We start from the raw sequence: 57,671 nt of genomic DNA, 5'->3' as shown, positions 1-57,671 counted from the left end.
ATTGTTGGCTTTGCCATGGGACTTTTCCGCCTCGCCGTCGATACCCCGGTCGCGCTGATTGAAGGGTTCGAGTACGCAGATGGAACGTTTCTCTGGATTGTTAGCAATATCTTCTTCCAGTACTATAGCATGGTGATATTTTTCACCTGTGTGGCCGTAATGGTGGGTGTAAGCTATATGACAAAACCGCCTGATTATGAGAAGATTGCAGGATTGACATTCTCAACCCTATCGGATAATGACAGACGGGAAAATCGCCAGAGCTGGGATTGGCGCGATGTGGCCTCATCCATCATGCTCTGCGTGATGATCGTAATGATTTACATCTATTTTAGTTAGCTGTATATAAATATGTTTTGATTCAGTATTAACCATTAACCAAACCATTAAAATGTTAAATATTAAAACAACATCCCTGCTGCCAACACTTATTGCGGTATTTGTTCTGTTTACAGCGTGTGATTCAGATGATAGGGAAGCCGCGTACGAAGAAACACCTGAAGTGCTTATTTTTGGCGGCGGAGACCATCACGATTTTGACCGCTGGTTCAACATTGAGGATTCCACCATCATTGCTGAAACCGGGGCAAATGTTCGCTATACAGATAATCCGGATGAGGTAATCCCGGCACTATCTGATATCGATATTTTGAACATAAACACCAACCAATCGATTGATATCCCGGAATTTCCCGACAGAATCATTGAATTTGTTGAGGAAGGCAACAGCCTGTTCCTGGTGCATGCAGCGAGCTGGTTTATCTGGGACTGGCCGGAATACTACGAAAAACTGATCGGCGGCGGAACATCAAGTCACGGGCCATTTGGTGAGTTTGAAGTGTATGTGGAAGACACCGAACACCCGCTGATGGCCGGCGTTCCCGAACGTTTCATGATTACGGATGAACTCTACCGCTTCCAGAGAAATGAGGACGGATCAGACATGCATGTTTTAGCAATCGGCATCGAACCCGATACCGGAGATGAATATCCCGTAGCGTGGACAGTAAATTATGGTGATGGAAGAGTAGTCGTAACCACACTGGGCCATGATGGTGAAGCTCACCAGCACGAAGCGTTCGTAACCTTCATGAAAAACACAATCGACTGGCTGCACTGATCATCCGATAGCTCTAACAAGCATAAATTTGGTGAGCTCAGGATTTTCAAATATAGAATATAGAAACCTCAAACCTTTAAGTATCCAACCGGACACTCAAAGCGTTTGAGGTTTTTAAAAATAATTAAGCACAAAAAAGATCTACATCAAACAACTCATAACTCATCACTCATCACTCATAACTCAACACTTCTCAATACCTCAACAACTTTTCAAGCTTCTCCTTCAGACGATAATCAGCCATATATCCTTTCTCCAGCTCTTTGCTGAACGGTATCGGGGTGTGGATGGATGAGCAACGAATCACTGGAGCATCAAGAAGGTCAAAGCAGTGCTCGGAAATGTACGCAGATATTTCACTCATCGGTCCCATGATTTCCGATGCTTCTTCAAGAAGCAGAACTTTTCCTGTATTTCCCACGGTTTTTCGGATGGATTTCAGATCGAGCGGTGCAAGTGACCTCAGGTCCAGTATCTCAATTTCAACGTTATCTTTTGCAAATTGATCTGCTATCTCACGGGCCCAGTGCACACCATATCCAAATGTGATGATGGTCGCATCACGCCCCTGACGAACCACTTTTGCCCGGCTCAGATCGGTAAAACGACATCTGTCGGGTGTGATCTCTTTCACGCTGCGGTAAAGTTTTTTGTGCTCGAAAAAAAGAACCGGATTGGGATCATACAGTGCAGTGTAGAGCATATCCTGTGCATCCTGAACAGATGACGGAACGATAACTCTCAGCCCGGGCAATCCCATAAACCACGCTTCAGGTGTTTGTGAATGAAACGGTCCGGCACCCACACCACCGCCATGCGGTGCACGAATAGTGATATTCATTTCAGGCATCCAGCGGTAGCGTCCTTTTGTGAGGTTGTTTACGATCTGGTTAAACCCACAGGTGATAAAATCCGCGAACTGCATCTCCACAACCGGCTTGAATCCCTCAATTGCGAGCCCGATAGCCGCACCGATCGCACCGGATTCTATGATCGGGGTATTGCGAATCCGTTCCTTTCCGTACCTCTCAACAAATCCTTCCGATACTTTAAAAACACCACCATATTCAGCGACATCCTGACCCATCAGGATAAATGACTCATCCTCATCAAACGCCTGCCGATGCGCAAGCTGTATGGCATCCACCATTCGTTTCTCCGATGAGCCGGAATCCTGACCGTTTTTTTCAGAAACAGAAAATGGAACAAGTCCCGCACGGTTTCGTTCATGGGATTCATCAAACACCGGTTCCTCTGCCTTAAGTGCTTTCTTGAGAATCGGCTCAAACTGACTGGTCAACTCTTCGCGAAAGGCCAGTAACGACTTATCATCGACCATATCTTGGCTGCGCAGCCACTCCTCAAAACGGTGGATGGGATCTTTTGGCTTCCACTTTTCGAACTCTTTATCCTCCACATAAAAGGTGCCTGATGCCTCTTCGTGGCCCCTCATACGAAACGTCTTGGCTTCGATGAGAACTGGTTTCCCCCCAATGGCAAGTGTACGGGCTTTTTTGACCGCTTCGGATACTTCAAAATAGTTATTGCCATCCACAATCATACCGTGCAGTCCATAACCGGCGGCGCGGTCGGCCAGGTTTTCGCACGCATATTGTTCGGAAACAGGAGTGGAGAGGCCGTATCCGTTATTTTCAATCACAAAAATAACGGGCAGTTTCCACACTCCGGCAAGGTTTAACGCCTCATGAAAGTCGCCTTCACTGGTTCCCCCATCCCCGCAAAAACTCACGGCCACACGATTTGTGCCATTTAGTTTTTGAGCCAGAGCGATTCCATCAGCCACTGGCATAGTCGCTGCGAGGTGTGAGATCATGCCGAAAATCCGGTGTTCCGTTGTACCGAAATGAAACGATCGGTCACGTCCGCCGGTAAATCCGTCAGACTTTCCAAACAGCTGGCAGAAAAGGGGATAGAGAGGTACTCCGCGTGTGGTGAAGACGCCCAGATTCCGATGCATCGGAAGGAGATAGTCTTCATTTTCGAGGTTAGCGGCAACGCCAACGGAGATCGCTTCCTGACCGATTCCGGAAAACCATTTGCTGATTTTGTTTTGCCGAAGAAGATTCAGCATTTTTTCTTCGATGAGTCTCGGCATTAATAGATTTTTGTAGATCTCTAATGCTGAACTTTTTGAAATTTTTTCTTTGGCAGTTATCATATTTCCGATAAATTCTGCGTATTATTTGTTCTTTTGAATTTTATGCCGTTCAAATTCATTTGGCATATATAGTAATATCATACTGACAGGATATAATCACTATTTGTCAATTACAATGCTGATTTTTTATTCAGCCAATTTTTACTCTAAATCGATTTTGCCATGGAAGCACTCGGTCGTCAAATCCTTGTTGAATTTTACGATTGCAAAGAATCAAATATAAATGACGTAGATTACATAGAATCGTCTCTGATAAATGCCACTAAAGCATCGGGAGCTACTATTATCTCTCACAATTTTCACAAATTCAGCCCGTATGGTGTGAGTGGTGTTGTGGTGATTGCGGAATCTCATGTGGCCATTCATACCTGGCCGGAGTACAATTACGCAGCAGTTGATATTTTTACCTGCGGTGATACGATTGACCCATGGATAATCCAGGAGAAGCTTAAAGAGTATTTTGAGTCGAAAAATGTATCCAGCATGGAAATGAAACGGGGACTATTTAAAGTGCCGGATGGTCAGCGTCTTCTGTTCAAACCCGCACCTTCTGAAAAATCGAATTAAAAACTGCAGCCGGTTCTATCTGGAGTTTACTTATCTCACAATCACTATAATTCTATAAACCTTTTTTTGATATGATGGTGAAAACCCCAAATATCTACTGCCTTGTGCGCGGTTCCGCTGAGGGCAGAACCCGTTTAAATGCTTTTGATAAAGCACTATTGAATGCCGGTGTCGGTGATACAAATCTTATGCGAATGAGCAGTATTCTGCCGCCTGCCGCCGAACAGGTGGATGTAAGCCAGATCAATTTTCCGAAAGGGGGCCTGATCCCGCTCGCTTACGCTACTATTGACGGGAATACGCCGGGACGACTGATCTCAGCGGCAATTGCCGTTGGAATTCCTGAAGATGATACCGAGCCCGGAGTGATTATGGAGTTTGAAGATCACGCCGATCTCGACACTGTTGAAGGTATTGTGCGCCAGATGGTAATTGACGGTTTTGACTACAGAAATCGAAAACTGAAGGAGATCAAGTCATTCGGTATTGAGCACAAAATAAAAAACTGCGGATCTGTTTTTGCAGCCGCTGTGCTCTGGTATAAATAAAATCGGATTCAGAACAGAAATCACCTAAATGCCTTTACAGTATAACGAATACTACAACGAACAGACGGGCCTAACGATCGGCCTGAAAAAACTTCTCTTCTCTGAACAGTCTGAATATCAGCTGGTTGAGGTATACGAAACCGATACCTGGGGCAACCTGATGACCATCGATGGAATGGTGATGCTAAGTGAGCGTGATGAGTTTGTATATCACGAAATGATCAGCCACACCGCCATGTTTACCCATCCGAACCCACAGCGTGTGCTGATTATTGGCGGCGGGGATGGCGGCACGGCTCGTGAGGTTTTGAAGCATCAATCCGTTGTTCACGTTGATATGGTTGAGATCGATAAAACGGTAGTGGACGCATCAAAACTACATTTTCCGGAAGTCGGAGATTTTGAAAATCCAAAGTTGAACGTACTCTATGAAGATGGAATCGCGTTCGTAAAGAGTGTGAAGGATCCATACGATGTGATCATTATTGATGGTTCGGATCCGGTAGGTCCGGCAGAAGGTCTGTTCGAAAAAGATTTTTACCAATACTGTCTGAATGCTCTTTCTGATGAAGGTGTCTTAACAGCCCAGACAGAAAGTCCCTGGGTGGAGTCATATCATCCGAGCATGAAAAAAGTATTCAATGCGCTGGATGATCTGTTTCCGATTTCAAAAATGTATCTCAATTTCATACCGCTCTATCCCGCCGGAATGTGGTCGATGGCGTGCGCATCCCGCGGAGATGATCCGTTGTCTGATGAAACCATCAAACGGATTGAAAATGGCATCAAAAATCTGGGCGGTCTTCGTTATTATAATAGTGATATCCACCGGGGTGCATTCGCGCTGCCCACATTTGTTTCGGATCTGATCAGGCGCTGATCTTATACGGCGCTGTCAAAAATTTTAATACGCGGAGCATGAAACGGTTTTCTGCGATAATTTTACTTTTTCTGCTGTCCGGCTATATGTTTGGGTTGTCGGCACAGACATCAGAAATTGAAATTATTGGCCAAGATGGTTCTCTCTCCATTTCTCCTGATATTCAATCAGATATACAGGCTGCCGCTGCTGAAGATGAAATCAGCACTCTCGTCCAATTAAGCTTCAGTAAAGAGGGCTACCTTGATTTTTCAGTAGACTCTGTGAAGATTTTTCCCGAAAAGATCTCAGTTTACGTCAGGGAAGGGTGCCGCTACCACCTGGAATCGTTATCGGTAATCAGCGATGCTGAAGCCTCTCAGCCTGCATTCATCCCCGTTAGCCGCTATGAGGGAGAATATTTTACGGAAGAATTGCTTAACCGAATCTCCTCAGATTGGTTGTCGGCCTATGATGAAGCGGGATTTTTATTAAGTGAGTTTAAAATCAGTGAGGTTACAAAAGATCCGGAATCCTGCTCTATTTCTGTTTCCGCTGAAATTGTTCCGGGAGATGAAATTACGGTTGAGGGAGTCCGGTTTGAAGGCGTTGAACGAAACAACCCTTTGTTTTTTGGGCGTGTTTCAGGAATCCGGACGGGTGATCGTGCGGACTCCGGCCTGATTGAGAGAGGAAGGCGAAATCTTGTTAATTCGGGCTATTTCAATGACGTGTCTGACGGTGAATTGATTTTTGCAGGAGATGATGCATACGTACTTTACACAGTAGAAGAGCAGCAGCTCAATTTTTTTGACGGTCTGATCGGCTACGTGCCCGACGCAACCGGATCCGGGAATATTGCCGGTTATGGTGATATTCTGCTGCGTAATACGATCTCTGACGGGAATAGTATCGATCTTAGATATGAGCAACTTCAACCGCTCGTATCAAAACTGAATGTGACGGCAGAGCAGCAGTTTATCGGTGGTCTGCCGTTGCGGGCTGGTGTAAATCTGCACTTTACCCAGCAGGATTCGAGCTACCTTGTGCGCAATATGGAGCTGCGATCAGGTTACCGAATATTTACCGGTTTTGAAATTACGACTCACGTCCGTGCAGAAAGAAGCTCGGTGGCGGATATTACATCGGGAATTACGGCACCGGCTCTCGATTCAAGAGCAAATTTCTACGGCCTGGGGTTCAGTATCCGAAATACTGATCGCTACCGTGTTCCCACGCGTGGCTACAGAAGCAGCGTTACCCTTGAAAGGGGTCGGCGATTTATGAATGATGAGAGGTTTGATGATCCGGATCTGCAGTCGTTTAGCCAAACGATCCTCAGGGCTGACCTTCGCGGGTACATCCCTCTGGGCCCACGTCAGGTTCTTGCTCCGCGTGTAGAGACAATGCTGCTGGAGAGCCCTGCGTATTTAATCACTGATCTGTTTCGTTTTGGCGGGGCGGAGTCGATTCGGGGATTCCGGGAAGATCAGTTTCGAGCTTCATCTGCCGTCTGGGCCGAACTTGAGGGCCGCTACCTGCTTGACAGAAATTCATACCTATTCATTTTTGGAGCAACCGGATATTACAATCGCCCGCAGCTCATTAATGAAGCAACTTCACAATTCGAAATTTCTCAACAAATATCGTCACTTGGTTTCGGATTGGCTTTTCAGTCACCTCTCGGTATCATCAAATTCAGTTATGCGATCTCACCAGATGAAGATCTCGCAAACGGCAAAGTTCACGTGGGGATCACTGCCGGGCTATAATCTTCATCGGATGATTGTCTTATCCCTGAGATATGGTATTTCTCATGGAAACCATCGCATTCCAATGTCCTGAGTCATTTCTGGATTTTGAATTGTGCATAATTCAGAATCTTCAGAAATACCATATCTAAAAAGACCCGGAAATCCTGCCATCGGAGAGATATGGTATTTCTCATGGAAACCAACGAGTTGCCAGGCATTGAGCCTTATTTGAGTTAAAGCATGTAGCATAATTTAGAACCCGCAGAAATACCATATCTAAAAAGGCTCGGAAATCCTGCCAATGAAGAGATATGGTATTTCTTAAGGAAACCAACAGGTTCCGATTTACCAAACCTTCTTGGGATAATGAATAGTGCATAATTTAGATCCCCTCAGAAATACCATATCTGATGAGGTGGAGGGTTATTCCAGCATCTTCTCCAACAGGATGATAATCCCTGCGAGGCTGCCGATTATGATGAGGCTCAATATCGGCTCCCAGATTACAAATCCGCCGATGGTACCCAGTACTGCGCCGAGGTATTGAATGGTGGTGAGGTGCTCGTTGGTGGCACCTTTTATCATCTGCTCCAGCTTTTCTTCATCGTAGGTTTTGAGGTTTTCTTCCACAATTTTTTTTACATCGAGCTGACGAATCAGGCGATCAAGCAGTGATGTTGCCACACGATCGATTGTGGTTTGGTTTTGGTCAATCGAGTCGGGAAAATCATCGAGAATCGAATCAACAATGTTAATTTCCCGGTGAAGTTTTGCAGGAAGTTTATGAAGAGCTTCATCAACAAGGTCGCGGATATGACTGCCCCTCAGGAAGAGATAGGTCTTCAGTGCAGCCCGCTCGATCGGTTTATGGGATGAGGCTCTTTCGATTTCGTCCGTTATTTCCCTGGTCATCCGCTCGCGAAAGTCCGGTTCTGATATGATATGATCCAGGGCTTCAGATAACCAGCTTTTAAGATCGCTCCGGAATTCCGGCTTCTGAAGAACATCACGAATCACACCAGTGGTGCTTTCACGGAAACGGGCGATGGCTCCGGATTCCCGAAGTTTACTTCGGATCAGTTCTGAATTAATCATGTCATCCGAAACAGAAATGGCCAAGCGTCGGGCAATCCGGTCTTTGTGAGCGGGAATGAGTCCCTGGCCAAGAATAGGACGTTTTTTAGCGGGACGAAAGAGCATGGTGATCGCAATCCGGTTTGTTAGAAAACCGATCAAACCGCTGATAGAGATGATCCGGATAAGCCCGTCAAATTGTAACGTTACAAGCGCCGTTTCGGCCCAAATCCCATCAAAATCCCACCAGAAGGAGAAAAGAAACAGTCCTCCCAAAATCCACGGTATGGGTCGCAGAAACTTCAGCCGGCGGGAGCTTTCTTGCCTTTTTTTAGATTTGGAGTCATGTTTAGAGGATTGATTTTCTGATTCAATGCCGACCGGAAAATGGTCGGTCAGAATATCTTCCAGCGATTTAGATCCAATGCTGTTTTCATCTTCAGTATGATGGTTCGATTGCGAATATTTGTCCGTTTCCATAGCTCGACTTAAGACGTGAGAATCTGACGAATGGTTTCAATTTTAAGGCCGGGATCATCCGCTTTTTCCTTCATTTTCAGAATCCTGGTATGAAATTGATCTCCTTCAGAAATCAGGGGTAAAATAGTTTCACCGGGGTGAACGTCTCCCCAGCGGTTTACCTGTATGATATTTTCCGAGATCGCCCGATCCAGCCACTGGCCAAAACCGGATGGACGCAAAACGCCGTAACGGTTCAATTCTTTTCCATAATCTTCTCTCGGGATTACCGGGTGAAGCATTTCCGGACGACTTTTAAAATCGTCATTTTCTGACAGAAAAAAACTTCCGGCCGATTTTGAATTAAAAACAACTTTAGCCTGATCGGGCATTCTGATCGCCTTTTCTGTCTGATCATAAATTGCAGCATAAATATTTCCCAAATCAGAAGGAATGTGTTTATTGATATACTCCGGATCGGCATCCATGCTTACCGGATGAATCGCTTCGTGAACTCCGTTTCCGGTGAGCTTATCCCGTAGATAGGCTGGAAGAAATTCCGTCGCTCTGTTTCGACCAATCCATTGCTGATAAAGTTCATCCCAGGTATCAGGATAAAAACTTACGGCGTCGGTTCGCGGGTAGGTGATTAATCCTTCACCGGTTTGTGGATGTGCGGTCGTAAAGAGGGTGTAGAGCTTCTCTTGTGCTTTTTGATAGGAGGTTGATCCGTTTCGGTCAAATGCTTTAACTGTGGCATCAAACGTGCTAAACGGCTCATTGTGTTTGAAATGCTTTTGGTCGCTTTCTGAATCGAGTTTTATTTCTGAGCCGTATCGAACCACTATCGGACAGTCAGACTGAAAACGATCCCCATCGGGTGACCGGAATGAGCGGCAGGGGAATTCAGCTGCAAACAGTGCAGCCGTTGCCGCAGTTTTAATATCGAGATTCGGATAGGCCTGTTTCCACAACGAATGCAGGATGTAGCGGTTTTGAAGCTTCAGATGAAGCTGATTCCAGTTAACAACAGTATCAGATTCAATCAGGACATCTAAGCTCTGTTTTGATATGGCGCGCAAGGGAGCCCTGAAAATTCGGTTTAATGCGATATTTTTAGCGACAGACCAAGCGATGAAATCACCGGATGGATCACTGTCGGTGGCCAAAATGGTTTTAACAGCCCGGGCAGATTCCTGCTTAATTTCACGCCGAAGTTCTCTTTTTTCAGGAACGGCCCGCATACCAAGTTTCAGTTTCAGTTGATTAAAATGGGGAGTCCAGAGAAATCCATCGGTTGCGATTACGACCACGTGTTGCGGAAGCATCGGCTGAATTCGTGTGGCAAGGGTGGATGATTCAACAATCAGAAGCGTATAACCGGAAACGCTCACAAGTTTTTACTGTATTCTGCGAGATAAAAATCTTCGAGGCGGGTCATCTCTTCTTTTTCTTTATCAGATTGGTCGTCGTATCCCGTGAGGTGAAGTATTCCGTGTATAAATACGCGGAGAAATTCTTCCCGGATGTTTGTACCAAATTCACCACTTTGTTCAGCAATTCTCGGCGCGCAGCAGTAAAGGGATCCTTCAATTTGCTGGTTTTCGCTATCATCATCATATCTGAAACTGATAATATCGGTTACATAATCTCTTGAAAGATGTTTTTTGTTGATCTCAACGATTCCCTCTTCATCCATGTAAATCACTTCCACTTCTGAAAAATCTGCGTTTTCAGTTTCTCGGATGATTTGAAGCATCGATGCGAGTTCATCAGCGGTAACGGGAAGATCAAACCCGGATGGGTTGTGAAGCTGAAGAACGGACTGATTGCTGTCGCCCGGCAGATCAGGAAACATCGTCTTCTTCTTCATACGTGAAGTCGTCAAAGCCTTCGGTTTCTGTAAGAGAGAGGGCAACGCCGCACATCATCAGGTCTTCGGGGAGTTTGGTGAAATCACCGGTAAGAATTTCATCACCAACGTTGGCGTAAAGGCTGCATCCGGCACCTACTTCCACGATCAGGCCGGATGTGATGCCGTTCTGTTTTCCAAAAAAGGTAACCTGTTTCAACATTTTGCTGGCTACAAATGCCGTGCAGTTGTGCAGCTGAAGAAAAGTGCCGCCGCTGTAGACAGAAACCATGTTTAACTTTTTGCCATCTACTTCGAGGCCGAGGTGAATTTCGAGTGCAAGGCGATGGGTTTTGTCTTCGTTTTCAAGTTCAAACCGGAACAGATCTTTACCGATAAGTTTCGGTTTTACTTCCAGTACATCGGCAATTTCGTCTACATTTTTTGTTGTGAAATCGTGAATCATGCGTTTATATGCAAAAGATTTATCTTCCTGAACCAATCGGGCTAAGACCCGTTTACGTTTCTGCGATTAGATGGTTTCAGCATTTATTTTTTTAACCAGACGCTACTTAATATAACACCCTGATCTGTAAGATTAAATTCCCAGACCGAAACGATTTACCTCCTGGCGGTTGGATTCTTCACTATCGGGCAGCCGGAAGCGGCCATCGGTGAGAATCTCAACGTCGTAGGCGATTTCATCCGCAAGGTCTTCGCGTTCTGCGCTGTAGAAGTTAAACTGGAGCACAGTCATCAGACTGACCCGGAAATTAAGCTCCTGCATCAGCTCCTCGCGATTTCTGTTGCGTCGGTCGAGCTGTTCCTGAAGAGACCGGTATCGCTCCATCCTGGCGTTGGCCCTGGCGTTCTGCGCCCTATCATCCAGCCGCGAAATTTCCCGCTCCAGATCTTCAAGTTCCTTAATGTCGTACCGGATCTCGTGCTTCAACTGCTCAGAGATAAATGACGAGAGCTCAGTTGTTCGCTCAAATTCATCAACCCGGCTATAGCGATAGGAGTAGAGAGTTGGAATCATCCAGTCGTTCTCGACCTCCCGAAAGGGAATATGATCTTCACCATATTTCAACCAGTAGGCCGCCTGATCGGGTTCACCCTGCTCCATATACGCGTCAGCAAGCTGCATAAAACTGTATCGGTAGTTACTGAGCATCCGGCGAATGTTCTCATCAAAGTAAACCGTTGGGCTGTTCCATTTGTTAAACTGGAATCCGGCAAGGCGTTCTGCATGAACTTCAGTATCAATGTAGCCAAACTGACCGGAACCCGGACGATGTTTTGGAACCACCCGGAAGGCTTTCCCTTCAAACTGGAAGTACTCCTGCAGACCAAGCTGGCCATCTCCTGAAACAGTGTTTGCAAAGTAGATCGGCCGCAGCCACTGGTTTTGTTCAAGCAGTTCAAGCGCGACAATATCCTGCGCTTGAAGATAGAATCGCTGATTTCCCTGCTGATCTCTTCCGGCTGGGCGTCCTTCAAGATACCAGCTCACTTCATCATCAAGTTCTTCAACCGGAATGGAAAACGGAACGGCTGATCTAAGCTGATTCTGGATCATGGGGGTTATTTCCAGCCCGGGGAATTCGGTAACGTCACCTGAAAATGCCGCTTCAAGAAGTGGTTTATTCACAGGAATGGTAACATTGCCTGGCTGGTGAAGTTCAAATTGACCCGTTATCTGCTGGATCTCTTCATCGGAAAACGAGATTGGAAGCGGCAGTGATTCATGGGTTTGCCGGTCACGCATCTGCTTAATATACCAGTCGGTATTGAGCAGACTCAGGCAGACTACCCGAACATCTGTACGTATTCCCTCAACTTCCTGCAGGTACCAGAGCGGGAAGGTATCGTTATCGCCGTTAGTGAAAAGCATGGCGTACGGTTCAACCGAATTCAGTAGGTTGTAGGCGTAATCACGAGCTACATACCGCTCACTGCGATCATGACTCGGGTAGTTTTGATATCCCATCCAAACCGGTACGGCCAGAATCATCACGCTCAGTGCGCTGTAGGAAACCACACTGCTGTTTGATACAAATTTCCTCACCAGTTCGAGTATAGCGGTGGCCCCGATCCCAATCCATATGGAAAAGGCGAAGAACGATCCGGCGTAGGCATAGTCCCTCTCCCTCGGTTCAAACGGGGTTTGATTCAGGTAGAAAATGATGGCAAGGCCGGTGAGCACAAACAGTGCGAGAACCGACAGACCCCTCCTCCAGTCTTTTTGAAAGTGATAGATCATTCCTATCAGCCCGAACAGAAACGGCAGATAGAAATAGTAGGAGTGGGCCGGGTTATTTTTATGGCGGCTGTCGGAAAAACCGGAAACCCAGTTTGCGTTTTGAATATCTGAATCGCGGCCTATGAAGTTCCAGTTGAAATAACGCAGGTACATATGATTGACCTGGTAACTCCAGAAAAACTCCCAATCACTGTCAAAATTGGCATAATACTGTGTATGCCGGCCTTGAGCGGAGTGCCTTCGCGGAAACATTTTCTCTTCCGTTCGGTCGATGTTTCCTGTACGGTTATTGTAAGTGTATCCGCGCAAAAGAGGAGCCGTACCGTACTGATCCCGGCTGAGGTATGAAACAAAGTCGGTCAGCGTGGATGGATCATTTTCATCGATTGGGGGATCTGCTTGGGACCGGATGATTACCAATGCATAACTGGAGTAGCCTATCATAATCATCATATAACAGAGCAGCCCCATATTCAAATATCGCCTTCCTTTTTTATGGGTGTAATAGAGACCAAAAATCAGGGCACCGATAATCACAAAAAGATAGGTAAACGGTCCGATCAGCCCGTAGGTTGCTGCTGAAATTTCATCAGCAAGGTTCGGCAGATTGATAATGGTAATGGGGTAGACTGTTAAAAAACAGGCAACAGAAGCAGCAACGGTGATTAAAAATGATTTCACCGAAAATTCGTACAGTGTGAAGTAAATGATAAGTGCTACAAAGAAGACGGTAAGCAGGTTCAGCAGGTGAACGCCGATTCCAATTCCAAACAGGTAGGCAATGAGGATGAGCCATCGTTCGGAATGCTTTTCTTTGTGATTAGCGGCCCACTTAAGAGCCAGCCAAACAACAAGTGCAGTGAAAAATGTAGAAGTACCGTACATCTCCGCTTCAACAGCATTAAACCACTGAGTATGTGTGAACATGTAGGTGAATGCTCCGAGAAGGGCACCGCCGTAACTGCCGATTTTGTCGGTAAGAGTAAGTTCATCAATGGGACCGCGGAACTGTTCAATCAGGCGAATGGTAACGAGGTAGAGCAGCATAACCGTCAGGGCAGAGGCGGTGACACTGATCATGTTTATGCTTAGGGCAACATACTCAGCAGGAATGAACATGGAAACCAGGCGGCCAGCCAGGGCGAAAAAAGGAGATCCCGGTGGATGAGCTACCTGTAGCGTGTGTGAAATTGCGATATATTCGGCGGGGTCCCAGAAAGAGGCAGTCGGTGCAACTGTTAACGTGTAGACGACAAAGGCGATGAACCACGAAAGAAAAGCAAAAAAGATGTTTCGCGTTCGATGCTGAGCGAAAGTTGACGCAATATCCATAAAACGTTTGAACAGTTAAATGTTGATACAGTTCGGTTGAACGGTTCCCGTAACGTGCAGGTAGCTATAGTTATTTTTTGCCCTGCGAAAGACAGGTCAAAAGATACCTAAACAGATATTGAATGCACAATAAAAAATATCGTTCTGTAAGAATGAAAACGGAGGGATGTATTTTGCGTATTTGGAATTTTGAGTAGAGAACTGACATCTGTTCAACCCACTCCGGGGTTGGTGTTTTTTTGCCCTGCTAATTTCCCCGAGTTTCACCCAGTCGAAGAACCCGACCCTTCGGGTGGGCTATTCATGTTAAATCCCTCCGGGATTATCAATATCTATTCTTTTGAGAATGGAAAATTATCTACGAGTATAGAAAGCTGGAGGATCCTGGGATTCTGCTTAAGGGTCGATGTCTCCTGCAAAATCCCGGATAAACGATTTGCTATCTATTTATTTGTGATGCTATGGAGTGACGCTTTCCAACCAATTCACACACATACTCCGAAGGAGTAAAATGTGAATAGCCCCGGGTGAAACTCGGGGATTGGGAGAGGGTCGGTAGTCCGACAACCCCGAATGGGGTTGAATTCATGATTTATGAATAAATTTGTACATTTTATCTATTTCAAATTAATAAAGTAGAGAGAACCCATCATGAGTACGCATACACAAATCCTTTATCAGATTATCTTTAGTACAAAACTAAGAACACCAACCCTTTTGAAAGACAATCGTGAAGAGCTTTTTAAATACATTTGGGGAATATTGAAAAACAATAAATGCCATTTGTATAGAATCAATGGGGTAGAAGATCATTTGCACATTGTTACTCATGTTCATCCTTCAATTTCAGTATCGTCATTGGTAAAAGACATCAAAGTTTCTTGTAATTCGTATATCAAGTCAAATTTGTTGTTTCCGGAATTTACAGCATGGCAAGAAGGGTATTCCGCATTTACCTATTCTATTAAAGAAAAAAATCGGCTGATTGAATATGTGAAAAAACAGGAGACTCATCATAAAACCATTTCTTACCGGGAGGAGTTGATCACATTATTACAAGAACACCGGGTAGAATTTAATGAGAAATATTTGATGTGAACAAAGGCATGCAGTTCAACCCGCTTCGGGGTTGGTGTTTTTTTGCCCTGCTAATTTCCCCGAGTTTCACCCGGGGCTATTCACGTTAAATCCCTCCGGGATTATCAATATCCATTCTTTTGAGAGTGGAAAATTATCGACGAGTATAGATAGCGGGAAGATCCTGGGATTCTGCTTTAGGGTCGATGTCTCCTGCAAAATCCCGGATAAACGATTTGGAATCTATTTATTTGTGATACTATGGAATGACGCTTTCCCAGCCAATTCACACACATACTCCGAAGGAGTATAAAGTGAATAGCCCCGGGTGAAACTCGGGGATTGGGAGATGGCCGGTAGTCCGACAACCCCGAATGGGGTTGAATTAACGATTTCTGAATAGATATGTACATATTTCCGTATTACAAAAACACCGGGTAGAATTTAATGAGAAATATCTGATGTGAACATAGGCGTGTTGTTCAACCCACTCCGGGGTTGGTGTTTTTTTGCCCTGCTAATTTCCCCGAGTTTCACCCAGTCGAAGAACCCGACCCTTCGGGTGGGCTATTCACGTTAAATCCCTTCGGGATTATTAACATCCACGAATTCTATATTGAACCAATGGTTCTCTGATTTTCGAAAAACTCATCCGATGATAAACTAATATCCCTTCACACTTCCATCACCGCGCGGATCGGCAGCCCCGGTTCGCCAGCCATCTTCATCGATCACAATCAAATGCACACGGGCGATATCACGTGTAAGCCGGAGTTCATGACCTTTATTTCGGAGTAATTTTGCCGTGTCACTGGTAATTGCCAGTGATTCGTGATCAATTCTGTCAGGCAGCCACTGGTGGTGGAACCTTGGAGTTGAAATTGCCTCCGTCGCGTTCATATCGAATGCAATCACGTTTAGAATATTTTGCAGGGTAGAGGTGATAATCCGCGGACCACCAGCCGCACCGGCAACCATTCTTACCTCACCGTTTTGGGTCACAATCGTGGGGCTCATGCTGCTTAGCATCCGCTTGTTGGGTTCCACTGCGTTTGCTTCTGCACCGATCAGGCCAAACATGTTGGGTTCACCCGGTTTAGCGGAAAAATCATCCATTTCATTGTTCAACAGAAAACCTGCCCCGCTGACGGTGACGTAACTTCCATATGACCCATTCAGGGTGGTGGTAACTGCTACAGTATTTCCATCTCTGTCAACAACTGAAAAATGGGTGGTTTCAGGTCCTTCTTCGTAGGGTTGAACCGAACCGTGTTCAATATCATTACTGGGTGTGGCCCGATCGGGGGAGAAATCAGAAAAACGATGATCCAGATATGTTTCCGACATTAATGTTTCAAGCGGAATATCTGTAAAATCCGGATCGCCGAGATAGTAGTTTCGGTCGGCAAATGCGCGTCTGAACGCTTCAGATAGCAGGTGAATATAGCCGGACGAATTGATCCCGGTCTCGTCGGGGTTGAGCTCACCAATCTTTGAGAGCACCTGTTTCATCACGACACCGCCGCTGCTGGGTGGCGGCATCATGTGGAAGTCGTATCCCATATAGTGAGCCCGGAGCGGATTACGCCATTCACTTGAATAGTTGCGCAAATCCCGCAGCGTCATTACACCGCCCTGGCGCTGAAGTTCCTGCACAATTAAACGTGCTGTGATCCCTGAATAGAACCCATCACGCCCCACACGAGCGATTCTTTCGAGTGTTTCGCCCAGTTCATGCTGAATCAACAGGTGACCTTCTCTCCAGTTTGTACCATCCGGGCGAAGAAAAATTTCGCGGGAGCTCTCAAATTCAGCAAGCTGTTTCGCATATCGGTTCAGGCTTTCTGCGTGTGAGTGCCGAAGCCTGAAACCGCCGTTTGCCAGCGCAATGGCTGGCTCCATAATCACCTCAAGCGGCAGTGTTCCGTAGCGTTCCAGTGCGCTGATCATGCCATCTACGGTTCCCGGAACACCAGATGCAAGGCCGCCAATCCGGCTTTTATCAGGTACATAATTTCCATCATCATCCAGGAACATATTTCTTGTAGCATTTGCGGGTGCCTTCTCCCTGAAATCAAGCGTTTTAATCTCCCCATTAGACAGCCGTAAAACCATAAAACCGCCTCCTCCGATATTTCCGGCACTCGGCATGGTTACGGCGAGGGCAAACTGTATGGCAATCGCTGCATCCACAGCATTGCCACCTTTTTGGAGAATTTCGAGTCCGGCTTCGGTCGCGTAGTGATCGGCGCTGGAAATTACAGCATCCTGGTAAGGGATGGGAGATGCAACCTGGGCGGAAAGTTCAGGAACGGAAATGATCCAGAAGAAGAGAGCAATGAGAGCGAAGCGATAGTGCATGTCTGATGTATGATACGGTTAGCGAAAGTAAAAGAGAGCTTTGCATTACTACCCCGACTGCACGCTGTTTCTGTGTGTTGACGTGTTAATGCCACCCATCAGCCGGGTATTTCAAAGCATTGTATAAAAGTAACATAATTCACCCTGATTATTTACCAGGAAAAATTTTTACGGAGTATTCACATTCTATTTATCGGTTAATAATGAATATTTTGTAAACCGAAGTTCAATTTAAAAATTGTACAAAAAGTTGCTTCGGCCGCCCAAAATCTAAGCCCTTGGATGAAATTCTTTATGAACCTGGTGAAGGAGGGAGCGGTCAACATGTGTATATATTTCTGTTGTGATGATGGAACTGTGGCCAAGCATCTCCTGCACAGCCCTCAAATCCGCACCGCCTTCAAGCAGATGGGTGGCAAATGAGTGGCGGAAAATATGGGGATACACATTTTTCTCAATTCCGGCTTTTTCTGCATATTTGTTCACAATATTCCAGATACTCATACGGCTGAGCGGTCCGCCGCGCTGATTAAGGAAAAGTTTATTTTCAGCTTTTGAACGTTTTTTGGGATTGATAAACCGCTCCCTTACAGATTCTGTGTAGTGCTCAATGGCACTCTGAGCCATCCCGCCGACCGGCACCAGCCGCTCCTTATTCCCTTTACCGACCACGCGGATAAAGCCGATTTCAAAATACAGGTTGTCCAGTTCAAGGCCGGTGAGTTCGCTTACGCGCATTCCCGTTGCATAGAGAGTCTCCAGAATTGCCGCATCACGAATTCCGGCATCATCGGTACGGTCTGTTGTATCAATGATTTGAATGACTTCATCTGCGGAAAGTACTTCGGGAAGGGTCTGTGCTTTTTTTGGGAGGTCTACCAATTCTGCCGGATTCGCTTCCGAGAAGTTTTCCACGACTGCAAACTCGTGAAAACTGCGGATGCTCGAAATATTCCGGGCAATTGTGCCGGGTGAAAGTTCCAGTTCGGTCAGTTCATTCAGAAACTGTTCAATGTGTTGAAGTGTAACCCCGCCCAGGTCGTTCAGGCGGCACTCACGTCGTAAGAACAGCAGATACCGTTCAAGATCATTTTCATAGGAAACGACTGAATTTTTGGCAAGACCTTTCTCCACTTTTATAAACTGAAGGTACCGTTTTAGTTCAGTTGAAAATGGTTTCACCGGTCTTCCTGTTTCTCTTCCTCTTCTTTATTTACCTGGGAATTTTCTTCTCCGTGCTGATTTTGCCTGTCCGGATCCTGTTTCTCAGATCGAGCCTCAATGTCCGGTTCGGAGCTATCCTGGTGACGTTTAATCACTTTTTTCGATTTTAGCTCATCATCTTCAGGATATTCTACCCGGCTGTGGTATACGCCGACAAGAATACTTAAAAAGGTCTCTTTAATAATCTGGATGTGACGAAACGTGAGCGGACATGCATCCAGCTGCCCCTCGCTGATGTGATCGTCTACCATTCGATTAATCAAATTTTCAAGTTTGTTGTATGTGGGATTTTTCATCGCACGGGATGCAGCTTCCACACCATCTGCAAGCAGAAGAATACCTTGCTCCTTGGTCCAGGGAATCGGACCATCATAACGGTAATCTTCTTCCGGCACATCGGAATCGTCACGTGAATTCTTTTTCGCTTTATCGTAAAAATACCGGATCAGAGAGGTGCCGTGATGAGTTCTGATGAAGTCGATGACCACCTGGGGAAGATCATTCTTTTTGGCCATTTTTTCCCCGTCGCTTACGTGGGCTTTAATCACAAGGGCGCTCATTTTCGCTTTCAGTTTGTCGTGATCGTTGCCTTCCTGCTGATTTTCGATAAAATAACTCGGTTTCACCATCTTACCGATATCATGATACATTGCGCCCACACGGCAGAGCAGAGCGTTTGCTTCAATTGCTGATGCAGCCGCTTCCGCGAGATTTGCAACCTGCAGGCTATGATGGAAGGAGCCAGGAGCTTTTGTCATCAGATCTTTCATTAGCGGACGATTGGTGTCACTCAGCTCCAGCAGTGTAAAATCGGTGGTGACCCGGAACAACTTCTCAATGATCAGAATCAGCGGATAGGTGAAGAGAATAAACACTGAGTTGATCGCCACAGCCAGTGTTGTATCCAGAAATTGCGTCCATCCGGCATACCGGGCCAGGGAAAACCCGCCCAGAACAAGCATGTAGCTGCAGAAAACGATAAACGGGGTAGATAAGAAAAACTGTGACCTGTTTTTGATATCTCTCACAGAAAAGATACCGAGACTACACGCGGTGATGGTAGCCACAAGGTATTCGAAATTGTTATCGTGCATCACAGCCGTGATTATGGCCAGCGTTATGGTTGCCATCAGGCCAACACGTGAGTCGAAAATGATAGTAAGGATAATGGGTGCAATGGCGATTGGAACGACCAGCATGTTAAGTGTCTCAAACTGGTAGATGATTGCGCTCCCCACGCAAAGAGCTGCGAGGATCAGGAATACCATCAAAAAATTCGAAATATCGTTAAAAATGGGTTTCCTGTAGAGAAACAGGTAATAGAGGAATAGAATGGTTACCACGATGATGATCAGTGCTTCACCACCCTGACGTGTAAACCGTTCAAATTGTGTGGCTGTGGATGCACGGGCTTCGGCGAGGCTTCTCAGTTTATTTTCCCTTTCAGCCGTAACAATATCACCCCGGCGGATAATCACCTCTCCGCTGGTTACCACACCTTTGGTTCTGGAGATTTCATCCAGCTGTTCGGATAGTATTGCCTCCGTTGCCTCTTCATTATACTCCCAGTTCGGTTCGAGAACCTGGTCGGTGATCTGCAGCGCTATTCGGGCGATATCAGCCGAGAATTGATTTCGGATCCTGTTTTGAGCAAATTCAATCGCATCGTACAGATCCCGCGTATTGTTCAAAATGATCGTGCGTTCGGTTCTTTCCTGGAGATTTCTGACCGTAATTTCACGTGTTTCAATATCATCTTTCGGTATGTCGAGCACTCCGCTGTTGTAGATCTGTGTGAGCACCCGGTCGAGCTCCGTTCGGATTTCATTAAGCACCGAGCGACCCTGGCTGCCGTTGTTCAGACGCATATTTGCATAATTTTCGAGCAGCACATTCCACGCTTCGTCAGTAAACTCCACATTTGACAGGTTTTTTTCCTGCACAAATCGAATACTGTCATTTCGTGCGGCCGAATCATCACTCTGCTTAGAACGCTGCCACTGTACATAAGCGTCAATAACGGGCTGGAGATTTCGGTACATTGAATCCAGTGCGTCCTGAGACTCATTTCTTACCGCATTGTTCACATGAAAAACAGGGGGTGTTTCAGAGCGTATGGCATCCCTTTCGTCCTGGAGCTCTTCTTCAGTTTTTAGTTCTGAGAAGGTGAACGGAGCGGTAAGATCGTCAGCCCGCCACGGTTCGCCAACGGAATAACTCGAAACAGGCTGGTAGATAACATCCGGTGATGCGTACAATATCAGCCCGAGGAAACCGAAGATAATAAGCACCCGGTAGATCACTTTTCGCTTATTTTCGGCCTCAATCTGCTCTTTTTTCTTTTTTTCGCCGATGTTCGGAGCTCCTTCACTCTTTTTTCGACCCAGGCCTAATTTTTCCAGTACTTTCATCTTATAACATTCTTGTAATTACAGAAGCGCAAACCGGTATAGTACAAATTACATCCGTAATGATACCAAAATTATGAACCCGAATTCGCACGTATTGAAGATTAATCAATATTACGTCCTACAAGTCGGTTAAACTCCGGTTCACTGATAACAGGAATTTCAAGCTTTTGTGCTTTTTTAAGTTTACTACCCGCCGATTCCCCCGCCAGCAGGTAATCGGTATTGCTGCTGACCGATGAGGTTGTTTTCCCTCCGTTTTTTTCAATCCATTCGGTGGCTTCTTTGCGAGTGAGTGTTGGCAGTGTGCCCGTCAGAACAAACGTTTTTCCAGCTAATTTGTTGGATTCGGTCTCATCTGCCTCAGCCTCGAACTGTAAACCGGCATTTTTTAACGTTTCAATGATCTGTCGGTTTTTGGAATGATCGAAAAATGCGATCACAGAACCCGCAATTTTTGGTCCGATAGAGTCAGTTTCTGTCAGTTTTTCCTCATCTGCCTGTAAAATAGCGTCCAGTGATCTGAAACTTTGTGCCAGATCTTTTGCCACGGTTTTACCCACAAATCGAATGCCAAGCGCATAGAGCACGCGGCTGAACGCCTGACATCTACTCTGGTCTATGGCATCAATTAAATTTTGAGCACTTTTTTCGGCCATACGTTCCAGCGGAATTAAATCCTCCTTTGAAAGGCTGTACAGATCGGCGTAGCTGGAAATCAAACCGGCATCCACCAGCTGATCCACAACGGCTTCACCGAGGCCTTCAATATCCATCGCATCTCGCGATGCAAAGTGGATGATGCGTTCCCGTACCTGCGGCGGACATTCCGGGTTCTCACATCTCCATTTTACCTCTCCTTCAAATTTTACCAGTTTCTCACCACACGCTGGACAGTTTTCGGGCATTTTGAACGGCTCCGGACGATCTTCCCGTTCCGGGTTAACAACTGAAATAACCTGGGGGATAATTTCACCGGCTTTTTCTACAACAACAGTATCGCCGGGACGGATATCCTTTCTCAGAATTTCATCTTCATTATGCAGCGAAGCCCGCTTTACGGTGGTTCCTGCAAGAAGCACCGGTTTCAATTCAGCCACAGGGGTGATGCTTCCCAGCCGGCCTACCTGGAGTGTAATCGATTCAATAATGGTAGTGGCCTGGTCTGCCTCGAATTTGTATGAAATTGCCCACCGGGGAGACTTCGATGTTGTTCCAAGCTGTTCGCGGTATTTCTCTTCATTTACCTTAATTACGATTCCATCCGTTTCGTAAGGGAGTTCATGCCTGCGGTCATCCCATTTGGTGATCTCATCCAGAACCTCATCAATTGTATCACAAACTGAAAAGTGCTCACACACCGGGAGTCCGTACTCCTTCAGAAGGTCCATTTTTGTTGCCTGGGTTCGTTTTTCATCATCCTCTTCAAATAGCAAATCAAAAGCAAACATGCGGATCGGGCGCCGGGCAACTTCCTGCGGATCTTGCATTTTCAGCGATCCAGCCGTAGAGTTTCTCGGGTTTGCAAACGGCTGCAGACCTGATTCCTCCCGGAATTGATTTAACCGTACAAAAGCTTCTTTCTCCATATAAGCTTCGCCGCGAATTTCGAGCAGATCGGGAGAGTGTTCCGGTAAGGTTAAAGGAATATCTTTTATCGTTTTGATGTTGGATGTGATGTCGTCACCCCGCTCACCATCTCCACGGGTAGTGCCAAGCACGAGCTGACGGTTTTCGTATCGAAGGCGTATGGATGCACCATCAAATTTTAGTTCAACAGCGTATGTGAACTCGTTGTCCGCCAGTCGATCACGTACTCTTCTATCGAATTCTTTAAGGTCGTCGGGATTGTAGGTGTTGTCCAGGCTGAGCAGTGCAACGGGATGCTCAACGGTAGGGAACTGGTCGGTAGGTTTTTCGCCAACGCGCCTGGTAGGAGAATCTTCGGTTTGCAGGTCAAACTCCAATTCAAGTTCCCGCAGTTCATTCAGGGCTTCATCAAACTCTTTGTCGCTGATAAACGGTTTGGCATCGTCGTAATAGGCCCGGTTTGCCCGTTCAATAAGATCACGGATTTCACCAACACGACGCTTCGCCTGCTTCATGTCCATAACAAAAAAATCTTTATCTGGTATTTAAAAAAAGGAGGGACGGGTCAAGACAGTGTCAGGTTCAGCCGCATTCGCCGGGAGTTCAAAAGGAACCGGTGTAGCCCATCGGGGATCAGAATCGAACAGGTCCCGGGTGAGTTCCACAGCGTTTTCCTCTTCGTTGAAATACTGACCGCGGAAGTTATCGATACGATTCCCATTAAGGAATAGCAGCATATTGGAGTAGCTTCCTCTTATTCGCACCGTATCCTGGAATTCATAATTGTACGCAGTTCCCTGATCAAGCCAGTAGGGATCAATCCGCGGCTTAAGGTCACTCCAGACGCGCACCGGATCCAGCCGGTCAAAAGCAGCGTAGACGGTTACATGGAGTGTATCCTCAAGAACGGCGGGAGCAGAAGGCTGTTCCTGCTGGTTATCCGAGAGATCAAGCGCCAGATTCTGTTCTTCACTTTCCGGAGCGCCGGGCAGCGGCTGCTCGGCTCCCACACTTTCCGGTGGAGGAACATCGTCTGATGTGAAAAATCCGAACTGTGTGATCAGGATAGCCGCAGTAACAATCAAAATAACAATCAACCCGGCACTGATAATCCAGACGGATGGTTGTGCACGTTTTCTTTTAGAGTCATGGCTTAAACCTGACCAATTTATGTTTCCCATATCCGGCTCTCTGCGAGCAGAAGAAGCAGAAGTTCTCTTTTCGGAAGGCGGGGTTTGTTTCTCACCCTTTTCATCTTCAAACGTCCAGGTTGGTGACTTTTTTACATTCTTTTTTGGCTTGGATGAGTCGGTTTTTTCTGCATCGGTTTCAAGGTCGGTTAACTCATCACTCTCGTCATCAATCTTACCGGAACGTTCTTTACTCTCATCTTCATCCGATTCTTCATTTTCCTGTAATCCTTTCTTTTTTCGAATCTCCGGAAAATCCTGAAGTAACAGATGGTTGTAATTACCGAGCTCTTCCTGGTCGAGCGCGCGGGTTACCTGATCTTCATTTAATTTGAGTGCTCTGCCATACGTCCGCACAAAGCTGCGGATATAGGTGTTAATCTCTTTATTATCCATGAAAATAGATCCATCTTCAATAGATTGAAGAGTGTCCAGAGGTAACCGTGTTGCTTTATGAATGTCTTCGATTGATAAACCTTTGTGAGCACGAATCGAAGCGAGATCATTTCCTATTGATGGCATTTGAATGCTTTTGTTTTAAAGTGAACAACATGAAATCTAATTAAATCTGAGCCTATCTAAAAGGGATTTAGTGAAGTTAAGCATTCAGAATCGAAATCATAAGAAGCGAATGGTTTTCAGCGTGTCAAAAAAGTGTAAGGGATGGTGCTAAATCTGATCATAAAAGAACAGAGAGTACACATCCACAATAATAAATAAACGAATTGATGGCTTTTTTAAATGCAGAACGATTCCGAAACGCGATTGGAGATCTTGTTTTTCCGCCGGTTTGTGCCTGTTGTGGTGATGTTACCATCAGCAGAACAGAGATAATTTGTGAATTTTGCATCCGCTCGCGTTTTGAACCTGATCATGAAGACGAATCGATCCTGTTGCCGGACTTTGTACAATTCCGGTACGCGCTCTGGCAATTTGATAAAATGGGATACCTGCAGGATTTGCTCCACAAGTTGAAATACGATCATCTTGCGGGAGTGGGCCGAAGGCTTGGGAAAGAGATTGGAAGAGCACTTGTTCGAAACCAGATTCTTGAAAATCTTCATCAATCCGCAGAAAAGACGCTACTGATCCCTGTACCGCTGCACAAAAAGCGATACAGAAAACGGGGTTATAATCAATCGAGAGTCATTGCAGAGGGAATAAACCGGGCTGCCGGTATTGATCTGATCCCGGAAGGCGCTATTATACGTCGTAAAAGAACAAAAACACAGACCGGACTGAATAGCCGGCAAAGGACAAAAAACCTGAGCGGAGCCTTTCAGCTTGCCGGTGATATATCGGCTGATGAGTGTTTTGCAGTAATTGTGGATGATGTTTACACCACGGGCGCCACAACGTTTGAACTGGCAGGAATGCTGAACAGGGAAATAGGCATTCAATCTGCTATTGTGACGATTGCCCGAACTTGAACCTGTGATTTTTAAGATATAGCGAGTATCTTTACGTCTATGTTTGGAAATAGCTCGCACAGAATAAATATATTAGAATCACCGGTGTCGACCATATCGTCAGCCGGCCACTGGTTTTTTGCAACCCGGAAAACGGTAGAGGAGTACGTACCCGGAATCCTGAAAAAGCACTCCTTCGAATCGCTCATACACAAATCAATCCTCTGGATCGACAGCACCGACTCCCTGGCCATGCTGCTCTACTTTGCCCTGGCCTTTGTTATTAACCCGTGGATCGCCGCGGCAGTAACATTTGGGTTCCATTTCTGGTGGTACTTCAATAAAAGTGCGTTTGTCTCTCTTTCAATGCTGCCGGTTCTGCGGGTGATCCATCACGAGTTTGTGCAGCTGTTAGCGGCCGGGCTCCTTCTCAGCCTGATGGGAATCAACGGCATGTACCTGGCTCTTTTTTTTGGTGTGATTTTCTTTTTCTTGTTCAAAATCGGCCTTCTCAGGCGTTTTTGGGACCGTTTTGATAAAAAGAAAGCGAAAGATAAACTTCCGTTAAACGACCGTGTACTGAAAATGCTGCTGGTCAGATACTCAATGAAAGAGAACATCGCACCGCAGGAAGTACAGCGGCTGGAGAAGCATGTGCAGGATGCAGTGATCAAATTCAATACGAAAAAGAAAAAATGAGCCTTACCCGGTTATTTATTATTCGCCACGGTGAAACAGATTTCAACCGTAAGCAGATGCTTCAGGGCAGGGGCATCGATGCGCCGCTGAATGCAACCGGCCAGAAACAGGCGCTGCAGATAGCGGCTGCCCTTGAAAAAGAAGAAGTAGGGAAAATTGTGGCCAGCAGCATGATGCGCTCCATACAGACAGCGCAGCCGCTGGCATCTAAACTCGGTATGCCGATCGAATCTTTTGAAGATCTGGATGAGATGGATTTTGGTGACTTTGAGGGGAAGAGAAAAACCGAAGTATTGGAAGAAATTGAAAGAATTCACACGGAGTGGGCATCCGGAAATGTGTCGCTCAAAATTCCCGGAGGTGAATCCCCGGAAGAGGTATTTAAAAGAGCCGACAGCCGGATTAAAACGCTCCTGGATGGAAAAGACGATTCCCAGGTGATGATTCTGCATAGCCGGCTGATACGCATTTTACTTTCGGAATGGCTCGGCTACGGATTAAAAAACATGCACAAAATTGAGCATTCAAACGGTGCCATTAATTTGATTATAAAAAATGGTACAGCGATCGAGGCGGAATATCTGAACAGTATCGTACATTTAACCTGATCCATTATTTTTTTACGATTTTCGTTTCTGGGCGCAGTATTGGATAGTCATCGTATGAGTCATCCATGAATCATATATTGATTCAGTGCAGCCCGATTTTTCGGAAAACTCATCCGATATCAATACGATATTATATCCAAGTCTCGACACTATTCAATTTAAAATCATTAAGCCGAGGAATTGAATAAAGTCCATCTTACAAACGGAATCAAATGAACTATTGTACTAATAGACCTTTTATCAGCTTTCAATTTTCCGGCCTTTGATTACTGAAGGAGGTGCTTGGTTTGCAGGGAGTGCATGCGATGCTTGTAAAAACTACCGGCCAAATCTAAGATTACTGTCACTAAGTGATGTGGACCTTTGTAATCTCCCCTTTGAGGGGAGTGCGGCTTTAGCCGCGAGGGGTGTTCACATCGCAAAACGGACCGCAAATCCCGACTGAAGGAATCACCAGCCCGGCGGGTTTTGGATACTGCCGCCTGCCCCGAGCGCTTTTGTCTCGGGGACCGTTCAAAAGTATCAGGGAAAGAATCTATAATTGGTTTATATTAATGAAATAGTCTTTAAAAGTGGGGCAATACTTAAAAAAGATAATTGATCAAAAAGTTATTGATTATAAGTTCTTACCTCAATAGTTCTGCTTCGAGGCAGTACATTAGATTAGATCCTTTGTGAATGGACGCTAAGAATTTGTTGTTTAAAAGATCCTATAATAATACAATTGAAAATAGTTGAGCTATGAGTGAAAAAGTTCGTGACATGTTTGCTGATATTGCTGATGATTATGATAAAATCAACAGTATACTTTCGTTTGGGGTACATAACGGCTGGCGTAAAAAAGCGGTACAGATGAGCGGCGCTCAACCGGGTGACCGTGTCCTGGATTGTGCAACCGGAACTGGCGATCTCGCTTTTGAATTTAAGAATCGTGTAGGGCATACCGGGTCGGTTACCGGTACCGATTTTTGTAAAGAGATGATTGAACACGCCCCTGCAAAAGCAGATAAAAAGCAAATGGTTGTAGAGTTTGAAGTGGCAGATGCCATGGATTTACCCTACGAAGATAATTCATTCGATATTGCAAGTATCGCTTTTGGCATCCGTAATGTAGATGATCCGAAAATTTGCCTTCAGGAGATGGCCAGGGTGGTCCGGCCCGGCGGACGGGTTGTAGTTCTCGAATTTGGCCAGCCCGGTGGTGTGGTCAAATACCCGTATGAATTTTACAGTAAACACGTGATGCCTGCAATCGGCGGCTGGATCAGCGGGAATCGAGACGCCTACACCTATCTGCCGGAAACCAGTGCGGCATTTCCGGCCGGCCGCGCTTTTATGGATCTTATGGACAACACCGGTGTATTCAGAGAAAAAAAATCGGAAAGTCTTACCGGTGGTATTGCCTACGTATATGTGGGCACCGTAAAAGATAATTAGTATATTGCCCCCCTTATATTAAGAGTTGAATTCTGCAATTGAAGAACTGTGCTATTTAGATGAGGCTGTGGCATTTAGGCTGCGGACTCATGGAGAATTCAGCATCAATTTTGAATCCGAAAAATCTTTACTGATGAAGATTGAAGAAATAAAAAATTATATACCTCACAGATACCCTTTTCTGCTTGTTGATCGCGTACTTGAACTTGAAGAGAAGCGAATCGTTACGCTGAAAAATGTGACAGCGAACGAAGAATTTTTTAACGGCCACTTTCCCGGTCAGCCGATTATGCCGGGCGTTCTGCAGGTTGAGGCGATGGCTCAAACCGGGTGCATCATGCTGATGAACAGCGCTCTTGTAGAAAATCCCGATGAAACGCTGATGGTGTTCACCGGTATCAACAGCGCTAAATTCCGGAAGTCAGTTGTTCCGGGTGATCAGCTTATCATGGAGGTGGAACTCACAAACCACCGCAGAAATTTCGTTACCATGAAAGGAGTAGCGAAAGTGGATGATAAGGTGGTGTGTGAACTCGAAGCTTCATCCGCGATTGTTCCCCGGGAGAAGGCATGAGCACACAAAAACGATCTCAGCGATCCGATAAAGTGACCACTCAAACCGTGGTTGAAATGAAGAAAAACGGTGAGAAGATCAGCATGCTCACCGCCTATGATTATACCATGGCCGGTATAGTGGATTCGGCCGGGGTGGATGTGATCCTGGTAGGGGATTCCGCAAGTAACGTCATGGCTGGTTTTGATACGACCGTTCCGATGACGCTTGATCACATGATCTATCACACCTCATGCGTGGTGCGTGGTGTCAGCCGGGCTCTTGTGATAGCAGACCTGCCGTTTATGAGCTACCAGGTAACATCGAAAGAAGCGCTGATCAGTGCCGGCCGGATGATGAAAGAAGCTGGTGCACACGCTGTGAAACTCGAGGGTGGGAATGCGATATCAAAAACAGTTAAAAAAATTGTAGATGCCGGAATTCCGGTTATGGGTCACCTCGGGCTCACACCACAAAGTATTTATAAGTTCGGTACATATAAAGTTCGGGCGAAAGAAGAAGAGGAGGCAGATCAGCTGATTGCCGACGCCAGGAAACTTGAAAAAGCCGGTGTATTCTCCATCGTGCTGGAAAAAATCCCATCCTCGCTTGCAGAAAAAGTAACGGCCGAACTCTCCATTCCAACGATCGGTATCGGAGCCGGTCCGCATTGTGACGGCCAGGTTCTGGTGATTCACGACATGCTCGGGCTGAATAAAGATTTTAGTCCGCGTTTTTTACGCCGATACGCCGATCTGAATTCCGAGATGGACCGAGCAGTTAAACAGTACATTTCTGACGTGAAAGAGGGTGATTTCCCGAATGAGGATGAACAGTATATCTAATTAACTTTATCGATTTTTGATGAACAACAGTAAAGATAAACGCCCCCTGATTCTTGTTTGCAACGACGACGGAATTTTTTCAAATGGTATAAAAGCGCTGATGGAGACGGCCGCCGAGTTTGGTGATGTTGAAGTTGTGGCTCCTGATCGTCAGCAGAGCGCGGTTGGGCACGCCATCACGGTATCCACGCCATTAAGGGCACGGGTGCTCCAGCTCGATAAAGAGTTTAGCGGCCGGGCTGTGAACGGCACACCGGCTGATTGCATTAAACTGGCTCACAATCAGCTTCTTGATCGTAAACCGGACCTGGTTGTCAGCGGGATTAATCACGGAAGCAATGCGGGGATTAATATCATCTACTCCGGTACGGTGAGTGCCGCAACGGAAGGTACAATTCTGGGGTATCCATCCATCGCATTCTCCTGCACCGATTTTGATGAAGATGCCGATCTGCACGGGTGTAAGGAGGCAGCGAGAAGGGTGATTCGGTACGTGCTTAAAAATGGAATTCAGAAAGGGGTGACGTTAAATGTAAATGCTCCATCAGGTCCGCTGAAAGGAATTCGCTGGGCACGGCAGGCCAAAAGCCGGTATGTAGAAGAGTTTGAAGGGAGGGTTGATCCGCATAACCGTGATTATTACTGGATGACCGGGAAATTTGAGCTTCTTGAAAAAAATGGCGGCAGCGATATCGATTTTCTTGAAAAAGGTTACGCATCCATCACACCGATTCAATACGACCTCACCGCCCGAGAGCTTCTCGATTCGCTGAAGAGTACGGAGTTGTAGATTACAGTTATTAACGTCATCGGATGAGTGAACTTTGAGGAGGCTTTGAATTTATTCCTATACGACAAATTAAAATTGACTCATCCGATGACTTTTGCATTGAAATGTCAATGACTGAATGAAGTTCAAACCGTCATGACGTGCTTTGGTGCGGCATCTACCGTTCATGTTCGATCTGTGAATCCTGTTCAGGGATAGCATCTTTTCTTTGAATTTTGAATCTTAGATAGGATATCTCGGATCGGAGTCCGCGATGACGTTGAAAGGGATATGAAGTTAACCACAGTCATGCCGTGCCCCGACACGGCATCTCCCATTCATGGCCGATCTGTGAATTCTTTCCAGGGGTCGATCTTTTCTTGTACCGCAGATCAGGGCCCGCCATGACGTGGTGGTTGCACCCAGAAATACTGCAAACTATCTACCTCAGAACCCGTCTCGTAGAGACGATATATTTGTAGAAAACCAATCGTTGCCAACCAAGGTTGTTCCGTAGGAACAATTTATTTTCCTGTACAGGCTACCATCCATGCGTAGATCCCAAATCAAACGCGAAATATAACGTGCCTACGGCACGCCCGATCCCATTGGCATTCATTTGTTCTACAAATATAATGCACCGATAGGAGCATGGTTTACCACAATAAAAGTGATCAGCCCCGAACGGGGCGTAAATCAACAGCCCGGGGTTGCATCACCGGGAATACGTTGGGCATAAAAACCCGGAACCCCGAGGCGATGAATTCAGCCGAATTAATGAACACACCGAGGGGAATCCGATGAATATTGCACCACACCGAATCTATTGACCAAGCTAATGATTTCCCCGAAAACCGCCCCGGTTGGTTGGTATGTTTGTAGAAACTACAGATTGATTTGCATGCAAGATTTCCCGAGGCGAAACATCAGGAAATGGCGAACAAATAATTCGAGGGGTTTACCGAAAAACCCTCCACCGCTCCACCGTACCGAATCCGTTGATCAAAATCGATGAACCTCCATCGGATTTAATTCTCAATCCTTTGTTTATGTATCGCCCGATGGCCTGAATCTATTGCCACATCATTTCCCCGGGTTGCGCCCGATTGCATCGTGCTACACCCGGGGCTACAAACATTTGTCCCCTCCGGGGCCGGTGTGGAGGCCACACACTGTTTGAGGATCCATTGTACGTTTCAGGGGTGATGGAATTCGTACCATTTAATTTATCCCGAACTATGGTAGGTTCCTCAACCAGCCCCGAACGGGGCGCAAATCAACAGCCCGGGGTTGCAACCCCGGGAATATGTAGGGCATAAAAACCAAGAATCCCGAGGCAATGAATTCAGCAGAATCAATGAACCTATCGAGGGGTTGATCGAGAAATCATGCACTGCACCGAATCCGTTGATCAAAAAGAAGATCACAGGTTCAGAGCCCGCGATGACGTTGAAAGGGGTATGAAGTTAACCACAGTCATGCCGTGCCCCGACACGGCATCTCCCGTTCTTGTTCGACTCGAAATATATATTCGAGAGCCATCGGATGAGTCATTAGCAGATAATTTATTGATTTACAATGTCTTGATTATTCCTGGAGCTCATCCGATGACGTCGATAATATTCAGTGATCACAACCCATGTTTTTGAAGGTTTTCAACAAGATCCAGCCAGAAGTGCTCCACATATTTTTCGCGCTCTTTACTCACCTGGATATCGAGCTGCTCCATGTGGCTGAGCGGTGCTGTCTGGATATGTTCACCCCAGGTGGCACTTTCCACTGAAACGAATGAATCATTCAACCCCTCCTGGTTGTAAATATGCCCGTTCTGAAAACGATAAATAGGATTAAGCGGATGATTTGTTCCTTTACCCACAGCCGCGCTGAATGAGAAATAGGGTACATCTTTGTGATCCACGACATTCGGGTTAAATTCACTGCAAACATATTCGCGAGTTAGCTGCTCAACAGCATCCACCGCATTGCTTTTTGCATTCGGAAAGATGCTCTCCCCAAACCAATCAAACACTTCACCCAGTTTATCTTTCAAAATTCCGGGAGTGGTCAGTATCAGTTCAGCCAGACTTGTACCTCTGTGCGGTGTGGCAATGGTCGTTAGAGATGCCACCGAATCGGCGATGCCGAGTTTTGAAATTGCATACCGCATATCGAGACCGCCCATACTGTGGCCCACCACATTAAACTTTTCGTACCCGTACTGCTCCTTAAGCTGTTCGATTTTTTCAGCCCACTGTTCAGCACGTGTGGCAATTTTTGCATACGGTACAATATTGGGGGCAAACGCATGAATACCGTGGCCACGGAGCGTCATGCAGGGTGCGTGAATTGGAGCGGGACGTACCAATCCGGCAATCCCACCATAACCGTGACACATAAACAGCGGATATTTCAAAAACAGGATTTCAGGCTGCGGGAAATCAAGCAGTTCAAACTTTTTTAGAAATTTTTGCGGTTCAATCAGTTTCATCGGTAGTCATCCTTTAATTTTGAGGGATCAATCCGGTAAACGCGGAATGATCTGGTGCGGAGTTGTCAGTTCAGAATCTGTTACGATAAAAAGCGTCCGGTGCACCGTTCGGTTATAAACGATCTGAAGGTTAAGATCGCGTTCTGGAAATTGAACGGTTCCATAGGTTTCAGCATTCAGCGGATAGAGGCGATAGTGAAGATGGTGGTGAAATGTAGTTTTCGAAAAACCGGGCGGTACGCGAATCGTATAGATTTTCCGACTGAATACAGAATCCACAGTAACGGTTCGAATGGCAATTTGATCCGGACTGATCCTGAAATCATACGTTGTTTGTGCAATTAATGAATCAATTTGTGCCGGAGATTTTAGCCGCTGTATTTTCTCCGGATCGATTTGAATATGAAGTGCCCCTGCCAAAAAGCAGCAGAGAATAAGCAAAAGTGCAAGCCATCCTTTTTTATCCATCAAAACCTCTGAAATACCGAAATACCTGTTTATAAATTATTTAAATGCTGTTAACCCCGACCGGAAAAGCTGAATTGTCAGTTCAGCCCCACTTCACATTGATTGTACATCATCCATCAATAGAGAAATCAGAATTGTATCATAATTGTAAAGTTTGAACACTTTCCGTAATTGTATCAAAAATAAGCAATCCCTCCCGATCTTCATCAAGTATATCCAATAATTCTCCATTTGAATTCCAGGCTGATGTTTGACCTGCACTTTCAAAGTCATCACAAAAACCGATGCAGTTCACCATAAGAACAGGCATCGAATACTTTTGGGCGATTTTTCGATAATGGATACGTGCCTTATCCAGACCATTCTGCGATTTTTCAACGCTTGCAAGGTAGATATCGGCACCGCGTTCAAAAGCATCATGAGCATGATCGGTCTGTAAACTTTCATAACAGATCGCCGGTGCAATATTTTTTCCCTGTATTGTTAACATGAATGATTCATCACCTTTAGAAAAGGTAGGTTTTTCATCGGTATGAAGTATCTGTTTGGAGTAGATTGATCGATTACCACCCGGTTTCAAAAATATCATGCTGATAAAAATATCAGACCCGTTTGTTGTTGGTAATCCCAATCCGATAACGATGTTTTCCCTGTCGGCCATTTCAGCTAATTGATCCAGCCTTGAATCAAAAGGATGGGTTGCCAATCTGCGTGCAAGTGCAGATTCGTATCCCGTAAGGGAAAGTTCAGGGAAAATGTGGCCGATATCCCAAATGATACAGCCTTCTTCACCCATTTGAGGTGGGTGTGAATGTTTGATGCAACATCACCCTTTTTGGATTTTATCTGGGCTAAACAGATCTTCATTGAATAATCAGAATTGATGGGATTAATACGGATTTAATCATAAGTGGTTTAATTCCCCGACGCTCTGGGTCGGAAAGGATGAAAGTCCCCCTTCAAAGGGGGACACTCCAGAATAAACTCCATATCGAACAAAAAGGTATGGAAACCAATTTGATACTTCGTGGGCTCTGCCCCGAGGTAGTTCATTCCATATACGGAGCAGAATATTCATCTTATCACTCGACTTATAACCGGCCGGCAGATCATTTCTGCAAAAAAATCCGATAAAGTAGATCGGATTGAGTATACTTGCCCGTGACGGTTGGAAATAAGCAGCCGGGTGACAAATTAAAATGTACGAATAACTGAACATTGATGAGATACCAATATCAAAAGGTTTCAACCGCATCACAGGTGGATCTTTTTTACAGTTTTCAGAAACAGATTTACGAATCGTTTCCAAACTGGATCCCGCCGTTTCGGTTTGAAATCGAAAAGATTTTCAATCCGGATAAAAATCCGTTTTTCAAAGGGGGCAACTGTGAACGGTACCTGGTTTTTGATGGAAACCGGATGGTGGGGCGGTTTGCGGTGATGAATCATCCTGAAAAAGATAAAGTGCTGAAACCGGTGATGGGCGGTTTTGGGTTTGTGGAACTGATAAATGATCAATCCGTGATGGATGATATGATCCGGTTTGCAAAAGAATGGCATCAAAAACACGGATATAGTGCTTTTCGGGGACCGGTAAATTTTGGGGAGAACGATAACTTCTGGGGACTTCTGGTAGAAAATTTTGATGAAGAACCGATTTACGGCATGCACTATCATCCCCCGTATTACAAAGAACTGATTGAAAAAACCGGGGCGGTGCAACTGGACGATCACTGGAGTTACCGGCGTGATTTCGACCAGCCGCTGCCCGAACGGCTGATAAAGATCACCGACCGGATTGAGGAGAAACTGAATGTTGAAATTCGTCCGGTGAACTTTAAAAATCCCGAAAAAGATGCCGAAGCGATACGAACAATCTATAACCGGGCATGGTCGGAGCAGGATATTGTGGATCGCGAGCAGGAATTCACCGAACTAAAAAAGGAAACCGTTCGGGATATGGTGCAGCAGCTCAAACGAATTGTGATCCGCGACAGCGTGCTGATCGCATCCGTGGATGGAGTACCGGCATCATTTATCGTTTCAGTGCCTGATCTGAACCAGGTATCAAAAGAGACTGGAGGAAAGCTCCGCTGGTGGCAAATCCCAAAACTTTTTTTATTGAAACGGCGCGCACGTCGTCTTCGGAATTTGGTCTTTGGAACTCTGCCGGAGTATCGAAAAAAAGGGCTTGAAGCGTTAGTATTTGTGCGCGGAATACAGATGACAAAAAAAGCCGCTCCGTCACTCGATTACTTAGAAGGAGCGTGGATCAGCGAAAAAAACTGGCTCATGCAGCGAAGCCTCGAAGCGCTTGGGTGTCATCATCATAAAACGCATCGGACATATCGCTGGGATTGTTGAGGGGCACGCTGCGCATGCGGTTGAGTTTCGCGCTGCGCGCGAGGTGGAACTGTTGAGATGTACACTGCGTGTACTGTTGAGTGTCGCACTACGTGCGAGGTTGAATTGTTGAGAGGGCACAGATTTCAACATCTTCAAGTGAGCGCAGATCACTCTCAACAGCTCTACTATTCAACGTGGGTGCAACCCACACTCCACAACTCAACGGGGCGCAGCCCGCCCTCAACAGTTCAACACAGACAACGCCTGCACTCACGATTCCATTTTAGAAATTTTCATTTTTGTCGATAAGTGAAATCTTCATTCGTTAAATCTTTTTAATTTTCTATCTTTCAGGTTTCAAAAATTATTATCAATAAAAGCGGGTATATGAAATTCATTAGAGTATCAGGTGCATTACTCCTGTTTGTCTGTTTCTTTTTTTCATTCGAGCTATCAGCACAAGATATAGGTGGTATCGATTTTGCGTCTGTAAATGTTGATAATTTATCCGACGCGCAGATTCGTCAAATTTGGGAGCGCGCACAGGAGGAAAATCTCAATGTCCAGCAAATCGGGGCTCTTGCCCAAAGCAGGGGGATGTCTGCAGGTGAAGTATCGAAACTGCGGAACAGGCTGAATCAGGTTAGAACGCAGGTCCGAACAGGGGATCGAGACATGGATTCAGACGTTTTAAGGGAACGGGAACGTGAACGTTTCGGTGAACAGGATACAATGAGAGTGCTCCGGTCGATAGAGCTGCCGGACAGCCTGGCCCATGAACGCAGGGTGTTTGGTGCAAATATTTTCCGTGATCGTGCAATTTCCTTTGAACCCTCCATGAATATCCCAACCCCGATAGATTATACACTCGGTGCAGGGGACGAAATTGTTATTAACATCTGGGGAGCAGCAGAAGCGAATTACCGGCTGACGGTCTCACCTGAGGGGGTAATCCGAATTCCAAACCTTGGCCCCATTCAGCTCGACGGCCTCAGTATGCAGGACGCACGGACCCGAATTCTTGACCGGTTACAGAATATTTATTCAGGCCTGAGACCCAATCAGCCCGAAAACGCAAATACCTTTGCTGAGGTTTCCATTGGAAATGTTCGCAGTATTAAAGTAACAATTATGGGAGAAGCGATGCAGCCGGGTACCTATACCGTCTCGTCCTTATCCACAGTTTTTAACGCACTTTATGCTGCCGGAGGGCCCTCGGATTCGGGTACTTTCCGGAATATCCAGATCATTCGCGGACAGGAGGTAGCAGCTACACTCGATATTTACGATTTCCTGGTATACGGGGATCAAAGCGACAATATCCGGCTGAGAGACCAGGATATCATTAAAATTGATCCATACATCAACAGGGTTCGTCTGAGGGGTGAAGTTAAACGACCCGGCATCTTTGAGATGAAAGAGGGCGAAACTCTCAGCGATCTGATTGAATTTACATCCGGATTTACGGAGAATGCCTATACCCGGCGGCTGGTTCTGCGCCGATCAACGGACGTGCAGCGAAGTATATCGGATGTCAGCTGGCCGGAAGGCGGCGACCTGGTTATGCGGGCCGGTGATGAACTTCGTGTAGGTGAGCTCCTTGAAAGGTTTGAAAACCGTGTGGAGATAGAGGGAGCTGTATTTCGTGAAGGTGAGTTTGAGCTGAGTGAGGGCATGACATTAACGGATCTGATCGAAAAAGCGGAAGGTGTAAGGGAAGATGCCTACAGGCAGCGAGGAATCATTCTGAGAACCCGTGATAATCTGACAACCGAATCTGTTGCATTCTCTGTTGATGATGTGCTGGAAGGCAGAGCTGCAGATATCGAACTCAGGCGTGATGATGTTGTTCGGATCACTTCTCTGTTTGATATGCGGGAAGAGTATACGATTCGGGTAAGCGGTGCCGTGAATGAAGCCGGTGAGTTTGATTTTGTTGAAAACCTGACAGTCAGTGATGCGATCTATCTTGCGGATGGATTCCGGGAATCTGCTGCGCCCTACAGAGTGGAGGTCGCCCGTCGAATGACAGGACTCGATCGTTTTATAAAAGGCAATCAGCTCGCTGAAAGATTTGAATTTGAGGTAAATCAAAACCTGGAGTTTGTAGACGGTCAGGAAGATTTTGTACTGCAGCCGTTTGACCAGGTGTTTGTGCGTCGTCAGCCTAATTATCGTGAACAGCAAACCGTAGAAGTGGACGGCGAAGTGAATTTTCCCGGCAATTATGTTCTGGAAAAACGTGATGCACGAATCAGTGATCTGATTCAATGGTCAGGCGGACTCTCTGATTATGCCTATCCCCGCGGAGCTTCACTTACCCGTCAGATCGATCGGGATGAAGAATCCCTGGAGGATCTTGATATAGCAGATGAACTGTTTGAAGTTGAGGATAGGAGCAACACCCGGGTTGGAATCCGATTGGCTGATATTCTTCAAAATCCGGGTGGCCCCCAGGATTTACGTCTCGAGCCCGGTGATGTTCTCCATATACCGCAAGAGCTGCAGACCATCCGGGTAGAAGGAGAGGTTCTTTTTCCCGTGAGTATTCGTTATGATGACGGGATGTCTGTGCGGGATGCAATCAATCGTGCCGGCGGATTTACAGACCGGGCGCAGGAAAGAAGAACCTATGTTGTTTATGCCAATGGTGAAGTAGACCGGTCGAAACGTTTTCTGTTCATCCGGAACGATCCATCCCTTGAACCGGGAGCAACAGTTGTGATTCCGAGAGAAGAAGAGATTGAACGAATGAGTCCGCAGGAAAGGATTGCGATCTATTCAACGATCGTTTCCATGGCGGCCATCGTCACCAATACGATTTTCCAGATTCGACGGTAATTTTTTATCGGTTGATACTATTTCATTTCATAAAACAGAATGTATTCGTTTAAAAAAAACGCCCCAACCGGGGCGTTTTTTATTTACGGGATGAAATGACTGGAGATGGTGTGAGAGCTGAAAAAATCTATTGAAAATAATTCCGCAAAATTGATGGGTTTGCAGAGGTTATCTAAGAAAATTCTACCGGGATATGATCCGTTGAACAAATTAACCGAGGCATTATACGAGAAAACATCCACCACACTCGATCCGCTGATTAATATCTGTGAACAGCCATCGGATATAATTCCCAATCCTTCGTTGATGCATCGCCCGATGGCCCGAATCTATTGTCACATCATCTCCCCGGGCTCCGCCCGATTGCATCGTGCTTCACCCGGGGCTATGCACGTTTGGCCCTTTCAGGGCCGTTTTCTGAACATTGCAATGGTTGATGGACAACCGTTACCCGGTTACAAACATTTGTCCCCTCTGGTCCACGTCTCGAAAAAATCAAATGTGGGCCAAACAATGATAGAAGACCAATCGAAAGTTTCAAGAGTGATTTATTTCGTACCATATAATTTACCTCGATTTATGGTAGGTTATATAATCCAGCCCCGAACGGGGCGCAAATCAACAGCCCGGGGTTGCAAACCCCGGGAAAACGTCGGATATCAAAAACAGGAACCCCGAGGCGATGAATTCCGCAGAATCAATGACCCCCACCGAGAGGTTGACCGAATAACCCACCACCGCATCGAATCCGTTGATCAATCTCTGTGAACCGCCATCGGATGCAATTCCCAATCCTTAGTTGATGCATCGCCCGATAGCCCGAATATATTGCCGCATCATTCCCCCGGGTTATGCCCGATTTCATCGTGCTTTACCCGGGGCTATGCACGTTTGGCCCTTCCAGGGCCGGTGTCCGGACATCGCTTCATGGACATCCGTTAACCCGGCTATAAACATATTTCCCCTCTAGGATCAGCTCCCGAAAAAATCAAATGTGGGCCAAACAATGATAGAAGACCAATCGAATGTTTCAAGGGCGATTAATTTCGAACCATATAATTTACCTCTATTTATGGTAGGTCTTATAATCCAGCCCCAAACGGGGTGCAAATCAACAGCCCGGGGTTGCAACCCCGGGAATATGTAGGGCATAAAAACCAAGCATCCCGAGGCGATAAATTCCGCAGAATCAATGAACCCACCGAGGGGTTGTCCGAAAAATCATCCATCACACCGAATCCGTTGATCACAATCGTTGAACGGCCATCGGATGTAATTCCCAATCCTTTGTTGATGTATTGCCCGATGGCCTGAATCCATTACCGCATGATATCCCCGGGTTTCGCTCGATTGCATCGTGCTTCACCCGGGGCTATGCACGTTGGGCCCTTCCAGGGCCGGTGTCCGGACATCGTAATGCTTGATGAACATCCGTTAAACCGGCTATAAACATATGTCCCCTCTAGGATCAGCTCCCGAAAAAATCAAATGTGTGCCAAATAATGATAGAAGACCAATCGAATGTTTCAAGTGCAATTGATTTCGTACCATATAATTTACCTCGATTTATGGTAGGTCTTATAATCCAGCCCCGAACGGGGCGCAAATCAACAGCCCGGGGTTGCAAACCCCGGGAAAACGTCGGATATCAAAAACAGGAACCCCGAGACGATGAATTCCGCAGAATCAATGAACCCACCGAGGGGTTGTCCGAAAAATCATCCACCGCACCGGATCCGTAGACTAACCCCGATGATGTCCCCGGAAATCCGCACCGGCTCTCCCGTATGGGATTGTACGATTGGAGATGATGAATTCAAAAAAAATCAGTCATTCCCGAAGTAAAATATCAAAAAATATCGACATAAAAATCGAGGCGGTTGTTCATTTTGCTATCGGCTTTCAGAATAAAATCAGAAAAAAAGTGTAAGGAAATCCTGAAAATCAGCTCTTAAAAGAGAAGCCCCCGATCAAAAGAGAATCAAGGGGTGGTCAGGGGATTCAAAAAATCAATCAAGAACAAAACCAAGAGATCCATGATCATACGAAAACCTACAATTCCTATATCCATATCATTTACACTACTGTTCTGGCTTGCGATCAATTATTCTGCAGCCGCACAGGTAACCCTCAACGCAGAGCTTTCATCATCCGAACTCTACGCCGGTGATGAAATCGAACTCACCCTATCAGCAACATATAATTCTGACGCTTATTTTATTTCTATTGAACTGGCGTACGACATAGAGATATTCGAATTCCTGGCGATTCAGCCAAGCGGCATTACAGCAACTGGAGTGGCTTTTGCCGACCATCTGTCACCCGGAGTAATTGGTGCATCAGCATCCCGAACCGATCAACAGGTATCCAACGCTTCCGGCGGACTGATGGTTCTCACATTCAGGGTCCGGGAGAAAACTCCGGTGGGGGATGGTTCTTTTTCCTTTGATGAGGTGAAACTGGCAAATTCTTCCGGTACCGAAATCGATACCGGACCACTGGAATCGCCAACATTTGAGGTGATGGAGTCGATTGCACTGGTTGAACTTACCACACCGGCTTCGATTGATGTAACCGAAGGGGATGAATATCAGGCTACAGGACGTGTATACGCAAACGGCGTTACGGGTGATGAGGAAAACAGTGAGAGAATCCGGATGTGGGCCGGAGTGAATGAGCAGGATACTAATCCCGCAACCTGGGACGAATCAAGCTGGCAGCTCATGGAGTTTACGGAACAGGACAGCGAGGATTATTTCCTGTATACCGGGGAAATCGCATTTATGAGAGAAACGGGGGAGTATTACGTTGCAATCCGCACTGATTTAGATGAAGATCTCAATTACAAATACGGCGGGATCAATGGGGAATGGGACAGCAGCGAAAGTCCATCCGCAGTTATGGAAATTCTCGAACAGCCACCGTTCCGATACACCATTGCGGAATGGGATTTTGTTGGCGAAACTGTACTGCCGAGACTCTCAACCCCGGTGAATCAAACCTCTGAGGTAGAGCTTTACGGTGCATCATTCAGCGGAGACGGATTTACATCAGGCTCTACAGGGCTGGCACTCAACTCATCCGGATGGCACGAATTTGCTGAGGGTGAAAACTACTGGCAGATTGTTATTTCAACAGAAAACTTTGAACAGCTTCGTATTACATCCAAACAATATGGTTCTGGTACTGGTCCGAGGGATTTCCAAATTCAGTCGAGTCTGAACGGAGAAACCTGGGAAGATGTCCCGGGTGGAGCGATTGAGGTCGGGACAAACTGGACAACCGGGGTTGTGGACCAGCTCCCGCTTCCGGAAGCTTTGAATGATCAGCCTGAACTATATATCCGATGGGTTCAGACGGATAGTTTGCGAATTAGTCCGAACGATGCGAGTGCGGTTGCAGCAGGTGGAACAAACCGAATCGATGATATTGTGATTACCGGAATCAATCCGAATGCCAAACGAATCAGCGTCTGGCCGGGGGATACAAACCATGACGGTGTTGTGGATGAGCTGGATGTGATTCCCCTGGGCTACTACTGGCTCTCCGAAGGTCCGAAGCCAATATACAACAGTTCAGACTGGGCAGCACGTGACGTCGAGGCCTGGATCCCCGAGGCGGCAACCTATGCAGACGCCTCCGGAAGCGGACGCGTAGATCATAACGATCTTCAGCTTGTTGGTCTCCATTTTGGAAAAACCCATCCGGAAGGAAGTTCAGGCAGTGGGGGAGGCCGACAGAAAAGAAGTGTTTCAGCAATTTCATCGATCACACTTGACCCATTAGTAGCCGGAGAAACCGCTGAGCTCTATTTGATAGTGGATGGGACAGTCTCGTTATCAGGTCTTTCATTTCGGATTTCAGTAAACGGAATAGATCCGGAAAGCTGGAGCACAGAAACTGCAGTTCCGATTGAATGGGGAGAAGAGTGGCAACGTGAAAACCGGCTTATAGAGTTTCAAGCCTCGCATGATGATTTCTTAGCCGCAACGTGGATACATAAAGGCTTTTCTGATCAGGTTAAGGCCAGCAATCTTGCACGAATTGTCATCAAGGCTGAGAAAGATTGGGAAACCCCGGTTTCGATTAATCTTCTTCGGGCTGTGGCGGCCTCGGAGAGAAATACGGTACCTCTCCGGAATGCAGCACTGAGTTCAGAACTTTCAGTTTCACTGGAACCGGAAGCAGATGAACGGCCGGGGAAAACTAAGCTGCTGCCAAATTATCCCAACCCGTTTAATCCGGCCACGACCATACCCTACACACTCTCTGATCCTGGAGACGTTCAGCTTGAGGTGTTCGATGCCATCGGCAGGAGGGTTGCCTTGTTTCAGCGTAAAGCACAGCAGCCTGGCCGTCACACGATCGAGTTCGACGCATCAACGCTCTCCAGCGGTCTGTATCTCTACCGTTTACAAACAAATGGAATCGTTCAAACAAGAAAGATGACGCTCTTGAAGTAACCTAAACCATCCGAACACCCGACTAACCGCCGGGAATTGAACCACCCGGTGGTTTTTAATTTCTTCTTTTGATATAATTTCAACATCATTTCCCCGGGTTATGCCCGATAACATCGTGTACCATCCGGGGATATGCACATTTGGCCCTTTCGGGGCCGCGTCCGTATACCGCAAGGCTTGAGGGACATCCGGACAATCCTGGCTACAAATATATTTCCCCTCCAGGACCGGTGTGGTGACGAAACAATGTTTGAAGGTCCAGCGAACGTTTCACGGGTGATAGATTTTGTACCATACAAAGTATTCCAATTAAAGATAGGTCACTAACCCCAGCCCCGAACGGGGCTAAATGTGAATAGCCGGGGTTTTTACCCCGGGAAAACATTGGGCATAAAAACACGAACCCCGAGGCGTTGAATTCTAAAGAATCTATGAACCTGCCGAGGGGTTGTCTGAAATATCATCCATCGCCCCGAATCCGTTGATCAAAATCTGTGAACCGCCATCGGATATAATTCCTATCCCTTCGTTCATGTATCGCCCGATGGTCTGGATCCAATGACCGCATATTATCCCCGGGTTACGCCCGATTGCATCGTGCTACACCCGGGCTACAAATATATGTCCCCTACGGGGCCAGTTTGGACATCAGACTGTTTGAAGGTCCACTGGATATTTCAAAGGTGATAAATTTCATACCCTATAAAATAACCCAATAAAAGATTGGTCAATAAATCTAGCCCCGAACAGGGCGCAAATCAACAGCCCGGGGCTGCAGCCCGGGGAATACGTTGGAAATCGAAAACAGGAACCCCGTGGCAATGAATTCAGCAAAATCAATGAACTCACCGAGGGGTTGTCCGAGAAATCAACCATCGCACCGAATCCGTTGATCAAAATCTGTGAACCGCCATCGGATATAATTCATAGCCCTTCGTTCATGTATCGCCCGATGGCCCGGATCCAATGACCTCATTTTGTCCCCGGGTTTCGCCCGATTGCATCGTGCTACACCTGGGCTACAAATATATGTCCCCTCCGGGGCCACGTCTCGAAAAAAATCATGTGTGGGCAAAATAATGATAGAAGACCAATCGAATGTTTCAAGGGCGATTGATTTCGTGCCATTTTAATGAACTCAATTGAAGATAGGTCACTTTTCCCAGCCCCGAACGGGCGCAAATCAACAGCCCGGGGTTGCAGCCCCTGGAAAACGTTGGATATCGAAACAGGAATTCCGAGGCAATGAATTCCGCAGAATCAATGAACACATCGAGGGGTTGTCCGAGAAATCATCCACCTCACAGAATCCGTTGATCAAAATCGATGAACGGCCATCGGATATCATTCCCAATCCTTCGTTCATGTATCGCCCGATGGCCTGGATCCAATGACCCCATATAATCCCCGGGTTATGCCCGATTACATCGTGCACCACTCGGGGCTATTCACATTTGGCCCTTTCAGGGTCGGTTTCTTGACATTGCAATGCGTTAGGGATATCCGTTTTAACCCGAGCTACAAACATTTGTCCTCTATGGTCCATGTGTGGGGAACACATAATGCCTGTAGGCGAATCGGATGATTCAAGAGTATTAGATTTCATAACATATAATTTACCCCGATCTAACGTAGGCCACTAACCCAAGCCCCGAACGGGGCTAAATGTGAATAGCCCGGGGTTTTTACCCCGGGAATACGTTGGAAATCGAAAACAGGAATCCCGAGGCAATAAATTCAGCAAAATCAATGAACCCACCGAGGGGTTGTTCGATATATTATTCATCACAACACCGTTTCCGTTGATCAAAATCGATGAACAGCCATCGGATTAAATTCCCAATCATTCGCTGATATATCGCCCGATGGCCTGGTTCTATTGCCACATCAATTCCTGGGTTACGCCCGATTGTATCGTTCTACACCTGGGGGATATTCACATTTGGCCCTTCCAGGACCGGTATCTGGATGTTACAATGTTTTATGGATATCCATTAACCCGGGCTACAAACTCATATTTCATCTGGGGCCGTTGGTGGGAGTGGGTAAAAAAACCAGATACTCAAATTCAACCCTTATACAAATTGTGTCGCCCTGCACACATAACTTTACGGAAAAATATTCCAATACTGTAAAATGTTTCCTTTTAGAATAGACCGGGATTTATAAAAAAATAGAATATATCCTGTAAAATCTATTTAAGAAATTCTCCAAAACCACCGATAATCGTTGTGAACCGTATAAAACGTGGGTTGAAACCTGATCGAATCATTCATTTCAGAATATACATCCATTCACGGTGCAGAGTTTGTATAGGTATATAATGCATTTGTAGTGTATCATTAAATGTTGTGTAGTTTTTGGTAAAGAAAAAAGTGTAGGAATCGTTACATACTATTTGGATTAGAAGATCTTAACACTTATTTTTTGCGCTTAAATGTACAACATCACTACAGAGAAAAAACTACAAAAAAATCGGCATAGGATTTAAGCAGATATGGGATTAACATTACAACGGGCCAAGAGAGTTCATGTAAGAACTTTACCTCCTGAAGAACAACACTTTAAAGAATCAATTCATTCTGAACAGTTTAACGATATCAGAATTAAGCCTTACCCGGTCAAGAGAAAAATTGACCTGGTTCTTGGAGCCGCCGGCTTTTTGGTTTACATGCTGCTTTTTCCGTTTATAGCTCTCGGAATTAAGCTGTCATCCCGCGGGCCTGTTCTGTTCAAGCAGCCCCGGACCGGGAGAAATGGGGCGGTATTTCAATGTTATAAATTCAGAACCATGCACGTTGTTCAGAAGCAATCGAAAAACGGGCAGCCGGTTGTAACGCAAAAAGGGGATAACCGAATTTTTGGTTTTGGTCAGTTTCTCAGGAAAATGAATCTTGATGAACTGCCCCAGATCATCAATGTAATGAAAGGGGATATGAGCCTGGTGGGGCCGCGGCCGTACCCGGTTGAGGAGTGTGCGTACTGGAATAATACGTTTGATGACCACTACTACCGATATATTCTTACACCCGGTATTACGGGGTATGCACAAGCAAGGGGTCTGAGGGGAGGAACCCTGGATGTGGAGCTGATGCGCCGAAGACTGGATAACGACCTGATCTACATCGAAAAAAACTCGCTGAAACTGGATCTGATGATTATCTACCGCACAGTAGCCCAGATGGTGACTCGAAAAACGAATGGGCACTGAGTTTTAGTTTTTAGTGATGAGTGTTGAGTTTTTAGGGCTTGATGTATTCACCAGATTAAACTAAATCTGAAATAAAATAGGGGTATAAAGGTTTTACTGATAGAGTTTGGTGAATTGTCTGCGGAAATCTTCATCATAATGATCAGTCGTAAACCTTTAGACTATCTGTTCTATTAAAAATAACAGATAAATCTTAGTTGTGTTAATACTGTGGATTTATTAAGCAGTGAACTACAAACGATCCATGTTACGACAGGACCGATAAATAAATAGAAGGTTTTTTCTTACTCCATATGTTTTTCAAAGAACTATACCTTTAATCTCAAATCTATAATCTCCAATTCCTCTTGTCTGACGAATTAAATAACAACCCCGGCTCTCCCGAGGAGCTAAAAAAAGAGAAAGAAACCACGCCCGAAGTCCGGTACGTCCCCATCGAATATATGCCCCATATAAATGAGGGAGATGATGACGAGATTGACCTGGTCGAACTTGCCAAAAATATCTGGAACGGACGGTGGACCATTGCCAAAATCACCGGTGTGTTTGTGGCAATCGGCCTCTTTATTGCCTTTTTTAGCCCGGTGGAGTATGAGAGTGAAGCGATTCTGATGCCGGAAGTTCAGCAGGCTGATCAGGGGAGAGCCGGACAATTACTTCAGCGTTTTGGTGGTGCTTTTGGAATGGGCGGAGTTGATCTGTCACAGGCACAGCATGGTACGATTCCTCCAATGATTTACCCGCGTATTGTAAACAGTCTTTCCTTTCAAATGGAATTGATGGAGCAAGAGATCCGGTTTGCAGATTACACACTATCGACGACTCTTCCCGACTTTTATGAAAATCATTACTCGCCTTCATTGACTCAGTATCTACAGAAACTCACTATTGGGCTTCCTTTTACAGTGCTAGACTGGATCAGGGAAGAGGAACGTACTGTACAAGTAAATGATCCTTTTGAAGCGGAATTTATCCAGGTTAGCAAAAAAGACCTGGAATTAATTGACAATATACGAAATCGAATTTCGGTGAGACTTGATGAAGAGACCGGTTTATTGACCACCCGGGTAACATTGCATGATGCGAGGGCTGCGGCAGAGTTAAACAGACATCTTATTGAGTTGTTGAAGGAGTACGTAACACAATATCGAATCGAAAAGACAAGCCAGGACCTTGAGTTTGTGGAGGAGCAGCACGCATCTGCCCGTGAACGGTTTGAAGAGCGTCAGATCGCCCTGGCTGATTTTCGGGATGCGAATATTTCGCTTGCAACTGCCCGGGCCCAAACAGAACTGGAGCGGCTTCAGGATGAGAAAGACCTTGCCTTTAATTTATATAGCAGCCTGTCTCAGCAACTTGAAGAGGCACGGTTGCGTCTTCAGGAGCAGAGACCAGTGTTTAGTGTGGTACAGGCAGTAAATGTGCCGAGTGATAAGATTAGTCCGAGACGCGGTTTTATTGTAATGATAACATTAATATTGGGGATAAGTATTGGGATTGGATTTTGGTTAATAAAATTTTATTTAAAATAATCAGACTAGTTGAAATATTTACAAAATGAAATCAATTTTCATATTAGATTATCTTGAAGCAATTCTACCAAAAAATCACTGATTATTTTGATCTAAAAAATAGATCTATAGATTTTAAAGTAAGTTTAAAAAATGCATTTTATAATTCTTCAGAAACTATTCTTTATCCACTTCTTTGGGTAATTTCGACGCCTATCTTTGTTCACTATCTGGGTGCTGAACAATATGGCATTTGGATGCTCGTAAATGGTTTTATTGGATTTGGTGGTGGGGCGATGGGATTAGGCCTGACAGACGCTACTGTTAAGTTCGTTTCTAAATACCGGGCACTTAATGATATACCAGCAATTGTAAAAGTCTCCCGCACAACAATGACGGTTTATTGTTTAATGGGAATACTTGTAGGTATTGTAGTTTTTGGTTTCGCTGAATTACTTGTTGAAAATGTATTTAGAGTAGAAGAAGGTAATATCCAATTGACGATCATTGCCTTAAAGATAGGTGGAATAGGTATTGTTGCTCGATTTTTTAATGATGTTTTCAGATCTGTAATATATGCCTTTGAACGACACGATGTAAATGCTAAAGTTACTATGGGTATTGATATAGTTACCATGGTAATTAATGTAATTCTTGTAATTGCAGGTTTTGATTTATTAGCGGTCCTATTATCGAGTATTATTTTTCTGGTTATTGGTGGGATGATTAAAGCTTATATATCAAAAAAATATTTCATCAATAGCTTGTCCTTTATACCACTATATGACAAGTCGGTCTTGAAAGAAGTATTTAGCTACAGTTTTTACACGTGGCTTCAAAGTATTCTTAGACTTAGTCAATCAAAACTCGACAGATTTTTAATTGCCGGCATTATTAGTGTAAGTGGATTGACCTATTATGTAATTGCATTAAAAGTAGCCGAGATAATTCATAGTGTTTTAGCCAGGGCAACTTCTTTCGTTTTTCCAATGGTTTCTCAATTAGTAGAAAAAGGAAATATTAAACGACTTAAAGAAATTTATCATAAAGCTACATTCTTCATTGTTATAGCAACAATTGCAATAATTACACCAACCTATTTATTTGGTTTTAGTTTGCTAGAAATATGGATGGGAACAGATTTTGCAAATGAAGCAATATTAATTTTATATGTTTTTCTTGCTAAATATATGTTTCATCCAATTGGAATTATCAATCATCACTTTTTATTAGGTACAGGCCTTGTTAAACTTAATACTCAATTTTTAGCAATCACAGTTCCATTGACGCTGGGTTTAATGCTACTTCTTATGCCGGTATATGGCTTAGTGGGAGCCGCTTTGGCAAAGTTAGTAAGTATACCGTCATTACTAATAATGCGAATCGTGTCGGAGAAAATAGTTTTTAAAAAGTTAGATATTAAATCAAACTTATCTTACTTCATTCCTGCCATTGTTCCCTTTCTACTAATAATATTTTGGTTAATTAATTATCCATGGTTGTCATATCAAATTTGGATGATGATACCACTGTTTCTTCTGTTTATGCTGATTGGTGGAGGTATTGGTTTTTTTATTTCAAAATTATGTCAAAAAATTAATTTAATGCCTGCTTTTCGGTAAAAGGTAATTTTCTTATGCAAAAAAAATCTATAGAAGATATTGTTCAGAAAATATTCAATTCATTTGGATATAGGATTCATAGTCTTGAATACTTTAAAAGGAATGATATTCAGTTCCCCATTGATGTGAGAAAAAAAGGAAATGATCCAAAGTTTTTAAGGTATTATTGTAAATCTCAACCAGTAATAATTGATGCTCCGATTGAGAAAGGACGAGGACATCCGGTATTTTCATTTCATCCATCTGCTTCACATCCATTCGTAATTGCTGCAAAGAAAGCTTTAATATCAACTAAAAGCTTAGAGATAATTTATAATGAATTGAAGATTTATTATGAAAATGTGCAGCCTAAATATGCAGCTGAATTGCTTGGATTAAATGATAATAATAATGAACTATTCAACTATCCCGCATGGACATGCGTATTGCCCTGGGATATAGAATCAATCGAACAGTGGGCCAAGAAAAACGAAGAATCGATTATCATAGAGAATAATAGAGCTGGTATAAATATAGATGCTTCACATGGGTGGGCATGGACAGGTCCTGTATCTGAATTTAAATTAAATATTGAAGCTAAAAGACTACATAAACTTTTAAAATCCGTTAAGAAATACGGATATAAAAGAAACAGTAACCCTGATGGTGATATAAAATCAACCGTATTAATCGATGAGAATGATAACTGGAGTTGGATGGCAACTACTGGACAACACCGACTGTCAGTTTTATCAGCTTTAGGAAAAAAAACCATACCCATTAGAGTAAATAAAATTGTTGATATTGATGACCTCGATATATGGCCAAATGTCACATCAGGATTGTATACAAAAAAAGAGGCTAGGCAAATATTTAATAGAATATTTCATGGAAGGTTACCAGCTTGTTTTAATGATTGGTGTCAACGATCAGTAAATAATTTCTAAATTATACTTGTTATGATAAACACAAATAATGATGTAATTCATACTGAAAACTGGTCAAAGTATGATTTCTTGGTGAATAAACATTATTGGCTGAAACAAGGTTTTGAAAGTGCGTTGTCAATTCGTATTAGAAACTTGAAGGACCTAACGAAGAGTTTGACATCAGAAAATATCAGGTATTGGTTGCAGGGAAAAACACTTTTAGGATTATACAAAGAAAATCAATTTTTAGATGATCATGACGATGATATTAGCATTTGGAAGGAGGATAAAGATAACTTTAAGAACAATGTTTTACCAAATTTACTTGATAAAGGGTTTCAAGTCATACGTGATAATGATCAAATGATTTCTGTTTGTAGAGACTATAGATATATAGATATCTGTATTTTCAAACAAGAGAGAAGGGAAGTTGGATATGGGCAAAAATGGTTCCCTAAACATCTATTTGAAGATTTTGAATGCATAGAAATTTATGGTGAAGAATTTTTTGTACCAAAAGAAACTGATCGGCTTCTTGAGATTATGTATAATCCCAATTTAATCAATCGTATCAGAAATTTTTTAAGACGATTAAAAACGTCAAACCCGCGTAACTATAAGAATAAAGTACAAGAATTAGCGATTCGAGTATGTTTTAAATTACCACATTCATTAAGACAAATAACTAACATACCGTTTAGATTTTTAGGGGTTCATTATAAACAACTAGATGAAGAGGAATTTTTAAATTTAAATATTGAACCCATGGATTCGTTTAATTGGAAATGGAGAAAGCCTCACCTTGATATATTTACCGATGGAGGGAAGTATACAAAAATAAAGGATATTGTTTCATATTTAAAGTCAAAGAATACACTACATAAGATAGTCAAAGACATAAATGAAACAGATATGACTGAGGAATTCTATGAGCCTGTAAATTTGGATCAAAATTTTTGGCAGTCTGGGAACAACTACTTTTTGTATTGTATTTTATTTGAATACAAAAAGGGAGTTACACCATACCATTTAGCTAATAAATATATTGAGGAAGTAAAATTCCCGAAATTATATACTAAGGATTATTACGAGTCTCTATCAGACATGAGTGAAAAAGAAATTATTGAAATGTTTAAAAAAGATCCAATAGAAACTACTAATGGAGCAGTAACAAGTGGGAAACACAGGGTTTGCGCGATGATGGGTAGAAATATATCAGGCAAGCACTATTTACCCATTTGGGCTGTTTGTAAAACTTAATTTATTTTTAAGAATTTATGGTTCTAAAAGTAAAGTATATCACCCTTGTATTTTTAGTATTGTGCATTCTTGGCCCACCACAATTAAAAGTAGAGGACAGAAATACAAATACTAGAGAACTAGCAAGTCAATTGGCATTTGAAAGTTCATTTAATTTGGATTTTTCCAATATATTGAGGATGGTGGTGTGGGGAATTAGCGGTTTAATTGTACTTGTGTATTTTTCAAAAAACAAAAAATACTATTATGATATTTTAACATCAAATCCAACCAAATGGTATTCTATTTATGGTTTATTTGCTATAATCTCATCTATATATTCTCCGAACACTTTATATACACTATTTTTTAGTTTTCAAATATTAATTCTCATCCTTCTAGTAGGTTTAATTCAAAAATGGATGGATTGGACTAAACCACTCTTGTTAATATTCTATGCATTTATCATCCAGTTATTCTTGATAATTATATTTTATTTTATCGACCCTAATCTTGTAGGAAGAGAAGAATGGAATTATGGTTACAGACTAGTGGGAGGAATATTTGGTGATTATGGAGCAGCAGCAGTAATATCAGGTATTTATTTTATCACAGTTTGTTTACATGGAAAAGAATATTTATCTGATGCAAGATTGAAAATATATTGGATATGTTATTTTATAACTTGGATATTCTTATTATTGACCTTCACTAGATCATCAATGATAGCTGCTATACTAGTATTATTTATAAATATATTTATATATAAAAAGTTTATACACAAGGCATTATTTATCTATATTTCGTTTGGAGTAGTAATAGTCTCTGGAGTGCTGGGATATTTTGATAATCTGATTCTGTACTTTTCAAGAGGACAATCAATTGATGTAATAATGACATTAAGTGCGAGAGCTGGTGTTTTTGAATTTTTATTTAATAGATGGCTTGAATCACCAATAGTTGGATATGGATATGCAGCGGGTTCAAGATGGTTACTTGCAGAATTTGTGAGAGATGGAATTCCGTTAGGTTCAGCACATAATGCGATATTAAAAGTATTAGCAGACTTAGGTATAATTGGGTTTATTATACTCTCTATGTCATATATTATAACTATTAAAAGTTTATTTAAAAATCGAATATTTAATAATGAATCAAAGAAACTAAAGTTATTATATGCACAAATTGTTTCTTTATTTATATATGTAAGTATAAGTAGTGTGTTCGGCGTTGGAATTGCTGCTGGATCTAGTATTTATATAGTTATTATAATGACAATGGTAATGGTAATAAAGATTAAAAGATTAAGAATATAATGGTAAAAATATCTGTCGTTACACCTTCTTTTAATCAGGGGGATTATATTTCGGACTCAATTGAAAGTGTTATTAGTCAGGATTACTCCAATTTAGAACACATTATAATCGATAATGAAAGTACAGATAAGACTTTAGAGGTTTTAAATTATTACAAGAATAATTATGATCATATAAGATATATTTCTGAACCTGATAATGGACAAAGTGAAGCGCTAAATAAAGGGTTTAAAATTTCCAATGGTGACTGGATTCTTTGGTTAAATGCAGATGATCTTTTAAAAGATGGTGCTATTAATAAATTTTTAAATTATATCAATAGCAATCCTGATTCTGATGTACTGTATGGACATGTTAATCTTGTAAATAAAAAACTGGAATTAATAAGAACCATATATCATATAGACTTTGATTACAATTTAACTTTATTTAGAATTCACCTTCCTCCCTCATCCGGTACTTTTTTTCGTTCTGCTATACTTAAGAAAAACCTTCTTAATGATCAGTTTCATTATATGATGGATACTGAATGGTATATGAGATGTGGTAAAGAGTATAATATTAAGTTGATAGATCATATTCTAACTGATTTCAGAGTAACTGATGATAATAAAACTGGTGAGCAGATAAAAAGTGGAGTACTAAATGATCAACAAAGATTAGAAATTGCATACTCATATAAAAATTACTTATATCCATCGTTTAATTTAGATAATCAAAATTATAGAATCAAAATACTTAAGAAAGCATATATTATTAAGTATTATTTCTTAAAAAGTAAATACTTAAAAAAGTATTTATCACAAAAGTATTTTAATTAAGTTAAATTATATGAAGAAAATTTTGATTATCGGTCAAATACCACCACCCATCCATGGTCAATCACTTTCAACAGAAAGATTATTAGCAGGCCATTATACAAAAATGCAACTACATTTTGTGGAGGCTAACTATTCAAAGAGGGTTGAGGAGGTAGGAAAGTTCAGGTTATCAAAAATTATTCAATTATTCCCTGTTATTTTCAAGTCATTAGAATTAAGGTTCTTGAAAGGTGTGAGAAATTTATATTATATGCCTGCATGTTCGGGTAGACTCCCTTTCTATCGTGATGTGTTTATACTAATCTCTTTGAGGCCGTTTTTTAAAGCCACTCTTTTTCATTTTAGGTCCGCAGGCATTGATGAAGTTTATAATACTTTGTTTTGGTTTGAAAAAGTCCTATTCAATTTAGCATATCGACGCCCAGTACTTGCTATACAATTATCTGAATTAAATCCTGAAGATGGTAAATTTATAAAGGCTAAATCAGTAGAAGTGGTACCCAATGGAATCTTGGACGTGCATAAAAGCTACACGGTGAAACGAAACCTTTCCGAATCACCAATGCAAATTCTTTATATTGGATCCATACAGGAATCTAAAGGCGTATTAGATTTACTACATTCCGGTAAAATATTATTAGAAAAAAGAGAAAGGTTTATCATTCATTTAGTTGGAGGTTTCAGAAGTGATGAGTTTAAACTAAAACTAACAAAATTTATCCAAAAGAATGGCCTTACAGAAGTGGTTAAGATTCATGGTAAACTCAGCGGTGATTCAAAATGGGAAATGTTTTCTAAGTGTCATCTTCTTGTTTTTCCTACTTACTATGAAAATGAATCTTTTGGAAACGTAATTATTGAAGCCATGCAATTTGAATTGCCGGTTATCGCTACAGATTGGAGAGCCGCCAGTAGTATTGTTCAGTCAAAGTCAACAGGATTTATTGTCCCTATTAAGAGTCCTGATTTAATTGCAAAAAAAATTCAAATTTTGATGTGTGATAAAAATCTCAGATTGAAAATGGGTAGCAATGGTAGAAAAGCTTTTCTGAAAAACTATAGCATTGAGGCTTTTTGGAGAAATATGGAAAACGTATTGAGTAAAGCTTCAGTCTGATGTACAAAGTAAATATTTTGAAAAGCTACGTAAACAAGCAAAATCTTGGTGAGACACTTGAAATTTTTACTGATACTATAGAAACAAATGATAAAATCAGGGTCACAGTAACTCCTGTTAATTGTCTGCTCTGGGCTAAAAGAAACCCAAAACTTGAACATATTTATAATTCAGCAGATATCAGCACAGCTGACGGTGTTCCACTTATTTGGGCATCTAAACTTCTTGGAGATCCAATTCGTGGAAGAGTAACGGGATTAGACCTACTTCCAGAATTTTCAAAAATCGCAGCCGAAAATGGGTATTCTTTTTTTCTCTTAGGTGCTGCAGAGGGTGTAGCTGATCGGTTAAAAGATAAACTTGAGGTTGAAAACCCGGGGTTGAATGTTGTAGGTACCTACTCGCCTCCATACGCAAAAACATTTTCTGAAGAAGAAAACCAGAAAATGATTAATATGATCAACGAAGTTAAGCCCAATGTGCTTTGGGTTAGCCTAACTGCACCAAAACAGGATTATTGGATTCATGAACATTTCGATAAGCTGGATGTCAACATTGCAATTGGGGTAGGAGCAGCATTTGACGTGGTGGTTGGTGATATTGAACGTTCACCTGAGTGGATGCAAAAATATGGCTTAGAGTGGTTTTATCGACTAATAAAAGAACCGAAGAGGCTCTATAAACGGTATTTAATTGAAGCGCCACGATTTATTCCCCTTGTTCTTATTCAGGCATTTAAAGAGAGAGTACTGAGGAGAAAAAGTGATTAAACTCCTAATCTTATACCAAAAAGCCATCCAAATTGATCTCCTACAAGTGCACCGTTATCAAATCCGGATTCGGCCAGGATCGTTACTAAATAACCTCTCCATGTAATGGGAACCTCAATTCTTGTAAAAAAGCTCCATTGGTTTATATATGGATCAAACAGGTCCATTTTTTCTTTATCATCAGGAATTCGGTTATCCCATCTTTTGCCGTAGTTGCGGCTGAATGTGCCTTTAGTCGTTAATTTCACATTATATTGCAGGGCAAATGAAATACCAAGATGATGGGCAACGATCCGGTTGTTGAACACTCCAATATCCGGATCACTACTGGGTACAAACAGGGCATTTCCAATTGTACGTGAATTATAGACCCAACCGGTACGGTACAGTCCGTGGTTATAGTAGTTTTCATTTCCTCTGAATTCATCTCTGGTCAAGTCACCACCAATATTGGGGCGACGGGGGCCGTCTTGGTATTTGGTATACAAAAATTCATACGTGAGCGCCTTAATCGGTAGTTCCCAGTTTTCATTAAAATCAAAATGAAGACCTGTCAATGCATCCTGAGGGCTTATGAACTTTAGATTATCTTTGGTTTCAATTGGGAACTGGCGATAAGCTTTTATATCAACCCTGTCAAATTCGAGAAAAAAGCCAAAATCCCAGGCGCCGATATGATCTCCATACATGTAATTACGAAACTGCCCCGGTGAATCGGGACCTCCTTTCAGTGCAAAAAAGGCATTTTTAAAATCGCTCAGAGAAGCTGGTATATCCCCATGATCGGGATGGTTTTTTCCTCCCCAGATTACATAATGTGCCAAGCCGCCGTAAAAATTTAAAGGGAAGTCACCCCCAAATCGTGCATGTCCCACTTTTTCATGAAGCAGAACATCTTCAGTTATGCGCCTGCTTCCTAGCCACCCATGAGCGATGTAGCCTTTTATTTGAATAAAATCCCTTGTAAATGAAATCGAGGTCCAGTCCTTCAATCCGGCCCGAACCTGCGGTATGGGTGATGCGTTGTTGCTAATACCCAAAGAACCCATCCCTAACTCTTCATCATGAATCGGTGAGGTGTTATGAAACCGCCCCGCCTGCAGGAAAAGCCCATATCCATCCAGCCTCAGATATCCCTGGTTAAAAGAGGCGGTGGATTTCACTCCCGGCCGTGCAATAAAATCGGCTCCATAGCTGAGGGAGAGGTTATCGGTTAGTTGGTTACCGGTGCTGTGGGCCTGTAGTCTTGTAAGGAACTGGCTGCCTTCGCCTGAGAACATCCCGTGCCTATTGCTCTGCAGCCAAAACGGGGTGGTGCCGGAGGAGCTGATGATGCCGGTTGTTTCGAAGCTGAATTCTGGTGTAGAGAACTGGGCATGGATTTGGGTAGGAAGGATGATGAGGGAGAGAAGGAGAGAGAGGGTGAGACTTAGGGAGGGAGTGAGTGATGTTGAACGTTTGGACATTTAGCGGGTATTGAAAATTGTTTATTGAGTCGACTAAAGATTTTCCCAAAGGGATGTCTTGGGCATAGGTCTCTAATAGTTTATTACGAGGTCTGATTTAAACATCTGTGGTAAACCGTTCCGGGACTCTTTTATTATCGGTTCTTGGTTGATTTATTAAAGAAAGTTAATGAAAATTGGGGTAAGATGTGTTCTCAGTTCTACAGTTCATCAGTATGTCAGGAGAGTGAGGGAGTAAAATGAGACGGGGTGAGGGAGTGAAGGAGAGAAAGGGTGAAAAAGCCGAAAAACAGGGTCTGGTTTGGTCAATTGGCTTGTTTTTCAATAGTCTGTTGATAAATTTCACTCACTTCATTTCAAACTTGCGGGTTATTCTGATTCGTATATATTTAAGAATTGAGAGAAAATAAAAAGAGACGAGATGAAAAGAATACATTCACACAGAGAGCTGGATGTATATAGGATGTCGTTTGACGCATCGATGCGACTATTTGAACTTTCGAAAGCTTTTCCACGAGAGGAGCAGTATTCGCTGACCGATCAGGTTCGTAGATCATCCCGTTCGGTATCCGCAAATATATCTGAGGCGTTTAGAAAACGGAAATATCCGAAATCATTTGTGTCTAAACTCTCCGATGCCGAGGCAGAGGCCGCAGAAACCCAAACCTGGCTGGATTTTGCGTTCAAATGTAAATATATCGATCCGGAACCTTATAAAATGTTGAACAGGGAATATGATTTTATCATCGGTAAGCTTGTTAATATGGCGAGGTTTCCGGAGAAGTGGGTTGTTTGAGAGGGAGTGATTGAGTGAGTGAATGAGAGATTGGGTGATCCAGTGACAGAGTGAGGGGGTGAGAAAAGTTCACAAAATCACGAGAATTTAATCAAGTTTATTGCATCAATG

At 43.9% G+C, this 57,671-nt stretch carries 42 protein-coding genes (1 of these 42 running past the window's edge); 27 read left to right on the top strand and 15 right to left on the bottom strand.

The annotated features are described in order from the left end of the window. Positions 1–339, top strand: partial view of a sodium:solute symporter gene (locus DYD21_RS07260; protein ID WP_116034722.1) — the final stretch only. 1,413 nt of this gene lie to the left of the window's left edge; 339 of the gene's 1,752 nt are visible here — the last part of the coding sequence; its start codon lies beyond the left edge, outside the window; the stop codon is at positions 337–339. Between the two features lie 52 nt (positions 340–391). Further along, positions 392–1,120 (top strand): ThuA domain-containing protein, encoded by a 729-nt coding sequence (locus DYD21_RS07255; RefSeq protein WP_116034720.1) that lies wholly within the window; start codon positions 392–394, stop codon positions 1,118–1,120. 193 nt (positions 1,121–1,313) lie between these two features. Here the strand turns inward: DYD21_RS07255 and DYD21_RS07250 are convergent, their stop codons facing one another. Then, positions 1,314–3,236: a thiamine pyrophosphate-dependent enzyme gene (locus DYD21_RS07250; protein WP_233505490.1), complete on the bottom strand. Its 1,923-nt coding sequence runs from the start codon at positions 3,234–3,236 to the stop codon at positions 1,314–1,316. A 225-nt stretch (positions 3,237–3,461) separates the two neighbouring features. Here DYD21_RS07250 and speD point away from each other — a divergent pair, with 225 nt between their 5' ends. The 4 genes from speD to DYD21_RS07230 all read left to right on the top strand — a co-directional run bounded on the left by speD (position 3,462) and on the right by DYD21_RS07230 (position 7,045). Continuing rightward, positions 3,462–3,866: an adenosylmethionine decarboxylase gene (speD, locus tag DYD21_RS07245; RefSeq protein ID WP_116034716.1), complete on the top strand. Its 405-nt coding sequence runs from the start codon at positions 3,462–3,464 to the stop codon at positions 3,864–3,866. A 71-nt stretch (positions 3,867–3,937) separates the two neighbouring features. Further along, a complete protein-coding gene (locus tag DYD21_RS07240) occupies positions 3,938–4,414 on the top strand; it encodes a pyruvoyl-dependent arginine decarboxylase (protein WP_199535483.1) in 477 nt (158 codons plus the stop codon). Between the two features lie 28 nt (positions 4,415–4,442). Next, entirely contained in the window at positions 4,443–5,294 is an 852-nt protein-coding gene (speE, locus tag DYD21_RS07235) for a polyamine aminopropyltransferase (protein ID WP_116034714.1), read from the top strand. A gap of 38 nt (positions 5,295–5,332) precedes the next feature. Beyond that, positions 5,333–7,045 (top strand): BamA/TamA family outer membrane protein, encoded by a 1,713-nt coding sequence (locus tag DYD21_RS07230; protein ID WP_116034712.1) that lies wholly within the window; start codon positions 5,333–5,335, stop codon positions 7,043–7,045. Positions 7,046–7,450: 405 nt separating this feature from the next. On the opposite strand, the gene DYD21_RS07225 is transcribed toward DYD21_RS07230, so the two are convergent. The 5 genes from DYD21_RS07225 to DYD21_RS07205 all read right to left on the bottom strand — a co-directional run bounded on the left by DYD21_RS07225 (position 7,451) and on the right by DYD21_RS07205 (position 14,007). After that, the gene (locus tag DYD21_RS07225) at positions 7,451–8,581 is read right to left on the bottom strand and encodes a DUF445 domain-containing protein (protein ID WP_116034710.1); all 1,131 of its coding nucleotides are present in this window, start codon (positions 8,579–8,581) and stop codon (positions 7,451–7,453) included. Between the two features lie 8 nt (positions 8,582–8,589). Beyond that, positions 8,590–9,954, bottom strand: coding sequence for a toprim domain-containing protein (locus tag DYD21_RS07220; protein ID WP_116034708.1), 1,365 nt, complete (start codon positions 9,952–9,954; stop codon positions 8,590–8,592). Next, the gene (gene ybeY, locus DYD21_RS07215) at positions 9,951–10,433 is read right to left on the bottom strand and encodes an rRNA maturation RNase YbeY (RefSeq protein ID WP_233505489.1); all 483 of its coding nucleotides are present in this window, start codon (positions 10,431–10,433) and stop codon (positions 9,951–9,953) included. The genes DYD21_RS07220 and ybeY overlap by 4 nt, the downstream gene beginning before the upstream one ends. Then, a complete protein-coding gene (locus DYD21_RS07210) occupies positions 10,408–10,878 on the bottom strand; it encodes a hypothetical protein (RefSeq protein WP_116035507.1) in 471 nt (156 codons plus the stop codon). Before DYD21_RS07210 ends, ybeY begins: the two co-directional genes overlap by 26 nt. A 132-nt stretch (positions 10,879–11,010) precedes the next feature. Beyond that, positions 11,011–14,007, bottom strand: coding sequence for a DUF2723 domain-containing protein (locus DYD21_RS07205; protein ID WP_116034706.1), 2,997 nt, complete (start codon positions 14,005–14,007; stop codon positions 11,011–11,013). A gap of 651 nt (positions 14,008–14,658) precedes the next feature. On the opposite strand from DYD21_RS07205, the gene tnpA reads away from it, so the two are divergent. Continuing rightward, a complete protein-coding gene (gene tnpA, locus DYD21_RS07200; protein ID WP_116034703.1) occupies positions 14,659–15,105 on the top strand; it encodes an IS200/IS605 family transposase in 447 nt (148 codons plus the stop codon). 642 nt (positions 15,106–15,747) lie between these two features. Here the strand turns inward: tnpA and ggt are convergent. The 5 genes from ggt to DYD21_RS07175 form a co-directional block, all read right to left on the bottom strand. Further along, the gene (ggt, locus tag DYD21_RS07195; protein WP_116034701.1) at positions 15,748–17,445 is read right to left on the bottom strand and encodes a gamma-glutamyltransferase; all 1,698 of its coding nucleotides are present in this window, start codon (positions 17,443–17,445) and stop codon (positions 15,748–15,750) included. 270 nt (positions 17,446–17,715) lie between these two features. After that, the gene (xerD, locus tag DYD21_RS07190) at positions 17,716–18,627 is read right to left on the bottom strand and encodes a site-specific tyrosine recombinase XerD (RefSeq protein WP_116034699.1); all 912 of its coding nucleotides are present in this window, start codon (positions 18,625–18,627) and stop codon (positions 17,716–17,718) included. Then, complete coding sequence (locus DYD21_RS07185; protein WP_116034697.1) at positions 18,624–21,080, bottom strand: HD family phosphohydrolase; 2,457 nt, start codon at positions 21,078–21,080, stop codon at positions 18,624–18,626. Before DYD21_RS07185 ends, xerD begins: the two co-directional genes overlap by 4 nt. Before the next feature lie 101 nt (positions 21,081–21,181). After that, complete coding sequence (ligA, locus tag DYD21_RS07180) at positions 21,182–23,188, bottom strand: NAD-dependent DNA ligase LigA (protein ID WP_116034695.1); 2,007 nt, start codon at positions 23,186–23,188, stop codon at positions 21,182–21,184. A 24-nt stretch (positions 23,189–23,212) separates the two neighbouring features. Next, entirely contained in the window at positions 23,213–24,379 is a 1,167-nt protein-coding gene (locus DYD21_RS07175; RefSeq protein ID WP_116034693.1) for a RodZ family helix-turn-helix domain-containing protein, read from the bottom strand. Positions 24,380–24,585: 206 nt separating this feature from the next. On the opposite strand from DYD21_RS07175, the gene DYD21_RS07170 reads away from it, so the two are divergent. The 7 genes from DYD21_RS07170 (at position 24,586) to surE (ending at position 30,198) form a co-directional block, all read left to right on the top strand. Further along, positions 24,586–25,287, top strand: coding sequence for a ComF family protein (locus DYD21_RS07170; protein ID WP_116034690.1), 702 nt, complete (start codon positions 24,586–24,588; stop codon positions 25,285–25,287). 84 nt (positions 25,288–25,371) lie between these two features. Then, on the top strand, positions 25,372–25,965 hold the full coding sequence (locus DYD21_RS07165) for a hypothetical protein (RefSeq protein ID WP_147303516.1): 594 nt from the start codon (positions 25,372–25,374) through the stop codon (positions 25,963–25,965). Next, a complete protein-coding gene (locus DYD21_RS07160) occupies positions 25,962–26,573 on the top strand; it encodes a histidine phosphatase family protein (RefSeq protein ID WP_116034686.1) in 612 nt (203 codons plus the stop codon). Before DYD21_RS07165 ends, DYD21_RS07160 begins: the two co-directional genes overlap by 4 nt. 741 nt (positions 26,574–27,314) lie before the next feature. After that, complete coding sequence (gene ubiE, locus DYD21_RS07155; protein WP_116034684.1) at positions 27,315–28,010, top strand: bifunctional demethylmenaquinone methyltransferase/2-methoxy-6-polyprenyl-1,4-benzoquinol methylase UbiE; 696 nt, start codon at positions 27,315–27,317, stop codon at positions 28,008–28,010. Between the two features lie 133 nt (positions 28,011–28,143). Further along, complete coding sequence (gene fabZ / locus DYD21_RS07150) at positions 28,144–28,584, top strand: 3-hydroxyacyl-ACP dehydratase FabZ (protein ID WP_199535482.1); 441 nt, start codon at positions 28,144–28,146, stop codon at positions 28,582–28,584. Further along, complete coding sequence (gene panB / locus DYD21_RS07145; RefSeq protein WP_116034681.1) at positions 28,581–29,408, top strand: 3-methyl-2-oxobutanoate hydroxymethyltransferase; 828 nt, start codon at positions 28,581–28,583, stop codon at positions 29,406–29,408. Before fabZ ends, panB begins: the two co-directional genes overlap by 4 nt. A gap of 19 nt (positions 29,409–29,427) precedes the next feature. Beyond that, positions 29,428–30,198 carry a 5'/3'-nucleotidase SurE gene (gene surE, locus DYD21_RS07140; RefSeq protein WP_116034679.1) on the top strand — a complete coding sequence of 257 codons (771 nt, stop codon included), beginning with the start codon at positions 29,428–29,430 and terminating at the stop codon, positions 30,196–30,198. Positions 30,199–31,807: 1,609 nt separating this feature from the next. Here surE and DYD21_RS07135 read toward each other — a convergent pair. The 3 genes from DYD21_RS07135 to DYD21_RS07125 all read right to left on the bottom strand — a co-directional run bounded on the left by DYD21_RS07135 (position 31,808) and on the right by DYD21_RS07125 (position 33,929). Next, on the bottom strand, positions 31,808–32,665 hold the full coding sequence (locus tag DYD21_RS07135) for a triacylglycerol lipase (protein ID WP_116034676.1): 858 nt from the start codon (positions 32,663–32,665) through the stop codon (positions 31,808–31,810). 27 nt (positions 32,666–32,692) lie between these two features. Beyond that, positions 32,693–33,133: a hypothetical protein gene (locus tag DYD21_RS07130; protein ID WP_116034673.1), complete on the bottom strand. Its 441-nt coding sequence runs from the start codon at positions 33,131–33,133 to the stop codon at positions 32,693–32,695. 139 nt (positions 33,134–33,272) lie between these two features. Further along, complete coding sequence (locus DYD21_RS07125; RefSeq protein ID WP_199535481.1) at positions 33,273–33,929, bottom strand: carbon-nitrogen hydrolase family protein; 657 nt, start codon at positions 33,927–33,929, stop codon at positions 33,273–33,275. 425 nt (positions 33,930–34,354) lie between these two features. Here DYD21_RS07125 and DYD21_RS07115 point away from each other — a divergent pair, with 425 nt between their 5' ends. The 12 genes from DYD21_RS07115 to DYD21_RS07040 all read left to right on the top strand — a co-directional run bounded on the left by DYD21_RS07115 (position 34,355) and on the right by DYD21_RS07040 (position 55,298). Beyond that, positions 34,355–35,497 (top strand): hypothetical protein, encoded by a 1,143-nt coding sequence (locus DYD21_RS07115; RefSeq protein ID WP_116034667.1) that lies wholly within the window; start codon positions 34,355–34,357, stop codon positions 35,495–35,497. Between the two features lie 369 nt (positions 35,498–35,866). Then, a complete protein-coding gene (locus DYD21_RS07110) occupies positions 35,867–38,320 on the top strand; it encodes an SLBB domain-containing protein (protein WP_116034665.1) in 2,454 nt (817 codons plus the stop codon). Between the two features lie 2,036 nt (positions 38,321–40,356). Then, on the top strand, positions 40,357–42,783 hold the full coding sequence (locus tag DYD21_RS07090; RefSeq protein WP_116034655.1) for a T9SS type A sorting domain-containing protein: 2,427 nt from the start codon (positions 40,357–40,359) through the stop codon (positions 42,781–42,783). A gap of 2,497 nt (positions 42,784–45,280) precedes the next feature. Further along, complete coding sequence (locus DYD21_RS07080) at positions 45,281–45,994, top strand: sugar transferase (RefSeq protein ID WP_116034650.1); 714 nt, start codon at positions 45,281–45,283, stop codon at positions 45,992–45,994. Positions 45,995–46,341: 347 nt separating this feature from the next. After that, a complete protein-coding gene (locus tag DYD21_RS07075) occupies positions 46,342–47,526 on the top strand; it encodes a Wzz/FepE/Etk N-terminal domain-containing protein (RefSeq protein ID WP_116034648.1) in 1,185 nt (394 codons plus the stop codon). A gap of 53 nt (positions 47,527–47,579) precedes the next feature. Then, entirely contained in the window at positions 47,580–49,127 is a 1,548-nt protein-coding gene (locus DYD21_RS07070) for an oligosaccharide flippase family protein (protein ID WP_158551445.1), read from the top strand. Between the two features lie 14 nt (positions 49,128–49,141). After that, the gene (locus tag DYD21_RS07065) at positions 49,142–50,053 is read left to right on the top strand and encodes a hypothetical protein (protein ID WP_116034645.1); all 912 of its coding nucleotides are present in this window, start codon (positions 49,142–49,144) and stop codon (positions 50,051–50,053) included. A 12-nt stretch (positions 50,054–50,065) separates the two neighbouring features. Then, positions 50,066–51,295 carry a hypothetical protein gene (locus DYD21_RS07060; RefSeq protein ID WP_116034643.1) on the top strand — a complete coding sequence of 410 codons (1,230 nt, stop codon included), beginning with the start codon at positions 50,066–50,068 and terminating at the stop codon, positions 51,293–51,295. Positions 51,296–51,312: 17 nt separating this feature from the next. Next, positions 51,313–52,590, top strand: a complete 1,278-nt coding sequence (locus DYD21_RS07055) for an O-antigen ligase (protein WP_116034642.1) — start codon at positions 51,313–51,315, stop codon at positions 52,588–52,590. Beyond that, positions 52,590–53,411, top strand: coding sequence for a glycosyltransferase family 2 protein (locus tag DYD21_RS07050; protein WP_116034640.1), 822 nt, complete (start codon positions 52,590–52,592; stop codon positions 53,409–53,411). The genes DYD21_RS07055 and DYD21_RS07050 overlap by 1 nt, the downstream gene beginning before the upstream one ends. Before the next feature lie 10 nt (positions 53,412–53,421). Beyond that, the gene (locus tag DYD21_RS07045) at positions 53,422–54,528 is read left to right on the top strand and encodes a glycosyltransferase family 4 protein (protein WP_116034638.1); all 1,107 of its coding nucleotides are present in this window, start codon (positions 53,422–53,424) and stop codon (positions 54,526–54,528) included. After that, positions 54,528–55,298 carry a WecB/TagA/CpsF family glycosyltransferase gene (locus DYD21_RS07040; protein ID WP_116034636.1) on the top strand — a complete coding sequence of 257 codons (771 nt, stop codon included), beginning with the start codon at positions 54,528–54,530 and terminating at the stop codon, positions 55,296–55,298. Before DYD21_RS07045 ends, DYD21_RS07040 begins: the two co-directional genes overlap by 1 nt. Here DYD21_RS07040 and DYD21_RS07035 read toward each other — a convergent pair. Next, positions 55,295–56,764 (bottom strand): capsule assembly Wzi family protein, encoded by a 1,470-nt coding sequence (locus DYD21_RS07035; protein ID WP_116034633.1) that lies wholly within the window; start codon positions 56,762–56,764, stop codon positions 55,295–55,297. The two genes, DYD21_RS07040 and DYD21_RS07035, sit on opposite strands and share 4 nt — an antisense overlap. A 421-nt stretch (positions 56,765–57,185) precedes the next feature. On the opposite strand from DYD21_RS07035, the gene DYD21_RS07030 reads away from it, so the two are divergent. After that, positions 57,186–57,560, top strand: a complete 375-nt coding sequence (locus DYD21_RS07030; RefSeq protein ID WP_116034630.1) for a four helix bundle protein — start codon at positions 57,186–57,188, stop codon at positions 57,558–57,560. Positions 57,561–57,671: the final 111 nt, after the last annotated feature.

This window comes from Rhodohalobacter sp. SW132 (assembly GCF_003390325.1).
Lineage (GTDB): Bacteria > Bacteroidota > Rhodothermia > Balneolales > Balneolaceae > SW132.
The sequence above is the reverse complement of the archived record's forward strand: the minus strand, read 5'-3'. Positions and strand labels throughout refer to the sequence as shown.

Bases quoted from the DNA above. Each gene is read 5' to 3' on its own strand.
- DYD21_RS07170 (WP_116034690.1), top strand. From the start codon at position 24,586: ATGGCTTTTTTAAATGCAGAACGATTCCGAAACGCGATTGGAGATCTT.
- DYD21_RS07115 (WP_116034667.1), top strand. From the start codon at position 34,355: ATGAGATACCAATATCAAAAGGTTTCAACCGCATCACAGGTGGATCTT.
- surE (WP_116034679.1), top strand. From the start codon at position 29,428: ATGAACAACAGTAAAGATAAACGCCCCCTGATTCTTGTTTGCAACGAC.
- speE (WP_116034714.1), top strand. From the start codon at position 4,443: ATGCCTTTACAGTATAACGAATACTACAACGAACAGACGGGCCTAACG.
- DYD21_RS07130 (WP_116034673.1), bottom strand. From the start codon at position 33,133: ATGGATAAAAAAGGATGGCTTGCACTTTTGCTTATTCTCTGCTGCTTT.
- tnpA (WP_116034703.1), top strand. From the start codon at position 14,659: ATGAGTACGCATACACAAATCCTTTATCAGATTATCTTTAGTACAAAA.
- speD (WP_116034716.1), top strand. From the start codon at position 3,462: ATGGAAGCACTCGGTCGTCAAATCCTTGTTGAATTTTACGATTGCAAA.
- DYD21_RS07050 (WP_116034640.1), top strand. From the start codon at position 52,590: ATGGTAAAAATATCTGTCGTTACACCTTCTTTTAATCAGGGGGATTAT.
- DYD21_RS07205 (WP_116034706.1), bottom strand. From the start codon at position 14,007: ATGGATATTGCGTCAACTTTCGCTCAGCATCGAACGCGAAACATCTTT.
- DYD21_RS07240 (WP_199535483.1), top strand. From the start codon at position 3,938: ATGATGGTGAAAACCCCAAATATCTACTGCCTTGTGCGCGGTTCCGCT.
- ligA (WP_116034695.1), bottom strand. From the start codon at position 23,188: ATGGACATGAAGCAGGCGAAGCGTCGTGTTGGTGAAATCCGTGATCTT.
- DYD21_RS07185 (WP_116034697.1), bottom strand. From the start codon at position 21,080: ATGAAAGTACTGGAAAAATTAGGCCTGGGTCGAAAAAAGAGTGAAGGA.
- DYD21_RS07175 (WP_116034693.1), bottom strand. From the start codon at position 24,379: ATGCCATCAATAGGAAATGATCTCGCTTCGATTCGTGCTCACAAAGGT.
- DYD21_RS07090 (WP_116034655.1), top strand. From the start codon at position 40,357: ATGATCATACGAAAACCTACAATTCCTATATCCATATCATTTACACTA.
- ggt (WP_116034701.1), bottom strand. From the start codon at position 17,445: ATGCACTATCGCTTCGCTCTCATTGCTCTCTTCTTCTGGATCATTTCC.
- DYD21_RS07030 (WP_116034630.1), top strand. From the start codon at position 57,186: ATGAAAAGAATACATTCACACAGAGAGCTGGATGTATATAGGATGTCG.
- DYD21_RS07125 (WP_199535481.1), bottom strand. From the start codon at position 33,929: ATGGGTGAAGAAGGCTGTATCATTTGGGATATCGGCCACATTTTCCCT.
- DYD21_RS07080 (WP_116034650.1), top strand. From the start codon at position 45,281: ATGGGATTAACATTACAACGGGCCAAGAGAGTTCATGTAAGAACTTTA.
- DYD21_RS07225 (WP_116034710.1), bottom strand. From the start codon at position 8,581: ATGGAAACGGACAAATATTCGCAATCGAACCATCATACTGAAGATGAA.
- ubiE (WP_116034684.1), top strand. From the start codon at position 27,315: ATGAGTGAAAAAGTTCGTGACATGTTTGCTGATATTGCTGATGATTAT.
- DYD21_RS07210 (WP_116035507.1), bottom strand. From the start codon at position 10,878: ATGATTCACGATTTCACAACAAAAAATGTAGACGAAATTGCCGATGTA.
- DYD21_RS07110 (WP_116034665.1), top strand. From the start codon at position 35,867: ATGAAATTCATTAGAGTATCAGGTGCATTACTCCTGTTTGTCTGTTTC.
- DYD21_RS07045 (WP_116034638.1), top strand. From the start codon at position 53,422: ATGAAGAAAATTTTGATTATCGGTCAAATACCACCACCCATCCATGGT.
- DYD21_RS07250 (WP_233505490.1), bottom strand. From the start codon at position 3,236: ATGCCGAGACTCATCGAAGAAAAAATGCTGAATCTTCTTCGGCAAAAC.
- fabZ (WP_199535482.1), top strand. From the start codon at position 28,144: ATGAAGATTGAAGAAATAAAAAATTATATACCTCACAGATACCCTTTT.
- DYD21_RS07060 (WP_116034643.1), top strand. From the start codon at position 50,066: ATGATAAACACAAATAATGATGTAATTCATACTGAAAACTGGTCAAAG.
- DYD21_RS07035 (WP_116034633.1), bottom strand. From the start codon at position 56,764: ATGTCCAAACGTTCAACATCACTCACTCCCTCCCTAAGTCTCACCCTC.
- DYD21_RS07255 (WP_116034720.1), top strand. From the start codon at position 392: ATGTTAAATATTAAAACAACATCCCTGCTGCCAACACTTATTGCGGTA.
- panB (WP_116034681.1), top strand. From the start codon at position 28,581: ATGAGCACACAAAAACGATCTCAGCGATCCGATAAAGTGACCACTCAA.
- DYD21_RS07065 (WP_116034645.1), top strand. From the start codon at position 49,142: ATGCAAAAAAAATCTATAGAAGATATTGTTCAGAAAATATTCAATTCA.
- DYD21_RS07055 (WP_116034642.1), top strand. From the start codon at position 51,313: ATGGTTCTAAAAGTAAAGTATATCACCCTTGTATTTTTAGTATTGTGC.
- ybeY (WP_233505489.1), bottom strand. From the start codon at position 10,433: ATGAAGAAGAAGACGATGTTTCCTGATCTGCCGGGCGACAGCAATCAG.
- DYD21_RS07040 (WP_116034636.1), top strand. From the start codon at position 54,528: ATGTACAAAGTAAATATTTTGAAAAGCTACGTAAACAAGCAAAATCTT.
- DYD21_RS07135 (WP_116034676.1), bottom strand. From the start codon at position 32,665: ATGAAACTGATTGAACCGCAAAAATTTCTAAAAAAGTTTGAACTGCTT.
- DYD21_RS07230 (WP_116034712.1), top strand. From the start codon at position 5,333: ATGAAACGGTTTTCTGCGATAATTTTACTTTTTCTGCTGTCCGGCTAT.
- DYD21_RS07160 (WP_116034686.1), top strand. From the start codon at position 25,962: ATGAGCCTTACCCGGTTATTTATTATTCGCCACGGTGAAACAGATTTC.